Origin of the sequence: Streptomyces sp. NPDC048290, from assembly GCF_040652095.1 — a bacterium.
Lineage (GTDB): Bacteria > Actinomycetota > Actinomycetes > Streptomycetales > Streptomycetaceae > Streptomyces.
On the sequence record NZ_JBEZLM010000011.1, the window covers coordinates 188,724 to 245,051 of the forward strand.

50 protein-coding genes (1 of these 50 cut by a window edge) are annotated in these 56,328 nt (G+C 73.2%); 29 read left to right on the top strand and 21 right to left on the bottom strand.

What is annotated here, in order from left to right:
- The first annotated feature begins 107 nt into the window (after positions 1–107).
- Both AB0D49_RS20855 and AB0D49_RS20860 read left to right on the top strand, forming a co-directional pair.
- Positions 108–332, top strand: coding sequence for a hypothetical protein (locus AB0D49_RS20855; protein ID WP_362759223.1), 225 nt, complete (start codon positions 108–110; stop codon positions 330–332).
- A gap of 669 nt (positions 333–1,001) precedes the next feature.
- Positions 1,002–2,060: a LuxR C-terminal-related transcriptional regulator gene (locus AB0D49_RS20860; RefSeq protein ID WP_362759225.1), complete on the top strand. Its 1,059-nt coding sequence runs from the start codon at positions 1,002–1,004 to the stop codon at positions 2,058–2,060.
- Positions 2,061–2,091: 31 nt separating this feature from the next.
- On the opposite strand, the gene AB0D49_RS20865 is transcribed toward AB0D49_RS20860, so the two are convergent.
- Positions 2,092–4,371 (bottom strand): BTAD domain-containing putative transcriptional regulator, encoded by a 2,280-nt coding sequence (locus AB0D49_RS20865; protein ID WP_362759227.1) that lies wholly within the window; start codon positions 4,369–4,371, stop codon positions 2,092–2,094.
- A 407-nt stretch (positions 4,372–4,778) separates the two neighbouring features.
- Between AB0D49_RS20865 and AB0D49_RS20870 the strand changes: the two genes are divergently transcribed.
- Genes AB0D49_RS20870 through AB0D49_RS20895 form a run of 6 tightly spaced genes read left to right on the top strand, consistent with a single transcriptional unit; the run spans position 4,779 to position 11,454 of the window.
- Positions 4,779–5,915 carry a radical SAM protein gene (locus AB0D49_RS20870; RefSeq protein ID WP_362759229.1) on the top strand — a complete coding sequence of 379 codons (1,137 nt, stop codon included), beginning with the start codon at positions 4,779–4,781 and terminating at the stop codon, positions 5,913–5,915.
- The gene (locus tag AB0D49_RS20875) at positions 5,906–6,613 is read left to right on the top strand and encodes an iron-containing redox enzyme family protein (RefSeq protein WP_362759231.1); all 708 of its coding nucleotides are present in this window, start codon (positions 5,906–5,908) and stop codon (positions 6,611–6,613) included. The genes AB0D49_RS20870 and AB0D49_RS20875 overlap by 10 nt, the downstream gene beginning before the upstream one ends.
- Positions 6,610–6,819, top strand: a complete 210-nt coding sequence (locus tag AB0D49_RS20880; RefSeq protein WP_362759233.1) for an aroma-sacti cluster domain-containing protein — start codon at positions 6,610–6,612, stop codon at positions 6,817–6,819. Before AB0D49_RS20875 ends, AB0D49_RS20880 begins: the two co-directional genes overlap by 4 nt.
- Positions 6,819–9,992, top strand: a complete 3,174-nt coding sequence (locus AB0D49_RS20885) for an adenylate/guanylate cyclase domain-containing protein (RefSeq protein WP_362759235.1) — start codon at positions 6,819–6,821, stop codon at positions 9,990–9,992. The genes AB0D49_RS20880 and AB0D49_RS20885 overlap by 1 nt, the downstream gene beginning before the upstream one ends.
- A complete protein-coding gene (locus tag AB0D49_RS20890; protein ID WP_362759237.1) occupies positions 9,989–10,846 on the top strand; it encodes a S8 family serine peptidase in 858 nt (285 codons plus the stop codon). Before AB0D49_RS20885 ends, AB0D49_RS20890 begins: the two co-directional genes overlap by 4 nt.
- A complete protein-coding gene (locus AB0D49_RS20895; RefSeq protein ID WP_362759239.1) occupies positions 10,843–11,454 on the top strand; it encodes a GAF domain-containing protein in 612 nt (203 codons plus the stop codon). Before AB0D49_RS20890 ends, AB0D49_RS20895 begins: the two co-directional genes overlap by 4 nt.
- Before the next feature lie 84 nt (positions 11,455–11,538).
- Here the strand turns inward: AB0D49_RS20895 and AB0D49_RS20900 are convergent, their stop codons facing one another.
- From AB0D49_RS20900 to AB0D49_RS20920, 5 genes are all read right to left on the bottom strand, one after another.
- Positions 11,539–12,663 carry a glycosyltransferase gene (locus AB0D49_RS20900; protein ID WP_362759241.1) on the bottom strand — a complete coding sequence of 375 codons (1,125 nt, stop codon included), beginning with the start codon at positions 12,661–12,663 and terminating at the stop codon, positions 11,539–11,541.
- Positions 12,660–14,771: a prolyl oligopeptidase family serine peptidase gene (locus AB0D49_RS20905; protein ID WP_362759242.1), complete on the bottom strand. Its 2,112-nt coding sequence runs from the start codon at positions 14,769–14,771 to the stop codon at positions 12,660–12,662. The genes AB0D49_RS20900 and AB0D49_RS20905 overlap by 4 nt, the downstream gene beginning before the upstream one ends.
- 88 nt (positions 14,772–14,859) lie before the next feature.
- On the bottom strand, positions 14,860–16,170 hold the full coding sequence (locus AB0D49_RS20910; protein WP_362759244.1) for an MFS transporter: 1,311 nt from the start codon (positions 16,168–16,170) through the stop codon (positions 14,860–14,862).
- A complete protein-coding gene (locus AB0D49_RS20915) occupies positions 16,170–17,363 on the bottom strand; it encodes a radical SAM protein (RefSeq protein WP_362759246.1) in 1,194 nt (397 codons plus the stop codon). The genes AB0D49_RS20910 and AB0D49_RS20915 overlap by 1 nt, the downstream gene beginning before the upstream one ends.
- Positions 17,364–17,508: 145 nt before the next feature.
- Entirely contained in the window at positions 17,509–17,709 is a 201-nt protein-coding gene (locus tag AB0D49_RS20920) for a hypothetical protein (protein WP_362759248.1), read from the bottom strand.
- A 256-nt stretch (positions 17,710–17,965) separates the two neighbouring features.
- On the opposite strand from AB0D49_RS20920, the gene AB0D49_RS20925 reads away from it, so the two are divergent.
- Positions 17,966–19,207: a cytochrome P450 gene (locus tag AB0D49_RS20925; protein ID WP_362759250.1), complete on the top strand. Its 1,242-nt coding sequence runs from the start codon at positions 17,966–17,968 to the stop codon at positions 19,205–19,207.
- A gap of 166 nt (positions 19,208–19,373) precedes the next feature.
- On the opposite strand, the gene AB0D49_RS20930 is transcribed toward AB0D49_RS20925, so the two are convergent.
- Entirely contained in the window at positions 19,374–20,471 is a 1,098-nt protein-coding gene (locus AB0D49_RS20930) for a MerR family transcriptional regulator (RefSeq protein WP_362759523.1), read from the bottom strand.
- Between the two features lie 213 nt (positions 20,472–20,684).
- On the opposite strand from AB0D49_RS20930, the gene AB0D49_RS20935 reads away from it, so the two are divergent.
- A complete protein-coding gene (locus tag AB0D49_RS20935) occupies positions 20,685–21,257 on the top strand; it encodes a hypothetical protein (RefSeq protein ID WP_362759253.1) in 573 nt (190 codons plus the stop codon).
- Positions 21,258–21,353: 96 nt separating this feature from the next.
- Positions 21,354–21,629: a hypothetical protein gene (locus AB0D49_RS20940; RefSeq protein ID WP_362759254.1), complete on the top strand. Its 276-nt coding sequence runs from the start codon at positions 21,354–21,356 to the stop codon at positions 21,627–21,629.
- 89 nt (positions 21,630–21,718) lie between these two features.
- Here AB0D49_RS20940 and AB0D49_RS20945 read toward each other — a convergent pair whose 3' ends face one another.
- Entirely contained in the window at positions 21,719–22,219 is a 501-nt protein-coding gene (locus AB0D49_RS20945; protein ID WP_362759256.1) for a MarR family transcriptional regulator, read from the bottom strand.
- A 176-nt stretch (positions 22,220–22,395) separates the two neighbouring features.
- Here AB0D49_RS20945 and AB0D49_RS20950 point away from each other — a divergent pair, with 176 nt between their 5' ends.
- The 4 genes from AB0D49_RS20950 to AB0D49_RS20965 all read left to right on the top strand — a co-directional run bounded on the left by AB0D49_RS20950 (position 22,396) and on the right by AB0D49_RS20965 (position 28,770).
- Entirely contained in the window at positions 22,396–24,066 is a 1,671-nt protein-coding gene (locus AB0D49_RS20950; RefSeq protein ID WP_362759258.1) for a DUF885 domain-containing protein, read from the top strand.
- A 101-nt stretch (positions 24,067–24,167) separates the two neighbouring features.
- On the top strand, positions 24,168–25,670 hold the full coding sequence (locus AB0D49_RS20955) for an MFS transporter (protein ID WP_362759260.1): 1,503 nt from the start codon (positions 24,168–24,170) through the stop codon (positions 25,668–25,670).
- A complete protein-coding gene (locus tag AB0D49_RS20960) occupies positions 25,667–26,986 on the top strand; it encodes an alpha/beta hydrolase-fold protein (protein WP_362759263.1) in 1,320 nt (439 codons plus the stop codon). Before AB0D49_RS20955 ends, AB0D49_RS20960 begins: the two co-directional genes overlap by 4 nt.
- Positions 26,987–27,108: 122 nt before the next feature.
- Positions 27,109–28,770: an APC family permease gene (locus AB0D49_RS20965; protein ID WP_362759265.1), complete on the top strand. Its 1,662-nt coding sequence runs from the start codon at positions 27,109–27,111 to the stop codon at positions 28,768–28,770.
- A 263-nt stretch (positions 28,771–29,033) separates the two neighbouring features.
- On the opposite strand, the gene AB0D49_RS20970 is transcribed toward AB0D49_RS20965, so the two are convergent.
- Together AB0D49_RS20970 and AB0D49_RS20975 are read right to left on the bottom strand one after the other, a co-directional pair.
- A complete protein-coding gene (locus AB0D49_RS20970; protein ID WP_362759267.1) occupies positions 29,034–29,939 on the bottom strand; it encodes an ROK family protein in 906 nt (301 codons plus the stop codon).
- A 174-nt stretch (positions 29,940–30,113) separates the two neighbouring features.
- Complete coding sequence (locus AB0D49_RS20975; protein WP_362759269.1) at positions 30,114–30,857, bottom strand: GntR family transcriptional regulator; 744 nt, start codon at positions 30,855–30,857, stop codon at positions 30,114–30,116.
- Positions 30,858–31,107: 250 nt separating this feature from the next.
- Here AB0D49_RS20975 and AB0D49_RS20980 point away from each other — a divergent pair, with 250 nt between their 5' ends.
- The 11 genes from AB0D49_RS20980 to AB0D49_RS21030 all read left to right on the top strand — a co-directional run bounded on the left by AB0D49_RS20980 (position 31,108) and on the right by AB0D49_RS21030 (position 42,758).
- A complete protein-coding gene (locus AB0D49_RS20980; protein WP_362759271.1) occupies positions 31,108–32,265 on the top strand; it encodes a Gfo/Idh/MocA family oxidoreductase in 1,158 nt (385 codons plus the stop codon).
- Positions 32,262–33,209, top strand: coding sequence for a sugar phosphate isomerase/epimerase (locus AB0D49_RS20985; protein ID WP_362759273.1), 948 nt, complete (start codon positions 32,262–32,264; stop codon positions 33,207–33,209). Before AB0D49_RS20980 ends, AB0D49_RS20985 begins: the two co-directional genes overlap by 4 nt.
- Before the next feature lie 80 nt (positions 33,210–33,289).
- The gene (locus AB0D49_RS20990; protein WP_362759275.1) at positions 33,290–34,687 is read left to right on the top strand and encodes an extracellular solute-binding protein; all 1,398 of its coding nucleotides are present in this window, start codon (positions 33,290–33,292) and stop codon (positions 34,685–34,687) included.
- Positions 34,684–35,652: a sugar ABC transporter permease gene (locus AB0D49_RS20995; protein WP_362759277.1), complete on the top strand. Its 969-nt coding sequence runs from the start codon at positions 34,684–34,686 to the stop codon at positions 35,650–35,652. Before AB0D49_RS20990 ends, AB0D49_RS20995 begins: the two co-directional genes overlap by 4 nt.
- A 3-nt stretch (positions 35,653–35,655) precedes the next feature.
- A complete protein-coding gene (locus AB0D49_RS21000) occupies positions 35,656–36,492 on the top strand; it encodes a carbohydrate ABC transporter permease (RefSeq protein ID WP_362759279.1) in 837 nt (278 codons plus the stop codon).
- Positions 36,493–36,496: 4 nt separating this feature from the next.
- The gene (locus AB0D49_RS21005; protein WP_362759281.1) at positions 36,497–37,303 is read left to right on the top strand and encodes a 6-phosphogluconolactonase; all 807 of its coding nucleotides are present in this window, start codon (positions 36,497–36,499) and stop codon (positions 37,301–37,303) included.
- On the top strand, positions 37,300–38,256 hold the full coding sequence (gene iolC, locus AB0D49_RS21010; protein WP_362759283.1) for a 5-dehydro-2-deoxygluconokinase: 957 nt from the start codon (positions 37,300–37,302) through the stop codon (positions 38,254–38,256). The genes AB0D49_RS21005 and iolC overlap by 4 nt, the downstream gene beginning before the upstream one ends.
- Positions 38,253–39,164, top strand: a complete 912-nt coding sequence (locus tag AB0D49_RS21015; RefSeq protein WP_362759285.1) for a deoxyribose-phosphate aldolase — start codon at positions 38,253–38,255, stop codon at positions 39,162–39,164. Before iolC ends, AB0D49_RS21015 begins: the two co-directional genes overlap by 4 nt.
- Complete coding sequence (gene iolB, locus AB0D49_RS21020; protein WP_362759287.1) at positions 39,161–40,036, top strand: 5-deoxy-glucuronate isomerase; 876 nt, start codon at positions 39,161–39,163, stop codon at positions 40,034–40,036. The genes AB0D49_RS21015 and iolB overlap by 4 nt, the downstream gene beginning before the upstream one ends.
- Positions 40,033–41,922 (top strand): 3D-(3,5/4)-trihydroxycyclohexane-1,2-dione acylhydrolase (decyclizing), encoded by a 1,890-nt coding sequence (iolD, locus tag AB0D49_RS21025; protein WP_362759289.1) that lies wholly within the window; start codon positions 40,033–40,035, stop codon positions 41,920–41,922. Before iolB ends, iolD begins: the two co-directional genes overlap by 4 nt.
- Before the next feature lie 110 nt (positions 41,923–42,032).
- Positions 42,033–42,758: a hypothetical protein gene (locus tag AB0D49_RS21030; protein ID WP_362759291.1), complete on the top strand. Its 726-nt coding sequence runs from the start codon at positions 42,033–42,035 to the stop codon at positions 42,756–42,758.
- A 36-nt stretch (positions 42,759–42,794) separates the two neighbouring features.
- Here the strand turns inward: AB0D49_RS21030 and AB0D49_RS21035 are convergent, their stop codons facing one another.
- From AB0D49_RS21035 to AB0D49_RS21060, 6 genes are all read right to left on the bottom strand, one after another.
- Entirely contained in the window at positions 42,795–43,865 is a 1,071-nt protein-coding gene (locus tag AB0D49_RS21035) for a kelch repeat-containing protein (protein ID WP_362759293.1), read from the bottom strand.
- A 121-nt stretch (positions 43,866–43,986) separates the two neighbouring features.
- Positions 43,987–44,772, bottom strand: a complete 786-nt coding sequence (locus tag AB0D49_RS21040; RefSeq protein ID WP_362759295.1) for a MerR family transcriptional regulator — start codon at positions 44,770–44,772, stop codon at positions 43,987–43,989.
- A 15-nt stretch (positions 44,773–44,787) separates the two neighbouring features.
- Complete coding sequence (locus AB0D49_RS21045; RefSeq protein ID WP_362759297.1) at positions 44,788–45,549, bottom strand: ABC transporter permease; 762 nt, start codon at positions 45,547–45,549, stop codon at positions 44,788–44,790.
- Positions 45,546–46,340: an ATP-binding cassette domain-containing protein gene (locus AB0D49_RS21050; protein WP_362759299.1), complete on the bottom strand. Its 795-nt coding sequence runs from the start codon at positions 46,338–46,340 to the stop codon at positions 45,546–45,548. The genes AB0D49_RS21045 and AB0D49_RS21050 overlap by 4 nt, the downstream gene beginning before the upstream one ends.
- A gap of 748 nt (positions 46,341–47,088) precedes the next feature.
- Positions 47,089–47,445: a nuclear transport factor 2 family protein gene (locus AB0D49_RS21055; protein WP_362759301.1), complete on the bottom strand. Its 357-nt coding sequence runs from the start codon at positions 47,443–47,445 to the stop codon at positions 47,089–47,091.
- Positions 47,446–47,477: 32 nt separating this feature from the next.
- Complete coding sequence (locus AB0D49_RS21060) at positions 47,478–48,224, bottom strand: SDR family oxidoreductase (protein ID WP_362759303.1); 747 nt, start codon at positions 48,222–48,224, stop codon at positions 47,478–47,480.
- Between the two features lie 142 nt (positions 48,225–48,366).
- On the opposite strand from AB0D49_RS21060, the gene AB0D49_RS21065 reads away from it, so the two are divergent.
- The 3 genes from AB0D49_RS21065 (at position 48,367) to AB0D49_RS21075 (ending at position 50,756) form a co-directional block, all read left to right on the top strand.
- The gene (locus AB0D49_RS21065; protein ID WP_362759305.1) at positions 48,367–49,323 is read left to right on the top strand and encodes a helix-turn-helix transcriptional regulator; all 957 of its coding nucleotides are present in this window, start codon (positions 48,367–48,369) and stop codon (positions 49,321–49,323) included.
- 107 nt (positions 49,324–49,430) lie between these two features.
- On the top strand, positions 49,431–49,862 hold the full coding sequence (locus AB0D49_RS21070) for an Rrf2 family transcriptional regulator (protein WP_362759307.1): 432 nt from the start codon (positions 49,431–49,433) through the stop codon (positions 49,860–49,862).
- 147 nt (positions 49,863–50,009) lie between these two features.
- On the top strand, positions 50,010–50,756 hold the full coding sequence (locus tag AB0D49_RS21075) for a glucose 1-dehydrogenase (protein WP_362759309.1): 747 nt from the start codon (positions 50,010–50,012) through the stop codon (positions 50,754–50,756).
- Positions 50,757–50,775: 19 nt separating this feature from the next.
- Here the strand turns inward: AB0D49_RS21075 and AB0D49_RS21080 are convergent, their stop codons facing one another.
- The 5 genes in view from AB0D49_RS21080 to AB0D49_RS21100 are tightly spaced (each overlapping or abutting the next) and all read right to left on the bottom strand, a layout consistent with a single transcriptional unit that may run on beyond the window.
- Positions 50,776–52,401, bottom strand: a complete 1,626-nt coding sequence (locus tag AB0D49_RS21080) for an ABC transporter ATP-binding protein (protein WP_362759311.1) — start codon at positions 52,399–52,401, stop codon at positions 50,776–50,778.
- Positions 52,398–54,005: an ATP-binding cassette domain-containing protein gene (locus AB0D49_RS21085; protein ID WP_362759313.1), complete on the bottom strand. Its 1,608-nt coding sequence runs from the start codon at positions 54,003–54,005 to the stop codon at positions 52,398–52,400. Before AB0D49_RS21085 ends, AB0D49_RS21080 begins: the two co-directional genes overlap by 4 nt.
- Positions 53,995–54,864 carry an ABC transporter ATP-binding protein gene (locus AB0D49_RS21090; RefSeq protein WP_362759315.1) on the bottom strand — a complete coding sequence of 290 codons (870 nt, stop codon included), beginning with the start codon at positions 54,862–54,864 and terminating at the stop codon, positions 53,995–53,997. Before AB0D49_RS21090 ends, AB0D49_RS21085 begins: the two co-directional genes overlap by 11 nt.
- Complete coding sequence (locus AB0D49_RS21095; RefSeq protein ID WP_362759317.1) at positions 54,861–55,940, bottom strand: iron chelate uptake ABC transporter family permease subunit; 1,080 nt, start codon at positions 55,938–55,940, stop codon at positions 54,861–54,863. The genes AB0D49_RS21090 and AB0D49_RS21095 overlap by 4 nt, the downstream gene beginning before the upstream one ends.
- Positions 55,937–56,328: the 3' portion of an iron chelate uptake ABC transporter family permease subunit gene (locus tag AB0D49_RS21100; RefSeq protein WP_362759319.1), read on the bottom strand. It continues 661 nt past the right edge of the window; the window shows 392 of its 1,053 coding nt (coding positions 662–1,053); its start codon lies beyond the right edge, outside the window; its stop codon occupies positions 55,937–55,939. The genes AB0D49_RS21095 and AB0D49_RS21100 overlap by 4 nt, the downstream gene beginning before the upstream one ends.

The following is a 56,328-nucleotide window of genomic DNA, read 5'->3' on the forward strand; positions in this document are numbered from 1 at the left end:
TCAATCGGTCCAGGGCGAACCCCACCAAGTGAACGCAATCGGCGCCGGGGGACGTCGACCACGGTAGACCGGCCGCCCGATCGGTCGGCACGGACGAGAGGACGATCATGACGGGCCACAGCGCGCTCACCCGGGACGAACTCGCCGCCGACGAGCTGCGCGCGGTGGCCGGCGGCATCGGCGACCCGGACTGGGACGAAGCGATGTCACCCGACGTGCCCACGACCCGCACCACGTACGACCCCGTCCTGCACGCCCTGTACGAGGAGCGCGTCGGCGCGGACGGGCGCGTGGTGAGCACCACGTATCTGGAGTACGCGGACTATTTCTAGGCTGGCGTTGTCACTACGGAGAACGTGTGTGTGATCCGTGGGCACGGGGAACGCTGGGGCACTTCCCAGGTGAGGAGGCGCATCGGTTCCCGCCGGGGTCTCCGCGTCACTACGGCCGTGGCGTGCGCCGCCCGGCTCACCCCGCGCCCTCCCGGTGTTCACCAGCGCGGTACCGGAGGCGACGGGTCGTCCGTGTCGAGGGGGGGTCTCATCGGGCCCGGGGGGCGGTTGAGGGCCTCGCGTGCCCGGCGTGCGTGGAGGTCGGTCCGGCGTGAGGCGACGAGTAGGTGTCTGCCGCGCTCGACCAGCCGGACGAGCGGGCCCGTGATGCGTCTCATGGTGATTCTCCAGAGGGGTGAGGTGATGATCCGGGGGCTGGCTGAGGGACGCTCGGGCGTCGTCGGTCGAAGTGCCGGAGTGGTGGTGGAGGACCCGGCGCCGTGCACCGGGCTCCCGTGCCGGCGGCATCGCTGAGGAGCCGTCCCCGGCGTCCGTGGGGCTCCATGTGGTCTGGTCCACCGTGCCGAAAATCGATCTTCTGTCCGAGACGGTATGGGATTCTCCGGTAAGCGACTGGACAATGCCCGCACGTACGAGTGCGGGCGGGGTCATCCAGGTGATAGGGGGAGCCGGGTGGGCGGCACGGGCGAGGGCGGCCAACTGCCGGAAATGCGCGAGACGACCGGGCGGTCCGTACCGGTGACCCGGTTGTCCGAGGAAGCCGTGCGGCTGTTCCGCTGGGTGAGCGACCGGGGTCCCTGCGACGCGCGGACGCTGGCCACCACACTGGGTCTGTCCGAGACGCGTACGGCGTCGGCGCTGGCGCGGCTGACCGAACTGCTGCTGGTCCGGCCGCTGCCCGAGGACCCTGACCTGGTCGTGGCGGTGGCGCCGGAGGCCGCCATAGCCGCCCTGGTCGCGCCGACCGAGGCGGGGCTGCGAAGACAGCTCGCCGAGATCGAGCAACTCCGCGGGGAACTGGCGCTGCTGACGCCCCTCTATACCGAGGCGCAGCGCCGTCGGCAGGGCCGTCCACCGCTCACCGAGGTGACGGATCTGGACACCGTCATCGGGATGATCACCGACGCGACCGTCCGCTGCCGGCACGATGTGCGCACCTGCCATCCCGGCGGCGGACGCTCCCCGAGCCTGCTCGAACAGGCATACGTCCGCGACCGGGACATGCTCCGCCGAGGCGTGCGGATGCGCACCCTGTACCAGCACACCGCCCGCTACCACCTGCCGACCCAGGAGTACGCCCGGCGGATGACCGACGAGGGGGCCGAGATCCGGACATTGAGCGAACTGTTCGGACGGATGATCGCTTTTGACGGGGAGACGGTGTTCATCCCCCATCAGGGCGACCCCGACGCGGCCATCGTCATCCACGAGCCGTCCACCGTGGCGTATCTGTGCGCGACCTTCGACCACGCCTGGTCGCTCGCCGAGCCCTACCAGCCCGCCTGGACGGAGAGTTCGGCGCGCGAGGAGGTGAAGCAGGCCATCGTGCGGCTGCTCGCGGAAGGTATGAAGGACGAGATGGTGGCCCGTCGGCTGGGCATGTCGCTGCGCACCTGCCGCAAGCACATCGCCGAGATCATGGAACAACTCGGCGCGGCCAGCCGGTTCCAGGCCGGGTACCTGGCCCGCGTGCAGTCCTCCGGTCCGGCCGCCACCGCGCCCGCGGGGGGCGGCCGGGAGCCGGAGTGGGGTGCGGGGGGCGACTAGCACGGCCGCTCCGCCGTCGCCGCCCGGCGGGCTAGCACGGCGGCTCCAGTGCCGGTGCCTCGGTGCCGCGGCCGGGCGGTGGCTGCGCGGCGGACGCCTGTTCGCGGGCGAACAGCAGCGTCAGCCAAGGGAGTTCGTAGCGGGAGGCGTCGTGGTCGTCCGCCGTGTGGGCGGTCACCTCGGGTGCGCTGGGCGGGGCCAGGACGCCGGTGTCGATGAGATGCTCCACCGCCCGCTGGGCCTCCCGGGGGGACAGGCCCAGCGCGTGGGCGGCGTCGGGCAGACGGAACGCGGGGCCGGGCAGCACCGCCAGGTCGCGCAGGGTGTCGCGGGCGGGGGAGGGCAGCCGGATCCAGGCGTCACGCAGGCGGGCGCGGACCCCATGGCCGCCGGACGCGAGTTCGTCCAGCGCCTCACCGGGGTGTTCGAGCCGGTCCGCGTACTGGCCCAGCGGCATGTGACGCAGGACCGACAGCCGGTTCCCGGCCGCGCGCAGGGCGAACGGCAGCAGCCCGGTCGCGGTCACGATCCGCAGCGCGGCCTCCCGGTCCGCGGCGGGACGGGTCCGGCCGATGATGCTGCCCAGCAGATGCAGCGCCTCCTCGGGCGTCAGGGGCGGCAGTTCGGTGCGGTGCGCCGGTTCCAGCCAGGACAGCCGGGTGCGGGAGGTCACCAGGACGGCCGCGGTACCCGACGGCGGCAGCAGCGGGCTCAGGGTTCCCGCGTCGGTCGCGTCGTCCAGGAGCAGCAGGACCCGGCGGCCCGGCAGCCAGGAGCGCCAGACGGCGGCGGCCTCCTCCCGGTCGGCGGGCAGCCGCTCGGCGCAGCCCAGTGAGCGGGCCAGCTCCGCCAGCACCGACGACCAGGGGCGGGGGGCACCGTCCTCGGCGCGCAGCCGGGTCAGGACCACGCCGTCGGGATAGCGCGCGGCGTACCGGTGCGCGAGGTGCACGGCCAGCGCCGTCTTGCCGACCCCGGCCGGTCCGCTCAGCAGCACCGGGGGGCCGTCCTCCCGGGCGAGCAGCGACGCCAGGGCGTCCCGTTCCTTCTCACGGCCGGTGAAGTCGGCCAGGTCGGGCGGGAGCAGACGGACCGCCACCGGGCCACGGGGCGGCCTCGCCGGGGACACCTCGTCCAGCAGCGAGCGGTACAGGCGCTGGAGCGCCGCGCCGGGTTCCATGCCCAGCTCGCGGGAGAGCTGCTGGCGGCAGTCGTCGTAGACGGCCAGGGCCTCCGAGCGGCGGCCCACCCGGTGCAGCGCGGTGAGCTGGGCGGCGCGCAGCCGTTCACGCAGCGGGTGGCGGCTGACCATCTCGCCCACCGTGTCGGCGACGGGCGCCGGCTCGCCGGACTCCAGCTGGGCCTCCGCCCAGGACTCGTACACCGCGAGCCGGCGGGTGTGGAGCCGGTCGACGGCGGAGCGCAGCAGCTCGGCGTGGGCGGCGAGGTCGCTGAGGGGGTCGTGCCGCCACAGGTCGAGGGCCTGCCGGTACAGCCCGGCGGCGCGGCTCGGGGCGCCGGTGCGGGCCTCGGCGTCCCCGGCGCGGGCGAGTTCCTCGAAGCGCAGGGTGTCGCATTCGGCGGGGGTCAGGCGCAGGACGTAGCCGCCGGGGCCGTGGTCCAGCCTGCCCAGGTCGCCGGGGTCGAGGACGCGGCGCAGGGTCGACGCGTAGACCTGGAGGTTCTTGCGGGCGGTGCGGGGCGGGTCGTCCGGCCAGACGGCGTCGGTCAGTTCGGCGAAGGAGACCGGCGCGTTGGGGCGGGTGAGCAGGGCGGCGAGGACGAGGCGCTGCTTGAGCGGGCCGAGGGCCAGCGGGAGAGTGCCGCGGTGGGCCAGCAGGGGGCCGAGGAGGGAGAGGCGGAGCGGGGCGGCGGGGCGCCTTCCGGTGTCCCGGATGCCGTTCTCATGGATGCCGTTCTCGTCGATGCTGTTCTCGCCGATGGTGCTCTCAGCGATGCCGGTCCTACGTCTGTGGCTCTCACCGATGCCGCTCCGGTGTATGTCGCTTTCATCGACGCCCGGTTTGCGTACGTCGGTCTCACCGATGCCGCTCCGGCGTATGTCGCTTTCATCGACGCCCGGTTTGCGTACGTCGGTCTCAGCGACGCTGCTCCGGCGTATGTCGCTTTCATCGACGCCCGGCCTACGTACGCCGCTCTCATCGACGCCGCTCCGGCGTATGTCGCTCTCATCGAACTCGTTCTCACCGATACCGTTCTCACTGTCGCCGTTCCCGCCGTCGTGGTCGTTCGCGCCCTTCAGATCCGGGGGAAATCCCAGCGGGGATCTGTCGGTCAGAGTGTCGGACATTTCTCTTCAGCCCTTTCCCCAGCCCGTGTCGTCGGAGTTGGGGGAAAGGGCGGGAATTCTGTGCACGAGAGCCTCCGTGAGGGGGGTGGGGAGAATCTGCGAGCCTTCTCGATAACCAGAGGGGATTCCGCGCGGAATTCCTTTGAGTTCGCTCAGCATGCCCAGCCGTGCGGGGCGGGGCCATGGCCTCATGGATGGATCAAGATGCATGCAGCAACGCACCCGGCGGGAGAAAAGCCGCAAAAGCGGGTGAAAGTGAGCTAACGGTATGCCGGTGGCGAATGCCGCGGGGTTTCCGCCCGTCCCCTGCCGGTGCCCTACCGATCCTCAACCGGATGGCAACCACATGCGAACCGGCGCGCCGCAGCCTGGCACCGCATGTCCCGGGGAGCGGCGGAGGTGACCAGATGAGGCTGGCGGAGATCATCGGGCTGCGGCCGGTACCGGCCGCCGGACTGTTCGTCACCCTCACCAGACGCTGCCCGCTCAGCTGCGCCCACTGCTCCACCTCGTCAGGACCCCGGGGAGAGGACGCCCCGGCCCAGGACCTGCGCCGTTTCATCGCGGGCTTCACCGGCCGGGACCGCCCCGACGTCCTCATGCTCACCGGCGGTGAACCGTTGCTGCGGCCGGCCCTGACCGGGGAGCTGGCCGGGCTCGCCCGCGCGGCGGGCACTCGGACCTCGGTGCTGAGCGGCATGTTCTTCGCCCGAGGCGGAGAGGTGCCCCCGCAGATCATGCGGGCGCTGCGGAACGTCGACCATTTCTCCGCGAGTATCGACGCCTTCCACGAGCGGGAAGTTCCGCGCGCCGCGACGTTTCGCGCGGTTCATCGCATCATGGACAGCGGAATCGACGTGAGTTTTCATGTCGTCGGTGATACGCCCGGCGATCCGTATATCGAGGACGTCACCGGCGCCATTCGGACCGAATTCCGGGACCAGGCGGCCATGTTGGTCAACCATGTCCGCCCGGTGGGCCGCGCGGCGGGGTGGGCGGGCGCGCGGACCGCTCTGCGAGGAAACGGCGGCGAAGGAAACGGCGGCGAAGGAAACGGCGGCGAAGGGAGCGGTGGCGAAGGGAGCGGCGGCCAAGGACGCCCGACCCCCTGTGCGATGGCCGCCTGGCCCGTCGTCGCCTTCGACGGGACCGTCGTCGCCTGCTGCAACCAGCGTGTGGTCGACGCCCGCCCCGTCCCGGACCATCTGCGCCTCGGACACATCGCCGCGGACGACTGGCCCTCGATCCGGCGCCGCTGCCACGAGTCGCCGGTGCTGCGCACCATCCGTACCGCCGGTGTCGGCTCCTGCGCCGACTGCCGTCACCTCGCCCGGCGCCCCGCGGCACTGGCGGCGGCCCGGCGCGACGGGGAACGGCCCGCGGCCGGTGCCGTCGACGCGCTCGCTGCCCGGCTCCAGCGGGAGGCGGGCGCCGAAGCCCTCGTCCAGCGCTACGGCAGCGCGCGCCACGCGCCCTTGGTGCTGCTCGGACGCCCCCGGGACGGGGACGGGGACGGGGACGGCGGGGAAGAGGTATGCGCGTGACCTCCTCGGCCGCCGCCGGACTGCGGCTCGAACTCTCCCTCGTCCAGCCCGTGCTGTGGGGCGCCGCGGCGGGCATGTGGCGCTCGGACAGCGGGCTCAGCGACCGCTACCGGCGCTATCTGCGCACCATGCACCAGGTGATCCGGGCCTCCGTGCCGCTGATGGAACGGGCCGCGCAGCGGTGCGAGGCCCTGCCCGGCGACCCCGTGGCCGTCCCCCTCGCCCGCTATCTGCGCGCCCACGCCGAGGAGGAGCGCGGGCACGACGACTGGCTGCTCGCCGACGCCGCCGTGACGGGGATGCCGCCCGGCGAACTGACCCGCCCCGGCCCTCCGGCGCATGTCGCCGCGCTGGTGGGGGCCCAGTACTACTGGATCGAGCACGGCCACCCGGTGGCCCTGCTGGGCTATATCGCCGTGCTGGAGGGCAACGCCCCCGCACCGGGGCTCGCCGACCGGCTGGCACACGAGACCGGACTGCCGCGCACCGCCTTCGACACCGTGCGCCTGCACGCCGGTCTCGACGGCGGCCACAGCGGGGACCTCGACCGGCTGCTGGACGAACTGCCGCTGGACGACGCCCAGCGCACGGCGGTCTCCGTCAGCGCGCTCTACACCGTCGCCGCGCTCGCCGAACTGTTCGACCGCATCGCCGAGGCACCCGCCGCACCGCACAGCCCGTCAGGAGAGCCCCGATGAATGACCACCCGCACGGCCACGACCCCCTGCGCGCCCTGGAGGACGCCGGGTTCCCGCTGCACAGCCTGTCCCCCGAGCAGCGGGAGGTGCTGCACGCCCTCAGCGGCGAGGAGCTGACCCTGCTGCTCGGCCTGAAGGAACGGCTGGACGCGGCCGAACCCGAGGTGCAGGCGCACAGCGAGATCGCGGGCGGAGCGCTGTTCTGATGTCCGCGCCCGCACCGGTGAGGTGCCCCCGGTGCCCCGATCCGCCCCCCGACGGCTCGGCCTTCTGCCCCCGCTGCGGCACCGCCTGCGTACCCGCCGCCGACACCGCCGCGACCGAGGAACGCCGGGTCGTCACCGTCCTGTTCTGCGACCTGGTCGGCTCCACCGCCCTGTCCGGCAGACTCGACCCCGAGACCCTGCGCACGGTCACCCTGCGCTACTTCGCGCTGATGCGGGCCCGGATCGAGGAACACGGCGGCACCGTCGAGAAGTTCATCGGCGACGCCGTGATGGCGGTGTTCGGCATCCCCGCCCGGCACGAGGACGACGCCCGCCGGGCCCTGGCCGCCGCCCACGGGATGCTGACCGCCCTCGACGGCCTCAACACCGACCTGGAACGGGAGCACGGCGTCCGGCTGGCCGTCCGCATCGGGGTGAACACCGGCGAGGTCGTCGCCGCCGTCGACCCGGCCGCCCGCCAGACCCTGGTCTCCGGCGAGGTCGTCAACATCGCCGCCCGCCTGGAGCAGCACGCGGGCGCCGGTGAGGTGCTCGCCGGACCGGCCACCGTGGACGCCGCCGGTCCGTCCGTCGTCACCGAGCCCGCCGGTGCCCTGTCCCTCAAGGGCGTCCAGGCGCCGCTGCCCGCCCGCCGCCTGGTCGCCCTGCACGAGGACGACCCCGAGCGGGTCCGCCGCTTCGACACCCCCTTCATCGGCCGCGGCCCCGAACTGGCCGAACTACGGCTGCTGACCCGCAAACTGGCCGCCGACCCCGCCTCACACCTGGTCACCGTCTACGGCGAGGCCGGACTCGGCAAGACCCGGCTGCTGCGCGAATGGCTGCGGGACTGCCCGGCGTACGGCGAGGGCCGCTGCCGTCCCTACGGCGAGAGCGGCACCCTCGCACCGCTCGCCGAGGCGGTACGCCATGTGCTGGCCGCCGTCGGGGCGGACGCCGGGCTCGACGCGCTGCCGGAGCCCGAACGGACCGAGGCACGGCAGGCGCTGCGTCTGCTGCGGGCGGGGCTCCTCAAGGACGGCACCCCCAGCCCCTCCACCGACGACACCGTCATGGCCCTGGCCGGTCTCCTGGACGGGCTGTCCCGCGAGCGGCCCCTCGTCCTCGTCCTGGACGACTGCCACTGGGCCGCCGAACCACTGCTCGACATGGTGGCGCGGCTGCTGGACGAACTCGACCGCTCACCCGTCGCCCTGGTGTGCGCCGCCCGCCCCGAACTCCTGGAGAGCCGCCCCGGCTGGGGCAGCGGACGGATGCGCTCCGCGTCCCTGATGCTGGCACCGCTGTCCCGCGCGGAGTCCGCCGCGCTGGCCGGTGAACTGGTCGAGGTGACCGCCCACCGAGAGGACGTGCTCGACGGGGTGCTGGACCGGGCCGAGGGCAATCCGCTGTTCCTGGAACATCTGACGGCGATGGCCGCCGAGGGCGACGACCTGCCGCCCACCGTGCACGCCCTGCTCGGCGCCCGCATCGACGCGCTCCCGCCCCGGGAACGCACCCTGCTGCAACTGGCCGCGGTCCTGGGACGCGAGTTCCACCGCGCCGACCTCGCCGGACTCGCCACCACCGGGGAGGCCGCCGACCCCGCGTCACACGCCCCGGCCGCGGACGGCGCCGGAGCCTCCGCCGGACTGCTGCGCGGGCTCGCCCGGCGACGGCTCATCGAGGCCGGGGGCCGCACCCTGGGCGCCAGCGCCGTCTTCCGGTTCGGCAGCGCGCTGGTGCAGGAGACCGCCTACCGGGGGATGGCCAAGAAGGTCCGTGCCCGGCGCCATCAGCGCGCCGCCGAGGTCCTCGCCCGGCACACCGCGAACGACGCCGCCGTCGGCACCCACCTCGCCCGCGCCCACGGGCTCCGTGCCGAACTGGGCCTGCGCGACGAGGACACCGACGCGCTGCGCGCCCGCGCCGCCCTCCTCCTCACCCGGGCCGGCACCGCCGCCCTGGCCCGCTCCGACCTGCCCTGGGCCGACGATCTGCTCACCCAGGCCCTCGCCCTGGCCGCGCCCGGCGAACCCGCCGCCGTGGAGGCCGCCCGCCGCCTCGGCGAGACCAAGGTCGCCCGCGGCGAACCCCAGCGCGGACGCGACCTCCTCGCCGACGCCCGCGACACGGCGGCACGGACCGGCGACCACCTCGGCGCCGCCCACGCCCAACTCGCCCTCACCGCCCTCGACCCCCGGCACGGCGACGTCGCCGCTGTCGCCGAGACCGCCCTCCCGCTGTTCACCGCGGCCCACGACGACCAGGGCATCGCCCGCGCCTGCGTCCGGATCGCCCAGGACCGCCAGCGGCGCGGCCGGCACGGCGAGGCCGGGACCCTGCTGCGCCGGGCCCTGCACCACGCCGACCGCGCCGAGGCCGAACCCGAACGGGCCCTCGCGCTCGGCGCCGCGGGCATCTCCCTGTGGCGCGGACCCACCCCCGTCGGCGAGGCACTCGCCCGCTGCGAGCAACTCCTCACCGACCACGGCGCCGGACGGCCCACCGTACGGGCCACACTGGGCTGCCCGCTGGCCGTCCTGCTCGCCCTGCACGGCCGCCACGACGAGGCACACGCACGCCTCACGGAGGCCGCACGGCTCGCCCGCAGCCTCGGCTACGCGGAGAGCGCCCTGTTCGTCCCGCTGTTCGCCGCCGAGGTCGCGTCCCTCACCGGGACACCGGACCGCGCCCTCGACCTGCTGGACGAGGCCGCCCGCGCGGGCCACGCGCTCGGCGCCACCGGAGCGCTCCCCGGCATCGCCCGCGAACGGGCCCGCCTCCTCCTGGACCGGGGCGAACCGGCCGAGGCGCTCGCCCTGCCCGACCCGCGCGACACCGCACTGGGCCCCGCCGAGTCCGCCGACGCGGACGGGCTGCGCGCCCGCGCCCACGCCCTGATCGGACGGCCCGACACGGCACGGGCCTGTGCCGACCGGGCGTCCGCCGCCGCCGACGGCACGGACTCGCCCCTCGTCCGTGGCACCGCGGCCCTCGATCTCGCCCTCACCCTGCGCGCCCTGGACCTGCCCGGCGAAGCGGCGCGCGCGGCCCGCGCGGCACAGCGCTGCTTCGCCGCCAAAGGACACCGGCCGGGCACCGACCGCGCGGCGGCGCTCGCCGACGACAGCGACGCCGCCGAGCGGACGCGGGAAGGCAGGACCGGATGAAAGGCGCCACGGCGGGACTCACCTGGAGCCTGCGCGAGGGCACCCCCGCGGATCTCACGCACGACGCCGACACCGTGCCCGACCTGCCCGCCGACCCCTGGGCATGGTCCGACGGCACCGGCGTCCGGGTCTGCGTGGTCGACACCGGCGTGGAACACGGCCACCCCGTGGTCGGCCCGGTCCAGGGCTCCTACGAGGTGCGGCCCGCCGACGACGGGACCCTGTACGTCGCCGACAGCGGCCCGCTCCCCGATGGCACCGGCGACGGCTGCGGCCACGGCACCGCCTGCGCCGGGATCGTCCGGCGCGTGGCACCGGGCTGCGACCTGTACAGCGTCCGGGTGCTCGGCGAGGGCTTCACCGGAAGCGGCGACGCCCTGCTCACCGGGTTGCGCTGGGCCGTCGACCAGGGCTTCGACGTCGTCAACCTCAGTCTCTCCACCACCCGCCCGCAGTTCCTCGACGCCCTGCGCGCCCTGGCCGACCAGGCGTTCTTCACCGGCACCACCCTGGTGGCCTCGGCGCACAACACACCCGTGGAGAGCTTCCCGTGGCGGTTCTCGTCGGTCGTCTCGGTCGGTACGCACCGCGAGGACGACCCCGCCCTGTTTCTCTACAACCCCCGGCCCCCCGTGGAGTTCTTCGCGCCCGGACAGAACGTCCAGGTCGCCTGGACGGGCGGCAGGACCATCCGGACCACCGGCAACAGCTTCGCCACACCGTTCGTCAGCGGCCTGTGCGCACGGCTGCTCGGCAGCCGCCCCAGGCTCACACCGTTCCAGATCAAGCACGCGCTGTATCTCTCCGCGGCGAACGTCCGCATCGGCGCCACAGGAACCCGAGGTGCATCATGACCCAGTCCCACGGCCTCGTCCCCGCCGCAGACACGGGCCCCGGCACCCGGGGCGGCAGCGCCGAGCACGACCTGCTCCAGTCCGTCGTGGAGACGGCACGCGCCATCTTCGGCGCGGCGGCGAGTTCCGTGCTGCTCCACGACCAGGACGCCGGGGAACTGGTCTTCCAAGCGGTGTCCGGGGAGGGGGAGGAGTCCCTCGTGGGGTCCCGGTTCCCGGCCGGCAAGGGACTCGCCGGGTGGGTGCTGGTCTCCGGGGAACCGATGGTCGCGGACGACCTCAGGGAGCAGGGCATGTTCGCCCGGGACGTCGCCGAGTCCACCGGGTACGTGCCGGACGCGCTCATGGCGGCCCCGCTCGCCCACCGCGACCGGGTCCTCGGCGTGCTGGAGGTCCTCGACCCCGTCGCCCAGTCCCGCTCCAGCCTCTCCGAGCTCGACCTGCTCGCCCTGTTCGCCCGGCAGGCGGCGGCGGCCCTCGCCGTCGTCACCGAACGCCGCCGCGAGGAGCCGTCGGCGGCGGTCCGGGCCCGCAGCCTGGAACTCGTCGCCGCGCTGCGGGACGTCCTGCTCGACGAGGAGACCCACCGGGCGCCGTCCCAGGGGTGAGACGCGGGAGCCAGGCGAGAGGAAGGCCCCCGGGACGCCGCTCCCGGGGGCCTTGGTCAGTGGGTCGAGGTCAGTCGGCCCGATTCACCGCGCCGCCGACTCCACCGCGTCCGCCGCACGCGACTCGCTCTTGCTCCCCGCCAGCAGCCCTCCCACCGCCACCGCACGGGCCCGCAGCCCCGGATCCCGGGCGGCGTCGGCGACCGCCTCCCGCAGCACGGCGGCGCGCGAGCCGTCCGCCGGGAAGGTCCGGGCGACCCCGGCCCGCAGACACGCCGTGGCGAGCACCTGCTGCTCAGAGCCGTTGGGGGCGACCAGCAGCGGCTTGCCGTGCAGCAGCGCGCCCAGCACCGGAGCGGACGTGGCGTTGGTGAGCACCAGGTCGGCCCGCTCCACCAGCGGCGCCATCCACGGGCGGCGCCCGGTCACCAGGGCGGCGTGGGGCTCGGCCTCGGACGGACCCGACCGGCCCAGCTCCACCACCGCCCGGTGCGTGCCCCAGGTGAAGGCGGCGTTGAGCCGTGGCCACAGACTGGTGCCGCCGAACGTACGGCCGAGATGCACGTACACCGACGGCGCTCCCTCCGCCGGGGGCGGCACGGCGTCCGGCTCGGGCTCCGGCTCCCACCAGCAGGGGCCGACATGTCGTACCGGCGCGGGCAGTTCGGCGTCCGGCACCTCCAGCACCGGATGCCCGCGCAGCAGGAACGCGGTGCCGAGCAGCGGTGTGTCGGGGTACCGGTCGCGCCGCTGCGGCAGCCCGGCCGTCTCCCGCAGCGCGCGGTAGTGCTCCAGCGTCGCGGCCAGCCGCCACGAACGGTCGTGCGCGTCCTCCGGCTGGGCCCCGGCGCGGTACGGCCACAGATGGGCCGTCAGCCCCAGCACCACCACCGGCAGATCCGCCGTCTCGGCGGCCAGCAGCGCCCCGTGGCAGAGCACGGAGGTCACCAGGACATCGGGCCGCAGCCGCCGGATCGCCTGCCGCACCCGCGTGTACTGCTCAGGACCGCGCACCGTCCAGTGGCCCACCGACAGCGCCGTGCCGTCCTCGACGGCGGACAGCGCGAGGCCCGCCTCCCGGACCACCGGCGCGGCCCTCGCCGCCGCGAGGACGTCGACCTGGTGGGCGCGGCGGCGCAGCTCCCGCCCGACCGCCAGCGCCGGATACAGGTACCCCGGGTCGCTCAGCGGGCACAGCAGCACGTTCATCGCAGGCCGCTCCTCAGATCGAGCCCCAGATGGTGGCCGAAGAACGCCATGACGTCCGCGTACAGCCCGGCGCTGCGGGACACCCCCCGGGTGCCGTGGCCGACGCCGTACTCGGTGCGCAGCACGGTCGGTCCGCCCGCTGGGTCGGCCCACTGGAGGGCCGCGCACATCTTCCGGGCGTGGGCCGGGTCGACCCGGGTGTCGCCGTCGAAGACGGCCAGCAGCACGGCGGGGTAGCGCCGCCCCGCGCGGACCTGGTGGTACGGGGAGTAGGACAGCAGCCGCGCGAACGCGTCGGGGTCCTCGGCGCTGCCGTACTCGTCGCGCCAGCTCGGTCCCATCCCGGAGCGTTCGTAGCGGACCATGTCCAGCAGCGGTGCCGCGCACACGACGGCCGCGTAGGTCTCCGGCCGCCGGGTCAGCGCGGCACCGGCGAGCAGGCCGCCGTTGGAGCTGCCGAGGACGCCGAGCGCGCCCGGTGCGGTCCAGCGCCGGGCGAGCAGGTGGTCGGCGGCGGCGTCGAAGTCGTCGAAGGTGTTGTGCTTGTGCTCCCGGCGCCCGGCCAGGTGCCAGGCGGCGCCCTCCTCGCCGCCGCCGCGCACACAGGCCACCGCGTAGACACCGCCCGCCCGGACCCAGGGCACCGCCTGCGGGGTGAAGCCGGGCGTCATCGACGCGCCGAAGCCGCCGTAGCCGGTGAGTACGGTGGGCCGGGGCCGGTCGGGGCGGCCGGTGGGGGAGAGCACGAACATCCGCACCTCGGTGCCGTCCCGGGACCGCAGCACCTCCTGGGTGACGTGCACGCCCTCGGTGTACGCCACGGCGGGCGGTCCGCCGGGCCAGGTGGCCAGGCGGCCGGTGACGGCGTCGTAGTGCAGGACGACGGTCCGGGTGAGGTGGTCGGTGTAGGCGAGCCACGCCTCGTGACCCGGCTCCGGACGGACCGTCAGACCGGTCACGGTGCCCTGGCCGGGCAGCGGCACGGTTCCCGCCGGGGCACCGGTCCGGGCGTCGTGCAGGGTGAGTTCGGCGACGGCGTGGCGGGTCCGGGCGACCAGCAGCAGCGGACGGTCCAGCGCCGGGCCGTCGAGGACCGCGAAGTCCTCCAGCACCGTGTCCGGCTGCTCCCCGACCAGGGGCCGCCACCGGTCGGGCGGGGTCGCGGCGCCGTCGCGGGGGGCGGCGGCGATCCGGCCGCGCGCGGCCCCGGCCGTCGTCCTGAGCAGCAGCGGACCGCCGCCCGGCCGTGGCCGGAGCACGGTACGGGCGTCGGCGCCCTGCTGGAACGGCCGCAGCCGGGGCCGCGCGGGCGGCTCCACCGTCAGGTCGGCGGTCCACAGGTCGGTGCGGGGCGCGGTGCCCTCACTGGCGCCGACGACCAGCAGCCCGCCGTCGCACGCGGTCGCCACCGTGTAGTACTGGGTCTCCGCCCGCCCGGCGCCGAAGATCTCCGCGTCGGCGTCGGCCGGGGCGCCCACCTCGTGCAGCCACACCCGACGGTGCCGGCTCCCCGGCAGGTGCCGTACGTAGTAGAAGTGCCGGCCGCCGGGCAGCCAGGCCACCGGCGAGCGGCGCACCCGGTCCACGGGACCGTCCACGACCGCGCCGGTCGCGGTGTCGAGGACCCGCAGTACGGACTGCTCGGTGCCGCCCGAGGACATCTGGACGGCGACCAGATCGCCCTCCCAGGACGGTTCGAACGCGTCGATCACCGTCCCGCCGGACGGGTCGCTCGCGCGAGGGTCGCACAGCACCCTGACCCGCCCGTCCTCCCGCACCGTGAGCACCGCGAGATCCTGCCCCGGGTCCCGGCGCAGCTGGAACTCCCGCCGTCCGCGCGGCACCGGCACCGCGGCGGCGCCGCCCGCCAGCAGTGCCGTCATCCGCGCCACCAGCGCCTCCCGGTGCGGCCAGCGCTCCCGCTCCCGCCCGTACAGCACGTCCTGCGCCGCGCTCCACCGGACGGTGCCGGGGTCGCGCGCGTCCTCCAGCCAGCGGTACGGGTCCGCCACCTGCTGTCCGTGGAGGTGCTCCACCGGCCCGCTGCGGGGGGCCGGTGGAGGCGCGTCCGGGCGGGGCCGGGTGTCGCGGGGCGGGGACATCGTCATGCGGCGCTCCAGGAGACGGACACGTCCGGGGGACGGGGAGTGGGACGGCGGCGTGCGGACGGTGGCGTGCGGACGACGGCGTGCGCGGTCAGGTGCCGCCGGTCTTCTTGCCGGGCGCGGGGACCAGGCCCGCCGGGGCGTCGCCGTCGTCCGTGTCGGCCTTCGTCTCCGTGTCCGCCTTGGTGTCTGTGCCCGTGTCCGTGTCGAGGGACGTCTCCCGCAGCAGCGGCACCGCCGACAGCACCGTCACCACCGCCGCCGTCCCGGCCAGCGCCAGCCAGGTGGTGCTGGAGCCCAGGGAGTCGACGAACAGACCGGCCAGGACCGGCCCGAGCGAGGCGAGACCCGCCATCATCAGCCCGGTCGCGGTACTGACCCGGCCCAGCAGGTCACGGGGCGCCAGCACCAGCACCGCGCGGGACACCACGATGCCCGCCGGAGGGCTGAAGAACACCACGACGACCAGGACCGGACCGATCGTCCACGGGTCGGACGTGGTGGAGAACACGGCGAGCCCCAGCGCCCACACCGTCCCGATCAGCAGGAACAGCCGGGACGCCGGGATCGCCTTGATCAGCCGCGCGGCGACGGCGGCGCCGAGCAGCGCGCCGATGCCCGCGCACGCCATCACCGCGCCGATGGCCGTGCCGCCCGCGCCGCTCTGACGCAGCGAGACCACCATCGTCGTCTGGGCGGCGGCGGACACCACGTTGATGCCCGCGGCGAAGAACATGGCCGCCAGCAGGGCGCGCTGCCGGGTGAGCCAGCGCAGTCCCGCGGTCAGCCGGTTGTCGCGTTCGGCGCCCGCGGTCTCCGGGGCGGGCCGGGTCGCGATCCGCAGCAGGAGCAGCGCGGACACCGCGTAGGAGCCCGCGTCGACCGCGAACGGCAGGATCGGGTCCACCGTGAACAGCCAGCCGCCCAGGAAGGGACCGATCAGTGAGGTCGACGCCACGGCGGCCTGGCTGCGGCTCAGCGCCTCGGTGAGATCCCGCTCCGGCACCACGTCCCGCACCGCGATGGTGGCCGCCGGCGCGAACAGCGCGCTGGCCGCGCCCTCCACCACGGCCACCAGCAGCAACTGCGCCTGACCGAGCTGGCCGAGCCCCGCCACGAGCGGGATGCTGGCCAGCGCCACCAGCCGGACCAGATCGCAGCCGACCATGATCAGCCGCCGGTCCAGGCGGTCCGCGAGATGCCCTGCGGGCAGTCGCAGCACCGTACGGGTCACCAGCGAGCAGGTGGCGACCACACCCGCCTGCGCCGCGCTGCCCCCGATGGACAGCACCAGCAGCGGGAACGCCAGCAGCGACAGCTGACTGCCGAGCGTGGACAGGCTGGTGCTGAGCCAGTAGCGGCGGAAGTCGGCGTTGGCGCGCAGGACGCCGGTGCCCTTCATCACAGCCGTCCGGCGGTGGCCAGGCAGTCCAGCACCCCGGCGTCCACCCGGTCCTGGAACGAGGCGCGGACGGCGGCCTCCTCGTCGTACTGGTAGTGGTCGTGGCAGCTGACCCAGCGGCCCTCGGTCCGCTCCGCCGGGAGATAGCCCTCGGTGAGGCTTCCGACCTCCATGCCCGGCTTCCCGGCGGTCTCCCAGCAACTGGCCAGGACGCCGTCGGCGTTGACGACCGCCCCGTAGCGGCCGTCGGCGAAGGAGCACGCCTGGCAGGGCATGTGGGCGCGCGGGCGCGACACCGAGAAGCCCAGCTCCAGGGCGCGGGCGTGCCAGCGCACGAAGTCCGTGACCAGGCCGTCCTCGTGCAGCAGGTTGTTGGCGTAGCCGACGCCGACGTCACCGACCCGGGCGAAGTGGATGCCGCAGCGGGCCGGGTCGAGCCGCTTGCCGAGCCGCTCCACCAGCTCGTCCATGCCGTGCTGGTTGTGGTGCGAGACATTGACCCGCAGCATCCAGCGCAGGGACGTCGTCTCGATGGCCCGCGCGATGTTGGACACGATGACATCGAAGGTGCCGCCGCCGGAGCGCCGGATGCGGATGGTGTCGTGCTCGGCCCGGTCTCCGTCGAAGGTCACCTGCACCGAGCCGAGGCCCGCGGCGTTGAGTTCCTTGGCGATCAGCGGGGTGAGCAGGGTGCCGTTGGAGGTCATCGACGCGGTGAGCGCGCCCAGTTCCCCGGCCCGGGTCAGCAGGTCACGGCAGCCGCGCGGATTCAGCAGCGGCTCGCCGCCGAACAGCAGCAGCGACAGCCGGTCCACCTCCGCCGCCCGCATCCGCTCCCGGGTGAAGTCCACCACCTGCCCCACGGCCTCCGGGGTGAGCCGGGCATGCTGGATGCGCGGCGGCCGGTTCCCGCCACGCGGGTCCTGCGCGGTGTTTTGGAAGCAGTACCCGCACCCCAGATTGCAGTCGGTGCTGGTGAGCACGGTCAGCGAGTACGAGGTGTAGGGCCGTACGTCGTACAGGCCCGCGTTGCGCAGATAGCGTTCCGCGGACGGCCGCAGTGTGCCGTCCGGCTCCACCTGGCCCGGCCGCATCAGCGCGTATCCGCCGCCGCCCAGGAACCACCACCCCCGCTCGGCGCGGATCAGTCGGGCCCCGGCGGCGGGGATGGTGACGGACTGCGTACCGGACACGGCAACCTCCGGGTCGGGGCGACGGCGCGAGGGGGTGGGAGCGAGGGCGGAACGGGAGCGCGGGTGCCCCGGTCGCGGCGGATCGATCCGTACGCCGCGACCGGGGAGAACGGCCCGCTGAGGGGACCAGGCGTGGTGGTACCGATCAGAGGCTGTGCTCCTGGTGCACGCCGCACCACGGGGTGTCCTCGCCCTCCTCGGAGTGGGCGACCACCTCCGGCTCGTCGACCGACTCCTGGTGCACGCCGCACCAGCCGACGTGGTCCACGGCGTGCGCGACGACCTCGGGGGTCTCCTCCGCGGGGGTCTCGGTGGTCTCCTCGGTGGGCTCGATGTTCTCGGCCATGCTGGTCCTCCCTGAGACGGGCGATCGGGACAACGGGTGACGGCACTGCGCCGACCGGCAGGACGCTAGGAGCACGGGGTTCGGCACCGGTTCGCCCCGGGTTGACCACCGGTGAACCCCCCAGGTGGGCGGAGCGCGCACGGACCCGGCCGCCGACGGCGGCATACCGAAAACCCACCGCGGGCGAACTCCCCGGCAACCGGCCCCTCCTACGCTGACCGGCGCACACTCCGCCGCCGCGAGAGGACGCCCGCGCATGGACACCGAACCCACCGCCCCGGCCGGGACCGCACCCGCCCCGACGCGGCTGCCGCAGCCGCTGGGCGCCGCGTTCGTCGCCCGGCCGGGCCCGACACTGGCCCGGCTCCGCGAGACCTGCCCGGTGGCCCGGGTCCAGACCCCCGCGGGCCGCCCCGCCTGGCTGGTCACCCGCGCGGAGGACGTCCGCGCCGGCTTCATGGACCCGCGCCTCTCCCTGAGCGGCGGCCGGACACCCGACCCCACACGAAAGCGGCGCGCCCTCGATGTGACCCTGGTCAACTACGACCCGCCCGACCACACTCGCATCCGGCGCCTGGCCACCCCCGCCCTGACCCCGGCCCGGGTGGCGGAACACCGGGAACGCATCGAACGGGCCGCCGCCGACCTCCTCGACGCCGCCGAGGCGGCCCGGGACGGCGGCCCCGTCGAGCTGATGGACGCCTTCGCCCGGCCCCTCGCGTTCCTGTCCCTGTGCGAACTGTTCGCTGTGCGCGAGGAGGAACGCGCCGCGCTGTACGCGCCGGTGGCCCGCCTCGCCGACAAGGCGGGCTGCACACCGCGCGACATCGAGGAGAGCGTCGCCCGCATCGACGCCTTCGTCCGCGCGGAGATGGCCCGCCGTGCCGCCGAACCCGGCGACGACCTCGTCTCCCGCACCCTGGCCGAGTGGCACGCACGGGGCGGCGCCGGCGAGGACGAGGTGGCGTCCCTGCTGGCCATGCTGCTGCTCGCGGGCTACGACAGCACGGTGCAGGCGATCGGCATGAGCGTGGTCGCGCTGCTCGAACACCCTGAGGTCCAGCAGGAGTTGCGGGACCGGCCGGACCGGATACCGCGTGCCGTCGACGAGTTCCTGCGCTGGGACACCCCGGGCCCCTTCGCCACCAAGCGGCTGGCGCTGGACGACATCCGCTTCGGCGACACCGTCGTCCCCGCTGGCAGCGGCGTCCTGCTCTCGGTCGCCTCGGCCAACCACGACCCCCGCTGCCACGCCGACCCGGAGACCCTGGACCCCGCCCGCCGCTCCGCGAGCCGCCACCTCACCTTCGGCCTAGGCCCGCACTACTGCCCCGGTTCAGCGCTGGCCCGACTGGAACTGACGGTGGCCCTGACCGGCATCCTCACCCGCTGGCCCCGGCTGACCCCCGCGGTGCCGCTGACGGGGCTGACCTGGAGCGGGGGCTATCTGCACCGGCGCCTCACGGCGCTGCCGGTCCAGCCGGGTGGGAGGCCGTAGGGAAGCGGCGGGGAGGTCTGCGGGGGTTCCCGACGGCGGGTCAGCGGGGGTTCCCCACGGCAGGTCCGCCGGGATTCCCCACGGCCCGCCCGGGACCACCCGGGACCGCCCGGGACCGCCCGGGACCGCCCGGGACCGCCCGGAACTCACCCGGAACCCACCCCGTTCACGCCACCAGCAGCCGCAGCCCGAGATCCGCGGCGTCGAGACCGGTGAGCCCGCCGTTGCGCGCGGCCCACCGTCCGGAGGCGAGGTCGTCGCCCAGTCCGCGCACCGCCCGCTCCTCCGCCTCCCGCCCCACCCTCGTCCAGACCGACATCGCCCGCCGCACCCGCTCCTCCAGATAGGCGTCCGGGCGGCGCCAGTACGCCTCGAACAGGCCGTCGGCGCAGTCCCACGGCACGGGCACCGGTTCGGCGCGGGCATCGAGCGCCTCCGCCATCCCGGCGAGTGGCGGGAAGCCCGCGAGGACATCGGCGAACTCCGGCAGATAGTCCCGGGTCAGCCAGAACCGGTCCTGCCAGCCGGGCTCGTCGGTGTCGAAGGTCAGCACCACCACCCGGCGGGCCACCCGGCGCAGCTCGCGCAGCCCCGCCAGCGGATCGGCCCAGTGGTGCACGGTGGACACGGCCATCGCGGCGTCGAAGGACCGGTCCGGGAACGGCAGGCGCTCCGCGGCGGCGGCCACGCACGGAGCCGCCCCGTCCGGCCGCTGCCCCCGCATCACCGCCGACGGCTCCACCGCGGTCACCTCCCGGTCGGCGGGCTCGTAGGAGCCGGTGCCCGCGCCGACGTTCAGCACGGTCCGCGCGTCCCCGAGCGCGTCCCAGATCCGCGCGGCGATCCGTGGATCGGTACGCCGGGTCGCCGGGTAGGCGCCGCCGATCGCGTCGTACAGCCGTGGTCCGAACATTCCCACCTGCTCCTGCGGTGTCATCTTCCGCCCTTCTGCCCGTGCCGTCAGTTCTCGGTCGATGGCCGTCACCATGGCGTCGGCGCGGTCCCGCCGCTCCACCAGCAGTCCGCGCAGCCGGCGCAGGTGCGCGACGGCGTCGGTGGCGGGGTCGTCGACCAGTTCGGCGATCTCGCGCAGTCCGAAGCCGAGCCGGCGGTAGGCCAGCACCTCCCGCAGCCGTTCCATGTCGCCCGCCGAGTAGACCCGGTACCCGGCCCCGGTCCGCGCCGACGGGCGCACCAGCCCGATCGCGTCGTAGTGATGCAGCGTCCGCACACTGACCCCGGCCAGCTCGGCGACGCGCCCCACGCTCCAGTGATCCTCCACGCCTCCGACTATGACGTCTGACGCCACGTGAGGGTCAACGGCCGGGGTAGGGAGGGTCGCCTGTCGGAGCCGACGGTTCCGTAGAAACCCGCCCACCCCCGGGCGAACCCGCGGAACCGAAGCCGCACAATGATCGTCGGAGACCACGTACAGGACCGGCGACGGACAGAGCGGAAACAGAGGGGGCACGGGGGAGTGAAGGAACGCGGGAGACACGCCGAGCAGATCAGGGAACTCGCCAAGGTCGAAGGGACTTTGGCGGCACGTCCGCTCATCCAGCCATGGACGCACGTCATCATCGCCATAGCCTCCGCGGTCATGGCGTGGATCATCCCGATCGAGGACGTACGCGCCACGGCCTTCGGCCCGGTCGCCTACCTGCCGCTCTTCGCGGCCGTGATCGCCGTACCGCTCGGACGTACCATCTGGCTCTTCAACCTGCCCGAGGACGAGGAGCCCGACGCCGCCGACGGCGGGGCGCGCCGCGGTGAACCGGGACCCGCGGTCTACATGTGGGGCGTGGGCATCTCCATCGCCCTGGCCGGAGGCATCGGCGCCGTGGGGGCCTTCCTCATCCCGGCGTCCTGGATTCGCTGGGTGCTCCCCGTCCTCGCCCTGTGGGCGGTGCTGGAGGCGACCCGCCGCGACCGGGGTCACTACAAGCGGGCCCATGAGCAGTACGTCGCGGCGCAGGCCACCCCGGTGTGGGAGGACTACCAGGCGGTGATGCGGGAGCGCCGGGAGCGGTCGCGGGGCCGCCGGGGCTGACGCCGGACCGGCCGGTCAGGGACTCGTTGAACCCTGTCCCGTCCCGCCGCCGTCACCCATGGCGGAATGTCTCATCCGTCTCAGTCAGGAGTACCCATGCTCAAGTCGGTACGAGCCACCGCCCTGGTCGGCGTGTTCGCGGCCGGGCTGCTCGCGGTCTCGGCCCCGGCCGTGTCCGCGAACGCCGACGAGGGCGCCGCCGCTGCCACGGAGGCCGTGTCCGCCTCCGCGTCGGACGAATACGGCCCGTACTACTACGACGACGAGGAGACCTGCCACTACGTGGGCCGGTGGTACGTCCGTGACGGTTACTCCGCCTACGGGTGCTACCCCGCGTGGGGCGGTGGTTGGGACCTGTACCTCTGGACCTGACCGGGGCTTGAGGATTCGGACGCAAGGGCCTGCCCCCCGACTGAGGGGTGCAGGCCCTTGCGTGTCTCCGTCCCCGGCCGCTCCGATCCTCACCGTCTGGGATAGACCGCCTCCGGTCCGTTCGCCGTGCGCCACTGCTCGTAGCGGGAGACGAGGGCGGGGATCTCGGCCCAGAGGAAGGCGTAGAGGTTGTGCATCTCCCGCATCCGGGCCCGGGGGGCGTCCGCGAGGGCGGGGTCGTCGAGGGTCCGGCCGAGGAGGTCGAGGGCCTCGGAGATATAGCGTTCGCCGTCGCGGTAGACACCGACCCAGGCGTTGGGGGCGACGGAGAAGAGGTCGCGGCGGGTCTCGGGGGAGACGGTCCGATCGACCAGGCCCAGGTCGATGAGCAGTCGGCCCATGGTGGAGACGGTGGCCGCGCTGGCGCCGAGCCGGGTGACCAGGTCCTTGCTGGAGAGCCGGTCCTCGTCGGTGACCAGCAGCAGCCCCAGCATCCGTCCGGCCATCCGCGGCATCTGCCCGGTGAACACATCGGCCATCCGGTCCGCGAACTCCAGCTGTGCCCGCGACTTCTCGTCCTGCTGCGCCATGCCCGCGACCCTACCAACCGAGATCCCTGAAGGGCGTTTCATGATCGATGCGTGCCGTTCAGTCAGTACTGAATGACATTCTCTCTTGACTCAATGACATTCACCTCTCAATAATCGGCGCACTGTACCGACGGTGGTACCACCTCGCGGTACCCCCTGCGACGACGGGAACGAGCGTGGCTGAGCAGCGACAGGCGGAACTCGAACGGCTCGCGGAGGCGTACTTCGCCGCGGAGATGGACCACGACCCGCTCGCCGCGACCCTGCTCGGGGTCCCCGGGCACGAGCACCGCGTACCCGACCCGTCCGCCCAGGCCATCGAAGTTCACCGGCGGACCCTGACCGCGCTCGGGGCGCGGCTGGAGCGGGTCCCACTCGACGGGTCACCCGGCGAGGAGCGGGTCACCCGCCGCGTGCTGGAGGTCCTGATCCGCAGCTCCACCGACGAACTGCGCCACGGGCTCGCCGACTTCGCCATCTCCGCCGGAGTCACCGCACCGCAGACCCAGGTGTTCCAGTCCCTCGCGATGACCCCGGTCGGACGGACGGGCGCCGGGGCCTACCTGGAGCGGCTCGCCGCCCTGCCGGGGTACTTCGACGGCTGGCTCGACCGCTACCGCACCGCCGCCGCGACCGGCCGCCCGCCCCTGCGCAGCGGTGTGCTCGCCGCGATCGGCCAGGTCGACACCGTCCTCGCGGGCGACCTCGCCACCGATCCGCTGATCCGCCCGCTCACCGACCACCCGGAGTCCGAGCAGGCCCGCGCCCTGGTACGGGACCGGATACGCCCCGCGCTCGTCCGCTTCCGGGACGGCCTCGCGGGGCTCGCCGAAGGTGCCCGTCCCGACTCCGAGGCCGGGGTCTGCCATGTACCGGGCGGCGCCGAGGGCTACGCCGACGCCCTCGCCCGGCACACCCGGCCGGGCCTCGCCGCCGAGGACATCCACCGCGTGGGCCTGGAGGCGGTGGCCGCGCTGCGGGAGGAGTTCGCCCGGCTCGGGGAGCGGGTCCTCGGGATCGGCGACTGCGACGGCGTCCTCACCGCCCTGCGCACCGACCCCGCGCTGCGCTTCTCCCGCGCGGACGAGATCGTCACCCTCGTCGAGGACGCCCTCGGCCGGGCGCGGGCCGCCGTGCCCGACTGGTTCCGCCCGTACGGCATCGCCGACTGTGTCACCCGGGAGATCGGCCCCCTGGAGGCGGACACGGCACCGCTCGCCTACTACCAGCCGCCCGGCCCCGGCGGGCTGCCCGGCACCCACTGGATCAACACGGTCCGCCCCGCCACCCGCTTCCGCTACGAGTACGAGGCGCTCGCCTTCCACGAGAGCGTGCCCGGACACCACCTCCAGCTCGGACTGGCCGCCACCCTCACCGAGCTGCCCCTGTTCCGGCGCAAGGCGGTGGGACAGCTCACCGCGCACATGGAGGGCTGGGGGCTGTACGCCGAGCGTCTCGCCGACGAGATGGGGCTCTACAGCGGTGACCTCGACCGGCTCGGGATGCTGTCCCTGGACGCCGTCCGCGCCTGCCGCCTGGTCGTGGACACCGGGATGCATCACCTGGGCTGGTCCCGGGAGCGGGCCGTCGCCTATATGCGGGACAACACGGCGACCACCGAGGCCAATGTCCGCAACGAGATCGACCGCTATCTCGCCTGGCCCGGCCAGGCCACCGCGTATCTGATCGGCCGCCGTGAGATCGAGCGGCAGCGGGCGCGGGCCCGCGCGGAACTGGGCGGCCGGTTCTCGATCCGGGACTTCCACCATGAGGTGATCGGCCACGGGAGCCTGCCGCTGGGCGTGCTGGACGAGCTGATCTCCGACTGGATCGAGACGGCCGCCTAGATCCCCGGCGGGGGACCTGGCCGCCGTCGCGTCCCGGCTGCGCCATCCCGTCCACCTCATCCATCCCATCCGCCCCGTCATCGAACGCGGAGGAATCACCCATGTCCGAAAGACCCTCGCCCTCGCTCCCCGGGCCCGTACCGGCGTACCGACCTGCCGACCGCGCCGTCATCGCCCTCGTCGGTCTGCTGACCGTGGTCGTCGGCGCGCTGGAGAGCATGACGATCCCCGTCCTGCCCCTGGTCCAGGGCGACCTGGGGCTCGATCCGGCCCGCGCCGCCCTGATCCCGAGCACACTCACCGTCGCCGGGGCCCTGGCCACCCCCTTCGTGGGCAGCCTCGCCGACCGGTACGGCGGGCGCCGGGTGCTGCTGGCGGTGGCGGTGCTGGTGGCGGGCGGGGCGGCGCTGTCCGCGCTGGCCGGTACGTTCCCGCTGCTGGTGGGCGGGCAGGCGCTCCAGGGCGTCGGCGTGGGAGTCGTACCGCTGGGGCTGGTGCTGCTGCGGGAACGGTTCCCGGCGCGCGGGCGGTCGGTGGCCGTCGGGTTCGTCGCGGGGATGTTCACCCTCGGCGGGGGACTGGGCGTCGTCCTCGCCGGACCGATCGCCGAAGGGCTGTCCTGGCGGTGGATGTTCGGGCTCCCGGCCGCCGTGATCGCCGTCCTCGGGGCGGTCGCGTACGGGGTGCTGCCGCGCCAGGAGCGGACGGTGGACGACCGGCGCGGGGCGCTGGACTGGGCCGGTGGGGCACTGCTGGCCGGGGCGTTGTTCTCGCTGATGCTCGCCCTGACCGAACTGCCCGGACGCGGCTGGACCTCCCCCTTCGTGCTGGGGTTCCTCGGGGCCGCGCTGGTCGTGGGCGTGCTGTGGGCCCTTGTCGAACTGCGGGTCGCCGAGCCGCTGGTGGATGTGCGGATGCTGGCCCGGCCGGTGGTGCTCGGCGGCACACTGCTCGCGGTCGTCCTGGGCACCGGGTACGCCGTCGCGTATCTGGCGATCCCGCAACTGGTGGTGGCTCCCGCCGAGACGGGGTACGGGCTCGGCGGCACGGCAACCGACGTGGGCCGGTATCTGCTGCCCGGCGCGGCGGCAGCGGCGGTCGCGGGACCGCTGGCGGGTCTTGCGGGACGGCGGTTCGGGGCCCGCCCTGTGGTGGTCGCGGGGCTGCTGGTGGCCGTGGCGGGCGCGCTCACGGGGGCGTGGCTGCATTCCGCCGCCTGGCAGCTCGTACTGGTCTTCGTGCTGCTCGGCGCGGGGGTCGGCGCCGGTCTGACGGCGCTGTACAACGGCATCCTGGACACTGTGCGCCCCGCCGAGACCGGCGCCGCGACCGGTATCAACACCGTCGCCCGCTCGGTCGGTATCGCCCTCGGACTCCAGCTCTCGGCGGCCGTCGTCGCGCGGTCGGCCGACGGCTCGGCGACCGGGCTGCCGACCGAGTCCGGATACACCGTCAGTTTCCTGGTGGCCGCCGCGGTCACCCTGCTGGCCGTGCCGCTGGCCTGGGTGATCCCCCGGGTCGGCGCGGGCGGCACGGACGAGGGCGGGGACGCGGCACCCGCCCCGCCCGCCGTCACCGCACCCACCCGGAGGAGTCACCCATGACCGACCACACCCCCACCTCCCCCGCCCCCTGTCTCCACGCCGTGGCCCGGCGCGAACCCGGCGCCCTGGACCGACTCACCGCCGCACTCCACGCGGCCGGTGGCCCCCTGCTCACCCCGCTGGACGGCGGCGGACACGCCGTCACGTTCGTCCACCTCGGCCCGGCCACGCATGTCGAGGTCTCCTCGCAGCTCACCATGGACGCCGACGGCCGCCCCGCGGCCATGGAGCGGATTCCCGGCACGGACGTGTGGCACCTGACCGTGCCCGTCGCCGACGACCGTCTCTCCGTGGTCTACAGCTACAGCGTCGACGACCCCTACGCGGCGAAGTCACTGGCCGAGGTCATGGAACTGGTCCAGGCGGGCGCCTACGGCGAGATCGTGGCGGCCCATCTGCGCGCGGCCCGCCACGACCCGTTCAACCCCGAGCGGATCATGTCCGCCCACACCTCCATGACACCGGGCGCCGAACGGCTCCACGAGTCCGTGCTGACCCTGCCCGGCGCGGACCCCGAGGTCTGGTTCGGCCGCGGCGGGCACACCGGCGGACCGCGCGGCACGCTCACCGAACACCGGGTGCCGTCCACGGTGTTCGGCGGCGACCGCGAGGTGGCCGTCTATCTGCCCGAGGGCTACCGCGAGGGCGCGGCGGGCCATCCGCTACTGCTCCTGCTGGACGGCGAGTACCACCTCGACCACTACCCCGAGATCCTGGACAACCTGATCGCGGCGGGCGCCGTACCTCCCACCGTCGTGGCCTTCGTGCGGAACCGGGACACCATGTCGCGGATGACGGAGATGTGCTGCCACCCGGACCTGGTACGGCAGTACGCGGAGGAGCTGCTGCCGTGGCTGCGCGCCGAGTTCGGGGCGGGCCGGGACCCGGCGACCACCGTCGTCGCGGGGGCCAGCTACGGCGGACTCGCCTCCCTCTGGCTGGCGTACCGGCGGCCGGACCTGTTCGGCGGGGTGCTGTCCCTGTCGGGGTCGCACTGGTGGGGGCTGAAGGAGCAGTTCGGCGGCGCGGAGGGACCGTACGCGATGGGGCGGGACGGGGAGCCGGAGTGGCTGACCCGGCAGATCGCGGCGGAGCCCGGTGCCCCGGCCCGCACCCGGTTCTGGATCGCCGCGGGCACCCTGGAGACCCAGCCCCTGCCCGGCGGCACCAGCCTGCTCACCGCCAACCGCCATCTGCGGGACGTCCTCACCGCCCGCGGCCACGAGGTGGCGTACGACGAGTTCCCCGGCGCGCACGAACAGGCTGGATGGCGGCGGACGTTCGCCCGGGGCCTGAGGTATCTGCTGGGCGGGTGAACTCGCCGGGGCGTGGTGTGCGCGTCGCGGCGGGGGACCGGTCACCGGGATAGGCAGGGGAGGAGTGGACCGGTGGACGTGTGAGGCAGGCTCCGCGTCCCGTCCTCAGGGAACGAGGATGTATGACCATGCCGAAGGCGCCCGTGTCCGGCGGGCCCGAGAACCCCGGTCTGCGGCGGGACATCGGTCTGATCGGTCTGACCTGGACGTCCACGGGCTCCATCATCGGGTCGGGATGGCTGTTCGGCGCGCTGTTCGCGGCGCAGGCGGCCGGGACCGCCGCGCTGTTCTCCTGGGGGATCGGCGCCCTCGCGGTGACCGTGCTGGCGTTCGTCCATGCCGAGCTGGGTGCCATGTATCCGATCGCGGGCGGTACCGCCCGCTTCCCGCACTACGCCTTCGGCAGTGTGGCCGGGGCGTCCTTCGGCTGGTTCTCCTGGCTCCAGGCGGTGGCCACGGCGCCGATCGAGGTCATGGCGTCGCTGAACTACCTGAGTGTGCACGCGAGCTGGGTCCAGACCGAGAAGAACCACCTCACCGCCGCCGGATACGGGCTCGCCGTCGCCTTCATGGCCTTCTTCGTCGTGGTGAACTTCCTCGGCATCCGCTGGCTGGCCCACACCAACAGCCTCGCGACCTGGTGGAAGGTCGCCATCCCCGTCCTCACCATCGTCGTCCTCGCGGCGACCGCCTTCCACGGCTCCAACTTCGGCTATCAGGGGCTCGCTCCCTTCGGCGCCCAGGGCGTGCTGTCCGCCGTCAGCACCAGCGGCATCATCTTCGCCCTGCTCGGCTTCGAACAGGCCGACCAACTGGCGGGGGAGAGCCGCAACCCGGCACGGGACATCCCCCGGGCCGTCATCGGCTCGGTCCTGCTCGGCGCGCTCATCTATCTGGCCCTCCAGGTGGTGTTCATCGGGGCGCTGCCGCCGAGCGCGTTCACCCATGGCTGGGCCGATCTGACGTTCACCGACAAGGCGGGCCCCTTCGCCGGTCTGGCGCTGACCGCCGGGGTGGGCTGGCTCGCCACACTGATCTACATCGACGCGGTCATCTCGCCGACCGGCACCGGACTCATCTACACCACCGCCGCGTCCCGGGTGTCCTACGGCCTGTCCCGCAACGGTTACGTCCCCCAGGTCTTCGAGCGGACCACCGGGCGGGGCGTGCCCTGGTTCAGTCTGCTCTTCGCCTTCGTCGTCGGCCTGATCATCTTCCTGCCGTTCCCGACCTGGCAGAAGCTGGTCGGCTTCGTCACCTCGGCGAGTGTGCTGATGTACGCGGGCGCTCCGCTCGCGTTCGGGTGCCTGCGCCGGCAGGACCCCGACCGGTACCGGCCCTACCGGCTGCCCGGCGGGATGTTCTGGGCGCCGGTCGCCTTCGTCGTCGCCAACCTGATCATCTACTGGGCGGGCTGGGACACCCTGTGGCGGCTCGGTCTGGCGATCGTCCTCGGCTATCTGCTGCTCGGCGCCTCGGCCCTGCTCGGGCTCAACCCGAGGACCCCGGCGCCGGACTGGCGCTCCGCGCAGTGGCTGCCGGTCTATCTCATCGGGATGGGCCTGATCTCCTGGCAGGGCGGCTATTGCAGTACGGGCCCGGCCTCGACGGTGAGCTGCGGCGCGACCGGGGCGCTGCCGCTGTGGTGGGACATGGTGGTGATCGCCGCGTTCAGTCTGGCGATCTATGGTTGGGCCTTCTCGGTCCGGTTGCCGGACGCGGAGACACAGCGGTATCTGGAATCGACGGACGTCCATCCTGGGCACGGGGGGACCACTGGGTGACGCCGGGGGCGCGGGGAGCGCGGGGAGCGCCGGGAGCGCGGGGAGCGCGGGGAGCGCGGGGAGCGCGGGGAGCGCGGGGAGCGCGGGGAGCGCGCGGGTGACTCCGGGGGAGTCGCGGGGGCTCCCTGGGGTGACCCCGGGGAGTCGTGGGCGGCCCCCCGCTTAGATCGGGCGCCGCCGCCTGACACTCCCCGCTCAGATCGGGCGCCGCCTGACACTCCCCGCTTAGATCGGGCGCCGCCCGACACCCCCCGCGCTGCCCGTCACGGCGTCGCCAGCCGTGCCGCTCCGATCAGTCCCGCCGCCGGACCGAGCGCCGCGGTCAGCAGCGGAGGGGCGTCGGGGCGGGCCCCGGTCCGCTCGGCGTAGGCGGCCTCCAGAGCCGACCGCACCGGACCGGGAGCCGAGCCGAGGCCCCCGCCGAGAATGATCGCCGCGGGGTCCAGGAGCCGTACCGCCATGGCGAGGACGGTGCCCAGCGCGGCGCCCGCCGTGGCCAGCACGTGGTCCGCGACGGGGTCGCCCTGTGCCGCCCGCGCGATCACCTCACGGGCGCCCGGTGTGGTCGCGCCGCCCAGCGCGGTGCGCCGGTCACCGATGCCGCGGCCGGAGCAGTACTGCTCCAGATTGCCCCGCCAGCCCGGGTCGACCGACGCCGGGACCTCGAACTCGCCGAGCGCGATGGCCTCGCCGCGCCGCCCCGGAAGCGGGGTTCCGTGCCGGACGTACGCGGACGAGAGCCCGGTGCCGAGCGAGACGTAGAGGAAGTCCTCCCGTCCGGCTCCGGCGCCGTGGTGGGCCTCGCCCAGCGCCCCGCAGCGTACGTCGGAGCCCACCGTGACCGGGACTCCGGGCAGTTCGGCGCCCAGCAGTTTGCCGGGCTGGACGTCCCAGGCGAGTACCTCGCGGCTGGTCAGCCGGCCGTCCGCGGCGACGTACTCGGGGAAGCCGGCGCCGAGGGCGACGACGGTGAGCCCGCGTCGCCCGGCCTCGGCGAGGAGGGAGCGCGCGGCGGTCACGGTGCCGTGCAGCCCGGGGTCGCGCAGACGGCCCTCGACGGCGGTGGGCCGCTCGGTGTGGTGCAGGACGGTGCCGTCGGCGGTCACCAGGCCCGTGGCGATCTTGGTGCCGCCGATGTCGAGGGCGGCGGTGACTTCAGTGGTGCTCACAGGTGTCTTCCCTTGTCGTGCCTGGTTCCCTTGGGCGGCTCGCATGTGCGCGGACGCCCCGGCCGGTCCGCCGCCCGGCCTCAGCCCCTCCGCCTGACTCCCCTCCCGCCTCCGCCCCCGTTGGAGTCCGCTCAGCCCCCGTCGGAGTCCCCTCAGCCCCCCGCCCGAGTCCCCTCAGTCCACTGACCGATGCAGCGTCGCCTCGAACCGGTACGCGTCCCCCCGGTACACCGCCCGCCCCAGCAGCACCGGAGTGTCCTGCTGGTCGCAGGTGATCTCCTCGCCGACCAGCACGGGCGCGCCGACGGGCAGCCGCAGCAGCTCGGCGACGGCCGGGTCGGCGCCGATGGCCTGGGCCGTGTAGGTGCTGCGCATCACCCGGACCCCGGCGACCTCCTCCAGCGCCGCGAAGAGGGAGCGGTCGGTGAGGTCGGCGGTCTCCAGGCCGGGCGCGCGTGACCGGATCAGCACCGTGGTGTCGACACAGACGGGGACCTCGTCGAGCCCGCGGACCCGGGAGATCTCCAGGACCTCGGAGGCGGGCGCCACCCGCAGCCGGGCGGACTCGTCGAAGGTCGCCGGGCGCACGGTGCGGTGCAGCAGCCGGGCCGTGGGCCGCAGTCCGCGCTCACGGGCGATGTCGGTGAAGCTGCGCAGCAGGCTCGGGGGCTCGCTGACCACGTCCGTCGAGACGAACCAGCCGCGCTGGGCCGAGGCGTGGATGCGGCCCTCGGACTCCAGGGCGGCCAGCGCCTGTCGCAGGCTGTTGCGGCTCACGCCGACCCGGGCGGCCAGGGCGCGCTCGCCCGGCAGTCGGCTGCCGGGTACCCAGACCCGGCGGTCGAGGAGCTGTTCCAGCTCGTGGTGGGCGAGTTGAACGGCAGGCCCCGCGGTCGGCGGGGTGTCGTGTTCGGTCACGACAGGAAAGTACCAGAGCGACCAGTTGCCGGACCAGATATCAATCTGGTGCAAACACTGGACTATCTGGTCTGATCTGCTGCATGATCCGAGCAACACCGAGGAGCCGGATTCTCCCGTTCCCTCCGGCTGCCGTCGTTTCGTCCGGCCGCCGTCGTGCGCCCCGCGCCCAGGGACCGGACCCCGCGTCCTCCGTGTCGCCTCAGAACCGCCCTACCCACCCCCTTCCGCAGAGCCAAGGAAGTCTCAGATGTCGGTGTGCTCGCCAGTCCGCCTCGCCGTGATCGGCGCGGGAACCATCTCCCAGTCGGTGCACCTGCCCGCCGTCCGGCGCCTGGGCGCCCTCTTCGAGCTGGCCGTGGTGTGCGACCTGTCGCCGTCCCGGGCCGCCCAGGTGGCCGCCGCGGCGGGCGCGGGCGTGCGCTCCACCCACGACTACGACGCGGTCCTCGCCGACCCCGCCGTCGACGCCGTCCTGCTGGCCACCCCCGGCACCCACGCCCAGGCCGCCCGTGCCGCGCTGGAGGCGGGCAAGCACGTGCTCGCCGAGAAGCCGCTGAGCCTGACCGTCGCCGAGGCCGAGGAACTGGGCGCGCTCGCCGACGCCAGGGGCCTCGTCCTCCAGGTCGGCTACATGAAGATGTACGACCCGCTGACCGAGGTCGCCGCCGCCGAACTGGCCGCGCTCGACACCCCCCGCACCGTCCGGGTCACCGTGCTGCACCCCGCCGACGAGCCCCAGGTGGAGCATCTGCGTATGCCGCGGCCCGCCGACGACGCCGATCTCTCCGTCATCGAGAAGGCCCTCGCCTACGAGGCGGAGCGCACCGCCGACGCCCTCGGCGAGGTCCCCGCCGCGCTCGCCGCCTACTACCGCGACGTCCTCAACGGCTCCGTCATCCACGAACTGTCCGTGCTGCGCGCCCTCGGCTTCACCCTGCCCACCGCCTTCGACACCGCCGAGCTGTGGCCCTGGCCCGTCCAGGGCGAGCCGCCGTGTCTGCTGGCCACCGCCGACCTCGGCGACGGCGCCCGACTGGTCCTCAACTGGAACTGGCTGCCCGACCACCCCGAGTACGGCGAGGAGATCGCGGTCCTGGCCCGCGACGGACGGCTCCGCCTCGACATGGCGGCGCCCTACCTGGTCGACGTCCGCAGCTCGCTGCGGGTCGAGCGGGCCGAGCACGGCGTCCGCCGCGACAGCACCGTCCAGCACGGCTACGACACCGGATTCGTCCGCCAGCTGGAAGAGTTCGCCGCCTCCGTCCGCGACGGCGCCCCGGTCCGCTCCGGCGCGGCCGGTGCCGCCGAGGACATCCGCTGCCTCCAGGCCCTGCTCGCCGCGCTCGCGGCGCGCGAGGGCGCCCAGGTCGGCGGGGAAGCGGCCGGAGAGGAGAACGGCAAGTGACGACGACCGCACCGCACACCACGGCACGGCCCCGGCTCGGCAACGCCCCGGTCAGCTACGGCGTCTACGGGGAGGGCGCGGGCGGCGCGGGCGCCTCCGGCGACGCCCTGCTCGCGTCGATGGCCGAGGCGGGCTACGAGGGCAGCGAACTCGGCCCGCCCGGGTTCTTCGGCGACCCCGAGGAGACCGCCGCCCTCTTCGCCCGCCACGGTCTGACCGCCGTCGGCGCCTACATCCCGGTCCACTACGCGCTCGGCGACGACGTCGTCGCCCATGACCTGCGGCGCATGGAGCAGACCTGCCGTGAGCTGGCCGCCTGCGCCGAACGCTCCGGTGAGCAGCCCCTAGCGATCCTCGCCGACGAGGGCAGCCAGGCGCTGCTGGAGAACCCGGCCCGCGCCTGGGACGACCGCTCGCTCGCCCTGGACGAGTCCGGCTGGGAGCGGCTGGCCCAGCTGTCCGCGCGGGCGGTCGACCTGGCCCGCTCCTACGGGCTGCGGACCTCCTTCCACCCGCACATCTCCACCTATGTCGAGTCGCCCTGGGAGGTCGACCGGCTGCTGGAGCTGACCGAGGTCGGACTCACCCTGGACATCGCGCACATCCAGCTGGCCGGGGGCGACCCGGTGGAGTGCCTTGAGCGGTGGCGCGAGCGCATCAACCACGTCCATGTGAAGGACGTCGAGATGGACGTCCTGCGGCGGGCCAAGGCCGAGCGGCGCACCGACTTCGACATCTGGTGGGCGGACGTCTGCGTGCCCTTCGGCAAGGGCGACGTCGACATCGACGCCTTCCTCGCCGCTCTGCTGGGCGGTGGCTACCGCGACTGGCTGCTGGTCGAACAGGACCGCGCCCCGACCCCCGCGGAGCTGTATCCCAAGGTCGCCGCAGAACAGGCGGCGAACCGCGCCTGGCTGGCCGCCAAGGTCGCCGCACACTCCTGAATCCGCACGCCACCCCGGACCGTACGTCACCCCCTGTCTCCCGGCCCGCGACGATGCCGGCCACAAAAGTCGGAGCACCCATGAAGAAGCCGCGTTGGAGCATGGCCGCGGGCATCGCCCTGACCGCCCTGCTGGCAAGCGCCTGTAGCGTCCCGGGAGCGGGCGGCCCGGCCGCCTCCTCCGGAATCCAGGGCCCTCGCATCACCGAGCGCGTCACGCCCGAGGACGTCGCGGAGCTGGGTGACACCACCCTGCGCGTCCTCGCCGACGCCGGGGAGGAGGGCACCCTCAAGCAGCTCGTCCCGCTCTACGAGAAGAAGTACCCGAACGTCACCGTCGACGTCACCACCAAGGGCTTCGACGACCTGATGAAGACCGTGGTGAACTCGATGTCCGGGTCCGACGCCCCGGACCTCGCCCAGGGCAACCAGGGCTACGGCACCGACGGCCCGCTGGTCGAGGCCGGACTGCTGCGCCCGCTGGACGACGTCATGCGCACCTACGGCTGGGAGAACACCTTCACCGACGGCGCGCTCAAGCAGTACCGCTGGTCGCAGGACGGCTCCCTGTTCGGCTCCGGCAGCCTCTACGGCATCAGCCCCGCCACCGAGTTCGTCGGCGTCTTCTACAACACCGAGACCCTCGACAAGCTGGGCATCGAACCCCCGCAGACCTACGAGGAGTTCGTCCGGGCCCTGGACACCGCCAAGCGGGCGGGCACCCAGCCCCTGATGCTCGGCAACGCCGAGAAGTACCCGGCCAGCCAGGTCATCGGCCTGGTCCAGGCGCAGAACGTGCAGAGCCGCGACGTCCGCTCCTGGATCAGCGGTGTGCCCGGCGCCACCATCGCCGACCAGGGCACCGAGGACGCCGCCCGCACCGTCCAGGACTGGGCGAAGAACGGCTACTTCGGCAAGGGCTACGACGGCATCAGCTCCGACGACGCCGTCGCCAAGTTCAGCCAGGGCCAGGGCGCCTTCCTGGTCGCCGGGTCCTGGAACGCGCCCACCCTCCAGGAGTCCATGAAGGGCCAGGTCGGCTTCACCCTGCCCGCCCGCGCCGACGGCACCCGCGCCTCGGTCGGCTCGCTGGGCCTCGGCTGGCACATCTCCGCCAAGACCGAGAAGACCAAGGCCGCGGTCGCCTTCCTCGACCTGCTGATGAGCAAGGAGTTCGCCCAGACCATCGCCGACGTGGGCCGCACCCCCGTCACCGGCGGCAGCGGCATCAAGGCGGCCAGCCCGGTCGTCGAGCAGGTCAATGACATCGGCCTGCGACTCCTCGCCGACGACGGCCAGAACTTCTACCTGGACTGGGCGTCCACCACCATGTACGACACGGTCGGCGCCACCACCCAGGACCTGCTGTCCGGACGCATCACCCCGGCCGGGTTCACCCGGGGCCTGCAGAAGGACTGGCAGGAGTTCGCGGACAAGCAGCGCGCCGCCGCCGACGCGGCCGCCGAGGACGCGTCATGACCACCCGCACCGCGCCCGGCCCGGCGGCCCGGACCGCGAAGACGACCGAAGCCGGTCGGCCCGCCGCCACGACGCCCCGGGACAGAGTGCGCGCCTGGGCCGCCCGCCAGTACTGGCCCGCCTTCCTCTACCTGGCGCCCGCCGCCGTGTTCTACGTCCTGTTCGTGCTGCGCCCGCTCGGCCAGACCGCCTGGGTGTCCCTGTTCCACTGGGACGGCATCACCCTCGGCCGGTGGGCCGGACTGGACAACTACACCGCCCTGTTCACCGACGGCCGCATCCTCGCGGCGATGGGCCACTCCCTGGTCTTCGTCGTCTTCTACGCGTTCTTCCCGGTCGCGATCGGCCTGGCCCTGGCCGGACTGATGTCCCGGATCAAGGTCCGCGGCCTCAGCTTCTTCCGCGCCGTCCTCTTCCTCCCGCAGATCCTCGCCACCGTCGTGGTCGCCGTCTCCTGGCGCTGGGTCTACGACATCGACGGACCCCTCAACGCGATCCTGCGCGCCGTCGGCCTCGGCTCGTTCGCCCGCGCCTGGCTCGGCGACTACTCCACCGCGCTGCCCTCGGTCGGCCTCGTCGGCACCTGGGTGATGTTCGGCCTGTGCATGGTCCTGTTCCTGGCCGGAGTGCAGAAGATCCCGGTGGAACTGTACGAGTCGGCGCGGCTGGACGGATGCGGCCCCATACGCGAGTTCTTCACCGTCACCCTGCCCGCGCTCCGCGGTGAGTGCGCGGTCGCCCTGGTCCTCACGGTCACCTACGCGCTGCGCAACTTCGACCTGGTGTGGAACACCACCGCTGGCGGCCCCGGCTCCTCCACCACCGTCCCCAGCGTCTTCATCTACCAGGGCGCGTTCCTCACCCGCGAGGTCGGCGCCGCCTCCGCGATCTCCATCTGCCTGACCGCGGTCGTCCTCGTCGTCACCGCCGTGATCATGCGCCTGGTGCGCGGAAAGGAGAGCTGACGGATGATCACCCGCAGCAGTCGCCGGCAGAGCGTCATCGGCCACGCCATCCTGACCGTCGCCGCGCTCCTCGCCCTGTATCCGTTCCTGTCCGTCGTCCTGCTCGCCCTCAGCGAGCCCGGCACCCGGCACAGCGGCTTCTCCCTGCCCACCTCCATCAGCTTCGACAACTTCGCCGAGGCATGGGACCGGGGACTGTCCGCCCAGCCGCTGATATCGAGCCTGCTGGTCGCCGCCGTCGTCGTGGTCGTCACCATCCTGCTCGCCGTCCTCGCGGGCTACGCCTTCTCCGTCTTCCCCTTCCCCCTCAAGGGCCTCCTGCTGGTCCTGCTGCTGGCCGGTCTGGTCATGCCCTACGAGGCGACCGTCATCCCGCTCTACCACCAGCTCAAGTCCTGGGACCTGCTCAACACCTACTGGGCGCTGATCCTCCCGCAGATCGGACTGTCGCTGCCGTTCGCGATCTTCTGGATGCGGACCTTCTTCGACTCCACCCCGCCCGCGCTGCGTGAGGCCGCCTCCGTGGACGGCGCCTCGAAGTTCCGCACCCTGCGCTCCATCCTGCTGCCCATGGCGGTCCCCGCCATCGGCACCCTCGCCACCCTGCTCTTCCTCTTCGCGTGGAACGAGTTCCTGCTGGCCCTGGTCCTCGTACCGGACAACGAGAGCGTGCAGACCGCACCGCTCGCCCTGTCGTTCTTCGCCGGCAACCGCCGCAACAGCGACCCCGGCGTCACCGCCGCCGCGGCCGTCCTGGTCGCACTTCCCGTGCTCATCAGCTATATCGCCCTGCAGCGCCGCATGATCAGCGGCATGCTCGCCGGGGCCGTGAAGGAGTAACACCGTGTCAGCCCCCCTGTCCCCGCGCGTCTTCGACAGCCCCGGCGCACTCGGCGAGACCCTCGCCCGTGAGATCGCCGACGGCATCGCCGAGGCCGGCCGCGCCGGACACCGCTACGTCCTGGGCTGTCCGGGCGGACGCAGCCCCCGGCCGGTCTACCGGGCGCTCGCCGCCCTGACCGCCGAACGCGCCCTCGACCTGCGGCATGTCGTGATCGCCATGATGGACGAATACGTCGTGCCCGCCCCGGACGGCGGTTACCAGGACGTCCCCCACAGCGCCCACAACAGCTGCCACCGCTTCGCCGCCGACGAGATCGTCGCCCCTCTCAACGCCGCCGCCCGCCCCGGCCAGGGCATCCCGGCCGCCTCCGTCTGGTTCCCGGACCCGGCCGACCCCGCCGCCTACGAGGAGCGGCTCGCCGACGCGGGCGGCGTCGACCTGTTCCTCCTCGCCTCCGGCGCCTCCGACGGGCATATCGCGTTCAACCCGCCCGGCTCGCCCGAGGACAGTGTCAGCCGGGTCACCGTCCTCGCCGACACCACCCGCGCTGACAACCTCGGCACCTTCCCCGGCTTCGCCTCCCTCGACGAGGTCCCGCGCCACGGCGTCACCGTCGGCGTCCGCACCATCGTCACCCACACCCGCCGTGCCGTGATGGTCGTGCACGGCACCCACAAGCGGGAGGCCGTCCGCCGCCTCACCACCGCCACCGCCTACGACCCGTCCTGGCCCGCGACCCTCCTCACCCAGTGCAAGGACCCGTCCCTGTACGTGGACCGGTCCGCCGCCGGGCAGGCCCTCGCATGACGTACGACCTGATGACGCTCGGCCGGGTCGGCGTCGACCTCTACCCCGAACAGACCGGCACCGGCCTCGCCGACGTACGGACCTTCGCCAAGTACCTCGGCGGCAGCGCCACCAACGTCGCCGTCGCCGGAGCCCGGCACGGACTGCGCACCTCGGTCACCACCGGCGTCGGCGACGACCCCCTCGGCGGCTTCGTCCGCACCGCGCTGCGCGGCTTCGGCGTGGACGACCGGCATGTCGTCACCGTCCCCGGCGCCCAGACCCCCGTCGTGCTCTGCGAGATCTTCCCGCCGGACACCTTCCCCCTGTACTTCTACCGCCCCGACGCCCCCGACCTGCGGCTGACCGAGGACCACCTCGACAGCGCCGCCCTGCGCACCGCCCGGGTCGTCTGGATCACCGGCAGTGCCCTGTCCGCGGACCCCTCCCGCGCCACGACCCTGCGGGCCGTCACCGACCGCGCCCCGGGCACCGACACCGTCTTCGACCTGGACTGGCGCCCCACGTTCTGGACCGACCCCGCCGAAGCCCCCGCCCACTACGCCCGCGCCCTGGACCACTGCACGGTCGCCGTCGGCAACCGGGACGAGGTCGAGATCGCCGTCGGCACCCGCGACCCGGACCGGGCCGCCGATCTGCTGCTGGAGCGCGGGGTGCGCCTGGCCGTCGTCAAACAGGGACCCGCCGGGGTCCTCGCCCGCACCGCCACCGAGAACGTGGTGCTGCCGCCACTGCCGGTGGACGTGGTCAACGGACTCGGCGCGGGCGACGCCTTCGGCGGCGCGCTGGTCGCCGGACTGGTCGCGGGGCTGCCCCTGACCCGGCTGCTGGAGAACGCCAACGCCGCCGGGGCGATCGTCGCCTCCCGCCACTCCTGCGCGGACGCCATGCCCACCCCCGAAGAGATCGACCGGTTCCTCATCGGTGCCCCTAGCTCTGGAGCACAGCAGTGATCACCACCCTGCGTCCCGTGGCCGCCGACGCCGCCGCGGTGGCGCGCGTCCGGCTGACCGACCCGGACGCCATCCGCCGGGCCGCCGCAGCCCGGCCCCGGTTCGACCCGGCGCGCCTCGCCCGGCCGCTGTTCATCCTGGCCGCCGACCACCCCGCGCGCGGCGCCATCGCGGCGGGCGGCGACCCGACCGCCATGGGCGACCGCCACGAACTGCTGGCCCGCTGTGTCGAGGCCCTCTCCCGCCCCGGCGTCGACGGCTTCCTCGGCACCGCCGACCTCGTCGAGGACCTGACCCTGCTCGGCGCGCTCGACGGAAAACTCGTCCTCGGCTCCATGAACCGCGGCGGCCTGCCCGGCGCCACCTTCGAACTCGACGACCGCTTCGGCGGCTACGACGCCCGCGGCATCGCCGAAGGCGGCCTGGACGGCGGCAAGATGCTGCTGCGCATCGACCCCGCCGACCCCGGCACCGCCCGCACCCTGACCGGCACGGCCCACGCCGTCAACGAACTCGCCGAGCGGCGCCTGATCGCCCTCATCGAACCCTTCAGGTCGGTGCGCGAGGACGGCCGGGTCCGCAACATCCTGGAGCCGGACGCGCAGATCTGGGCCAACAACATCGCCCAGGGCCTCGGCCGCACCTCCGCCCGCACCTGGCTGAAGGTGCCGGTGGTGCCCGACATGGAACGCATGATGGCCTCCACCACCCTGCCCACCCTGCTGCTGGGCGGCGAGGGCGGCGGCGACCCCGACGCCATGTACGCCTCCTGGCAGAACGCCCTGCGTATCGAGCACGTCCGCGGCCTGATCATCGGCCGCACCATGCTTTTCCCCGCCGACGGAAACGTGTCCGCCGCGATCGACACGGCGGTCTCCCTGCTGGGCCGCGACGGGGACCCCCGATGACCGGCACCTGGCACCTGCCCGCCGGGACCACGGGCACCGACGCCTTCGCCCTGACGATCACCCCCGAGGACGCGGGCTGGACCTACGCCTCCCTCCGCGTCCTGGACCTGCCCCCCGGCGGGACGGCGTCCTTCCCCACCGGCGACAGCGAGTGCCTCGTCCTGCCCCTGACCGGCGCCTGCCGGGTCACCGTCGACGGCCACACCTTCGACCTGACCGGCCGCACCGATGTGTTCACCCGGGTCACCGACTTCGCGTACGCCCCGCGCGACGCCGAGGTCACCGTCCACGCCCCCCTGGGCGGCCGGTTCGCCCTGCCCGCCGCCCGCTGCGAACGCCGCCTGACACCCGCCTACGGACCCGCCGGGAGCGTCCCCGTGGAGATCCGCGGCGCCGGGAACGCCACCCGCCAGGTCAACAACCTCGCCTCCCCCGAAGGCTTCCCCTGCGACCGGCTGGTCGCGGTGGAGGTCCTCACCCCCGACGGCAACTGGTCCTCGTACCCCCCGCACAAGCATGACGAGCCGGGCGACGGTGAGGCCGTGCTCGAAGAGATCTACTACTTCGAACTGGGCTCGACCGGCGGCCCCGGCACCGCGCCTCTCGGCTATCAGCGGGTGTACGCGGACGGGGTCGACGTCCTCGCCGAGGTCCGCCACGGTGACGCCGTGCTCGTGCCCCGCGGCTACCACGGCCCCTCGATGGCCGCCCCCGGCTACCCCATGTACTACCTCAACGTCCTGGCGGGCCCGCACCCCGACCGCACCATGGCCTGCTGCGACGATCCCGCCCACCACTGGGTCCGGGCCTCCTGGGACGGCATGGCGACCGACCCGCGGGTGCCCCTGTGCGACGCGGAGGGCCCCCGATGAGCACGGCCCGCGCGACCCGGCGGCTCACCACCGCCCAGGCACTGGTGACGTTCCTGTCCCGGCAGTACACCGAACGCGACGGCGTCGAACACCGCCTGATCGAGGGCTGCTTCGGCATCTTCGGCCACGGCAATGTCGCCGGGATCGGCCAGGCGCTGCTCCAGCAGCCCGACGACCTCACCTACTACCAGTCCCGCAACGAGCAGGCCATGGTGCACGCCGCTGTCGCCTTCGCCCGCACCCGCCGCAGGCTCTCCACCCTCGCCTGCACCACCTCGGTCGGCCCCGGCGCCACCAACATGGTGACCGGCGCGGCCCTCGCCACCATCAACCGGCTGCCCGTCCTGCTGCTGCCCGGCGACACCTTCGCCACCCGCGCCGCGAGCCCCCTCCTCCAGGAACTGGAGCTGCCGCACGCGGCCGACATCACCGTCAACGACGTCTTCCGCCCCGTGTCCCGGTTCTTCGACCGCGTCTGGCGCCCCGAGCAGCTGCTCTCCGCCGCGACCCAGGCGATGCGCGTCCTGACCGACCCGGCCGAGACCGGCGCGGTCACCCTCTGCCTGCCGCAGGACGTCCAGGCCGAGGCATGGGACTTCCCCGAGGAGTTCTTCGCCCACCGCGTCTGGCATGTGCCCCGCCCGGCCCCCGACGCCCGCGCCCTGGCAGCCGCCGTACGTCTGCTGCGGGACGCGCGCCGGCCCCTGATCGTGGCGGGCGGCGGTGTGATCCACTCCGACGCGAGCACCGAACTGGCCCGCCTCAGCGCCGCCACCGGCATCCCGGTCGCGGTCACCCAGGCGGGCAAGGCAGCCCTTCCGCACGACCACCCGGCCGCGGTCGGCGGCATCGGCCACACCGGCAGCCCCGCCGCCAACGCCCTGGCCCGCGAGGCGGACGTCGTCCTCGGCATCGGCACCCGCTGGCAGGACTTCACCACCGCCTCCCGGACCCTGTTCACCGACCCGGACGTCCGCTTCGTCAACCTCAACATCACCTCCTTCGACGCCGCCAAACAGTCCGGCCTGATGCTCCAGGCCGACGCCCGCGCGGGCATCGAGGCCCTGGAAGACGCCCTGACCGGCCACACCGTGCCGTCCGCCCACCGCACCCGGGCACGCGACCTGACGAACCGCTGGAACGCCCACACGGAAGCCGCCCTCACCACCGCCCACACCCCGCTCCCCGCCCAGAGCGAGATCCTCGGCGCGATCCGCGACGCCATGGCCGACCGGGACGTGGTGATCAGCGCCGCCGGTTCCCTCCCCGGCGACCTCCACAAACTCTGGCGCCCCACCGACCCGCTGGCCTACCACGTGGAGTACGGCTACTCCTGCATGGGCTACGAGATCGCGGGCGGCCTCGGCGTGAAGATGGCGGCCCCCGACCGCCAGGCGGTCGTCCTCGTCGGCGACGGCTCCTACCTGATGATGGCCCAGGAGATCGCGACGGCGGTGGCCGAGAACATCAAACTGGTCGTCGTCCTGGTGGAGAACCGGGGGTACGCCTCCATCGGCGCGCTCTCCGAGTCGCTGGGCTCCCAGCGCTTCGGCACCCGCTACCGCTACCGGGACGAGACCAGCGGTCGGCACGAGGGCGAGACCCTGCCGGTCGACCTGGCCGCGAACGCGGCGAGCCTGGGCGCGGACGTCCTGCGGGCCTCCGGTGTCGACGGCTTCCGCCGCGCCTTCGCCCAGGCCCTGTCCGCCGACCGCACCACGGTCGTCCACATCGAGACCGACCCGCTCGCCGCGTCCCCCTCCTCACAGGCGTGGTGGGACGTACCGGTGGCTCAGGTGGCGACGTTGGACTCCACGGTGGCGGCACGGGAGGAGTACGAGCGGGAGAAGGGGGCGCAGCGGGCGCTGCTGCGGCCGGTGGACTGAGTCCGGGCGGAGGGACGGGGGGAGTGCGCGGGGCGCGGCGACCGCTACGATGCGGCACTCATGATCGTGGCGGATCCACCCCCGCAGGACGGCACTCTCAAGGGACTCACATGACCAGGGAAGTACTGACCGTCTGCCTCACGCCCGTGGAACGCGGGAGCCTCCGCCACGCCATCGCCGCCGCCATGGCGCCGTTCGACCGGAACAGCGAGGACGAGGACCGGGCATCCGGCGAATGGGACCACTGGTGGCTGGGCTCCCCTCGCGCCCAGTTCTGGATCCGACCCGGCTGCGAGGACGATCCCCGGCTGATCCATGACATCGAACCGAGCCGTGCGGGACAGTCCTCCACCGCCGCACCGGGCCGCTGCTGCGGCGGCCCCCTGGAACTGCTGGACATCGCCCGCCAGCGGTCCTTGGCGGACGGCGAGTCGGATCAGCTCTGGAAGACCTGGGAGAGCATCTCGGCTGTGTTTCCCCCCGCGCGAAGCCTCACCGCCTTCCTCGCCGAGGACCCGGACGCCACGATCCAGCACGCGGGCAGAGCCTGGCAACGGTACGCGGCGCAGCCCCTGATCAGGGCGCTCCTCGACGACCACGAGCTGTATGCCGCCTTCGGGGACTGGACGGAGGCGGATGGCGCCCCCATCGACCGGGACCGCTTCCGCCGGCGGACGTCGGACGAGAGCCTCGCCTGTGACGCCCTGCTGACCCTGGACGGCCGATGGCTCGCTCCGCCGTCACCAAGTGAGAGGGACTACGCCCGGCACTACTGCGTCGCCATCGAAGACCTGCCAGCGGACACGGTGCTGGTGAATGTCACCTACCACTGCTGACAAGTCTCCGAACGAGTTTCTCGCCGCCCTCCGGCCCTAGCTCAGACGCAGCTCCAGGATGTCCTTCGACGCGCCGCCGCCGCAGGTGGGCGCCCCCGCAGCGAAGTAGGCGCGGCCGCGCACCGCACCGGCGCCGAAGCCGTGCCTGCTCTGCGGCAGGGGGCTGCCGGCGGACCAGCGGTCGGAAGCCGGGTCGTAGACGGTCACGTCACCGAAGGTGTCGCCACCGGAACCGCACTCACCTCCCGCGTAGACGATCCGTCCGTCGAGGACGACGGCAGCCCCGGCCGACCGGGGGACCGGAAGCGGCGCCGCCGTGCTCCACCGTCCCGTGCGGGTGTGGTAGACGTCGTGGCGGGGCAGGTTGTCGGTCACGTCGGCCACCCTGCCCCCGAACACATGGATGTCGCAGCCGAGGACCGCGACACCCACGTGGTCCCGGGCCTCGCCGGGCAGCCGCCGCGCGGTCGACCACCGGCGCAGTCGCGGGTCGTAGACGAAGTGGCTGTTGACCGTGCCGTACCCCAGGGAGATCGGGGGGTCCGCAATGGTGACGACCGACCTTGAGTCACGCCCACCGATCACGTGGAGCCTGCCGTCGACGGCGGCGACGGCGACCGAGCCGAGCTTCTCGGGCAGGTCGGGCAGCCGACTCCACTGGTCCGCCGCCGGATCGTAGACGTAGGCCACGGGCTGCGGGTTCAGGTGCACCGCGTCCGTGAACCCGGCGATGGCGTAGAGCCTTCCGCCGAGGGCGGCCATCGCGACATGGGTGAGCGGACGGGGCAGTGGTGCGTGGGTGGACCACCGGTCGGTGCGCGGATCGTAGCCGGTCACCACGTCCGACGCCCATACGGGTGCGGAGTCGTCCTGCTGAAGGGTGCCGCCGACGACATACAGGCGGCCGTCGAGGACGGCGGCCCCGACTTCACCGCGGGCCTGCGGCATCGGTGTTCTGGCCCGCCACTGGCCCTGAGCGCCGGTGACGGTCGTCTTGGTGGCTGAGGACCGGGCGGCCTGCGCGCTGCCACCGGGCGCGGCCATGGCGACGGCGGTGATCGACAGTCCAGCCAGTGCGCCCAGGGCACTTCGTCGTGAGAGAGACATGACTCAACTGTGGGCGTGGCCTGTCTCCGCTGTCCAAGACCGATCGGGGAGTCCCGATACCGGACGGGTATGGCGGCTGGTCAGCGGCGCTCGACGGCAGCCACCCGCCGAAGACATGACCTCAGCCCGCCTCCCCGCCAACCCTTTCCCCAGGCACCCGCTCGATACGCGTCCAGCCCTTCCACCCCCGCTCCTCCAGAATCGCGATGAGCCGTTCGGCGCCCGGCGCGGACTCGACCATGGCCGCGTCGAGCAGCGCGACGAACTGATCGTCCATACCGTCCGCACCCGTCGTACCCGTCCGCACCGCCCGCATCATCAGCCGCTCCACGACATCGGCGAGCTGAACGATCCGTGCCGCGTCGGCGGGCCAGCGCAGCGGCTCACGGAGGAAGCCGTAGAGCTGGATGATGTCCGGATCGTCGAGCTGCTCATGCTTCTCGGCGATCACGTCGTCGAGCAGGTCCGGCACCTGTGCGGCGATCATGATCCACGCGTCCCGCTCCAACTCCACGTACTCCTCCCGGACTCCGAGGGCGCGCAGCCGGTCCAGGTAGTCCACGACCCGTGGGGGAAGCGCCAGATGCTCACCGGCCGCGAGCCGCGCGAGCCGCTTGCGGGTGTCCCGCAAGCGCCGGATCTCCGCGCGCAGGTCCCGGTCGATCCCCGCGACGCCCTCGGAGAACCGCTCCGGGCCGGCGTCGAGCAGCTCCTGCACCCGGGCCAGGGGTACGCCCGCGTCCGCCAGTGTGCGGATGCGGATGAGCCGTACGACCGCCGCCGCGTCGTAGACCCGGTACCCCGACTCGTCCCGGGCGGGCTCGGGCAGGAGGCCGATGGTGTGATAGTGGCGTACCGCCCGTACCGTCACCCCGGCGTGCCGGGCCAGTTGGCTGATGGTGAGCATGGTCCTCAGACTGCCTCAGGCGATCTTCTTGCGATAGGTGACCATCGCGAAGCCGTACGCCAGGACGAGGATGCCGACGCACCAGGCGAGCGCGGTCCAGATGTCGCCGCCGACCGGCTGCTCGGCGAACAGGTTGCGCAGGGTGTCGACGATGGACGTCACCGGCTGGTTCTCGGCGAACCAGCGCACCGGCCCCGGCATGGTCCCGGTGGGCACGAACGCCGAGCTGAGGAACGGCAGGAAGATGAGCGGATAGGCGAACGCCCCCGCCCCCTCGACCGATGTCGCGGACAGCCCGGGGATCACCGCAATCCAGGTCAGGGCCAGTGTGAACAGCAGCAGGATGCCGGTGACCGCGAGCCACGGCAGGACCCCCGCGCCCGAGCGGAAGCCCATCAGCAGCGCCACACCGACCACGATGACGAGCGAGATCAGATTGGCGACCAGCGAGGTGACGACATGGGCCCACAGCACCCCTGACCGCGCGATCGGCATGGACTGGAACCGCTCGAACAGCCCGCTCCGCATATCGGTGAAGAGCCGGAAGGCGGTGTAGGAGATGCCCGAGGCGACGGTGATGAGCAGGATGCCGGGCAGCATGTAGGTGACGTAGGAATCCGTTCCGGTGTCGATCGCCCCGCCGAAGACGTATACGAACATCAGCATCATGGCGACCGGGGTGATGACCGTGGTGATGACGGTGTCCACGCTGCGGGTGACATGGCGCAGGGTGCGTGCCGTGAGTACGGCGGTGTCGGTGAGGAAGTGTGTGCTCATGCCCCGCTCCCGGAGTCCGTGGTGTCGCTCGTGCCGCCGTGGTCGCTTCCGACGACCGCGAGATAGATGTCCTCCAGACTCGGCTGCTTCTCGACGTACTCGACGCTGGCGGGCGGCAGGAGCCGCTTCAGCTCGGCGAGTGTGCCGTCGACGATGATCCGCCCCTGGTGCAGGATGGCGATCCGGTCGGCCAGGTGCTCCGCCTCGTCCAGGTACTGCGTGGTGAGTACCACCGTCGTGCCGGACCCGGCGAGGTCCTTGACCGTCTGCCACACCTCGATCCGCGCCTCGGGATCGAGTCCGGTCGTCGGCTCGTCCAGGAAGATCACCGGCGAGTCCCCGATGAGGCTCATCGCGATGTCCAGACGGCGGCGCATACCACCCGAGTACGTCGACACCTTGCGCCCGCCAGCTTCGGTCAGCGAGAAACGCCTCAGCAGGTCGTCGGCGACGCCACCGGGGTCCTTGAGATGCCGCAGCCGGGCGACGAGGACCAGGTTCTCCCGGCCGCTGAGGATCTCGTCCACGGCGGCGAACTGCCCGGTGAGACTGATGGACCCCCGTACGTCCGCCGGTTGCGTGGCCACGTCGAAGCCGTTGACGCTGGCCGTCCCCGCGTCCGCCTTGAGCAGCGTGGCGAGGATCTTCACGGTCGTGGTCTTGCCCGACCCGTTGGCGCCGAGCAGGGCGAAGACACTGCCCCGCGCCGCCTCGAAGTCCACCCCGCGCAACACCTTCAGCTCGCCGTACGCCTTCTCCAGCCCGCGCACCTTCACCGCCGGGCCGGTCATGAGCGCGCCCGCCCGGCCTGCCCCCGCCGGCCGACGTGATCGCCCCGCAACCGCACCGGGACCTCCCCGAACCTCATACCCCACACGACCCTCGCCCTCCTCCAGAAATCCGCCCGGGTCGACTCCCGGGCGGCTGATGCCAGCAGCATGGAGGGTTGACCCGGCGTCAAGGTCAAGCCGGGTCCTGGGCGGCGGTGTCGTGCCGGATCTCCGATGGACACGCACCGCTGACCGCCGGGGGCCTGGTGCCGGAGCTGTCGGCGTGGGGGTTCAACACCCTGGGCTGGAGCGCGGAGTATGTGAGCGGCAGCGGCCTGTCGGCCACGCACGACATGGTCGGCCTCGGTCACTCCGACGGGCTGCCCGACGACGAGGCGGCCGGGACCGGACTGCCCTACGCTGTCCCTGCGGATGGCCGGGATCGAGCACTGGAACGGCCATCCGGCCTACCGCGACCCCCGCTCCGAGGCGTTCGCGCAGTGGTGCGACCACCTGGCGCGCACCCGGTGCCGACCGTGGGACCCGAACCTGGTCGGCTACTTCCTCGTCGACGCCCCGGCGTGGGCGGGGCACCCGACCGGTGCGGGCTACCCCCCCCGAGCGAGCTGGGGGAGATCGCGGATGCCTACTACCGGGTCGCCGCCCAGGCCATCCGCCGCCACGACCCGAACCACCCCTGGCGGGAGGCTGTCGCATCCACCTGAACGGGCCCCCGGGACTGGGACATCCCCGGTGGCCGTCGGATCGGTCAGACCTCGTTGTTCCACATGCGGAACATGGCGCATCGGCCGTCCCCGTCGAAGGTCACCGTCCAGAGATTGGCGAAGGTACCCAGCTCCTTGTACCGCCCGGTGCCCTCGATCGCCGCCGTGTCCCCGTTGATGGCGAGGAGGGACCACTCGAACTCCCAGCCGCCCTCCTGCCATGCCGCGCGAGCCAGCCAGCCGTCGATGATCGCCTCCCGGCCGACCCAGTCGGTCTGGTAGGGCCACTCGTGATACTCGGCGCGCGGAGTGAACAGCGCCGCGATGTCCTTCCTGCTGTTGCCGGCCCAGGCCCGTACATAGCCTTCGACCCAGTCACGTACCCGCTGCTCGGTCACCATCGACGCCACCGCTCCCTGACCTGTGTCCGCTCTCAGCCCTGGGCCGTGGGCCGGACGACGATCTCGTTGACGTCCACGTCGTCCGGCTGGTCGATGGCGTAGCGCACCGCCGCGCCGATCGCGGTCGCGGGAATCGCGATGTCCATCTGCTCCCGCACCGCGTCCCGGACCCCGCTGTCGCCGATGGACCCGGTCAGCTCGCTGCGGGTCAGGCCCGGACTGATGACGGTGACCCGCAGTTCCCGGCTCTCCTGGCGCAGCCCTTCCGACAGGGCACGCACGGCGTACTTGGTGGCGCTGTACACGGCGGAGGTCGGGTCGACCCTGAGGCCCGAGACGGAGGACAGGTTCACGATGTGCCCGTGGCCCTGTTCGCGCATGACCGGCAGGACGGCGGCGATGCCGTGCAGGACGCCGCGCAGATTGACGTCGATCATGAGGTTCCACTCGTCGACCCTGAGCGCGTCCAGCCGCGACAACGGCATGACACCGGCGTTGTTGACCAGCACATCGACGCGCCCGTACCGGTCATGGGCGGCTGCGACGAAGGACCGTACGTCGGCCGGGTCGGTCACATCCAGGCTCAGCGGAAGGGCGCTGCCGCCCTGGGCCTCGATGTCCTTGGCGAGGACGGCCAGCCGATCGGTGCGCCGCGCCCCGAGCACCACGTGATGGCCCGCGGCGGCGAGCGCGAGGGCGGTGGCCTCGCCGATACCGCTGCTGGCCCCGGTGATCAGGACCACCTTGGAAGCGGCTGCGGTGGGGGACGGGTGGGACATGGGGCGGGATTCCCTTCGGAGAGACGGCGGCCGGGCCGTGCGCGGACCGGCCGCCGCCAGGATGCGCCCGATCACGCCCACGCGGCAGGACGGGCCTTCCTGGGTGCGCCACACCCAGGACGCGGCGGCGTACGATCCAGGGATGAGCGGCAATGAACTGGGGGAATTCCTGCTGGCACGACGCTCCCGGCTCAGCCCGGCCGACGTGGGTCTTCCCCGCGCCCGGAACCGCCGGGTGAGCGGACTGCGGCGCGAGGAGGTGGCCGTCCTCGCCGGGGTGAGCGCCGACTACTACACCCGGCTGGAACAGGGCCGCGAACGGCATCCGTCCGGCCAGGTCGTCGACGCCCTCGCGCGGGCCCTGCGGCTGGAGTCCGACGCCTGCTGGCACGCCTACCGTCTGGCCGGACTCGTACCGCGAGACACGACCTCCGCGCCGGACGAGGAACGCGTGGCGCCGGAACTCCTTCAGCTGATGGACGCCTTCCCCACGGCGGTGGCGTATGTGGTCGACCGGCGCCTGGACGTGCTCGCCTCGAACGCGCTCGCCGACGCCCTGCTCTCCCCGCTCGCCGACCCCCGGAGCATGGCCCGCTCCCTGTTCCGCGACCCCGCGGCCCGCGCGCTGTTCGCCGACTGGGACACCGTGGCCCGTGACACGGTCGCCACGCTGCGACTGGCCCACGGCCATGACCGCAACGACCCGCGGATGCTCGACCTGATCACGGCGCTGCTCACGGAGAGCGCGGACTTCGCGGCCCTCTGGAGCCAACAGGACGTGAGCCGTCTGGGCAGCAAGACGAAGACGTTCCAGCACCCTGAGGCCGGGCGGCTGACCCTCGCCTACCAGACGTTCGAGGTACAGGACGCCCAGGGCCAGTACCTCCTGGTCGGCACCGCCGAGCCCGGCAGCCCGGACGCCCGCCGCCTGGCCTCACTCGACACGTCCGGCGGCGCCGCGGGCGAGCGCGCTGATGGACCCGGCGAGCGCGGTGATGGGCCCGACGGATGCGGCGAAGGGCCTGATGGGCGCGGCGATGGGTCCGGCGGGCGCGGTGACCGACTCGGCGGGCGCGGTGACATGCCCGTCGGGCGCTGAAGTGGCCGAGACATGCCCCCAGGGACCCGACTCTCCGGGTCCACTCGCCGCCTCTCGGTTATAACTGCTATGGTTACGACACGGCGCACGGGAGGTGAGGGGACGGCATGGGAGCCAACAGCAGACTGACCGTCGCCGCGCATGCCCTGACCTGGATCGGGCTGTATCAGCGCCGTGGCCATGAGGTCGCCACCTCCGACCAGATCGCCACCAGCGTCAACACCAACCCCGTGGTGATCCGTCGCCTGCTGGCGCAACTGCGCAAGGCGGGTCTGGTCGACTCACGGCGAGGCGCGGGCGCGGGCTGGACCCTGTCGAAGGATCTGCCGACGATCACCCTCCTCGATGTCTACGAAGCGGTGGAACCGGGCCCGATCTTCGCCCTGCACCCCGCCCCGCCCGACCCCGAGTGTGTCGTGGGCCATGGCATCGGACCGGTGCTGGACGGCGTCTATGACGGCGTCGAGACCAGCCTCCGCGCGGAACTGGCGAAAACCACGCTGGAAGATGTGCTGCACGACGTACTGAAAGCCGCGTAGCTCCCACCGTCGACCGTTCCGACCCAGGGCGACGGCCCGCTTTTTGCTCCTTCAAATGTAACAACAATAGTTACAGCTAACCCCTATCTCGCCCCCACTCAACCCCCACTCAACCCCCGCTCAACCCCTCAGTTCTCGGAGAACACCATGGGACAGCTCGACAACAAGACCGCCCTCGTCACCGGAGCCTCCACCGGCATCGGCCTGGCCATCGCCCGCCGGTACGCCGCCGAGGGAGCCACCGTCTACGTCACCGGCCGCCGCAAGGCCGAACTGGACGACGCCGTCGCGCGGATCGGCGACCGCGCCATCGGTATCCGCAGCGATGTATCGGACCTGACCGACCTCGACCGGCTCTTCGCCGAGATCACCGAACGGAGCGGTCGACTCGACATCGTCGTGGCCAACGCCGGTGTCGGCGAAGCGGGCCCGCTCGGCACGATCACCGAGGAGGAGTACGACCGCACCACCGCCATCAACCTCAAGGGCACCGTCTTCACCGTCCAGAAGGCGCTTCCCCTTCTCTCGGGCGGCGCCTCGGTGATCCTGCTCTCCTCCAGCGCGGCCCTGCGCGGTGTCCCCGGCCTGGGCATCTACGCCGCCACCAAGGCCGCGATCCGCAGCCTCGCCCGCACCTGGGCCGCCGAACTCGCCGACCGTGGCATCCGGGTCAACGCCATCTCCCCGGGCCCGGTCCTCACCCCCGGCGCCGACGAACTGCGCGCCGCCCTCCCGCAGGACGGCCAGGCGGCCGAGCCCACGGCACCGACGCCCCTGGGCCGGGCGGGTCACCCTGACGAGGTCGCCGCCACCGCCCTCTACCTGGCCGGGGACCAGAGTTCCTTCACCACAGGCGCGGAGCTGCCCGTCGACGGCGGTCTCACACAGCTCTAGGGCGGACGTCGAGCCGGGATCAGGGCGTGCGCCTGATCGCGTCGCCGGGGTCAGTGCTCGTCGCGTCACGCGCCGCGCCATTCCCCCGGAGGTGGATCACATCCGTCGGGTCCCACATCCCGGTGTCACCATGGGTGACCGCGATGATCGTGCCGGACCGCTGCCGCAGTGTCGTCACGATGTGCTGTTCCGTCACCGGGTCGAGCATCGCCGTCGGTTCGTCGAGGACGAGGATCGGTGCGTTCTTCAGGAGGGCGCGCGCGAGGGCGACGCGTTGGCGTTCTCCGCCCGACAGCGCGCTCCCGTGGTGTCCCACGGGGTGGTGGATGCCGTGCGGTGAGCTGGTGACGACGGTGTCCAGTTGTGCCGTGCGGGCGGCTTCCAGGACTTCTTCGTCGGTGGCCCCGGGGTCGCCGAGGCGGATGTTCTCGGCGAGGGTGCCGTCGAAGAGGATCGGCTCCTGGGGGACGTAGGCGAGGTGTGCGGCGAGGTCCTCGTACCGTAGGTCCGGCAGGGCTGCTCCGCCGAGGGTGATCCGGCCCTGCTCGGGGTCTTCGAAGCGCATGAGCAGGTTGAGCAGGGTGCTCTTGCCGCTTCCCGTCGGGCCGGTGATGAGGACCCGTGCTCCTTCGGGGATGACAGTGGAGAGGTCCTGGAGGGCGGGTGAGTGTGAGATGCCCGTGAGGTGGAGTGCGTGGCCGTCGCGCCGGGCGCTCCGCGCGGGTTCCGGGAGGGCGGGGATCGTGGCCACCCGGCGGTACTGGCGCAGCGCCGTGCGCAGGTCGTTCACCGTCACTCCCGCGAGGGCGAGCGCGTCCAGCGGTGCCGCGGCGCGTCCGGTCAGGACGACGAGGGCGAGCGCCGCCGCGGGGTCGTAGGCGTCCGTCGTCGCGAGGAGCACGGCGATTCCGGCGAGCGGAAGGGCGGCGGCGACGCCGGAGACGAAGGTCGCCGCCGCGGCGGCGTGGTTGGTGCGGGCGAGGGCGGCTTCCTGGGCCTGCCAGGTGGCCGTGAGGCGGGCGACGGCCCGTTCGGGGCCCGCGGCCGTCCGGAGCAGTTCGAGATGGTCGATGAACTCCAGCGAGGCCGAGGCGGCGGCCTGTTCGGCGTCGCCCCGGTCGGCGTCCGCGCGGGCCAGCGCCCGCTGGGCGAGGCTCTGGGTGAGGAAGGAGACCGTCAGGAGCGCGGCGACGAGCAGCATGGCCCACGGTCCGCTGACGATGCCGATACCGGCGAGGAGCAGCAGCGGGATCAGCGGGGACAGGATGAAGGTCCCCAACTGGTGGGCGGGCACGCTCATCAGCGTCGGGATGGCCCGTCCGGCGACGGTCCCGGCCAGGGCACGGTGGGGCTCCGTGAACCAGGAGAGCCTGGCGCGTGAGAACGCGGTGCCGAGCCTGTCGTAGAGGTCGCCCGCGAGCCGGGCGCCGGTGAGATAGCCGGCGCGGGAGACCAGCACGGTCGTCGCCACGGCCGCGCCCGCCGCCGCGAGCACCGGTCCCGGCGGCTGCCGGTCAGCCAGGGCCGAGGCGAGTGCCGTGTACGCGGTGGCTTCCGCGACGGCGACGAGCGCCCAACCGGCGGAGATCCGGGTCAGTCGACGCTTCGCCGTGGCGGGGATCGCCTGGGACGCGGGCGTGGTCATGGTCGTTCTCCGGTCGTGGTGAGGCTGAGGCGCCGCTCGGTGAGGGTGAGTCGTACGTCGGCGGTGGCGGCGAGCCGGAGGTCGTGGGTGACGACGATCAGGGTCTTCCCCGCGTCGGCGAGGAGCCGTAGTTCCGCCATGACACGGTCGGCCGTCGGGTCGTCGAGGGCGCTGGTGGGTTCGTCGAGGAGGATCACGGGCGCGGGGGTGAGGAAGGCCCGTGCCAGTGCGACGCGTTGCCGTTCGCCGCCGGAGAGATGTGTGGTGTGGGTGTCGGGTGGGATGGGGAGTTGGGCCCGCCGCAGTGCCTCCGCGAGGTCGCGGTCGTCCGTGTCCGGGGCGGAGAGATGGAGTGTGTCGCGGACCGTGCCGGGCAGTAGGTCACCGCCCTGGGGAACGAGGAGAACCGGGTCTGTGCGGGGGCGCGTTGCCGGGGCCGACGGGAGGACGACGCTTCCCGCACCGGCTGATTCGAGTCCGGCGAGGACCCGGAGGAGTGTCGTCTTGCCGCTTCCGCTGGGTCCCGTGACGGCGGTGATCGTCGACGGCTCGAAGGTGTGCGTGAGGTCGTGGACGAGGATGTGGTCCCCGGTCGCGATCGTCAGGCGGAGCAAGGTCGTTCGCGTTCCGGGCTCGCCCTCGCCGGTTCGACGGGACGCGGCGGGGGTGACCATGGGTTCGCGGAGTACGTCGGTGAGGCGCTGCGCGGCGGCGCAGCCCGCGCGGACATAGTCGAGACCGTGGCCCAGACGCAGCGCCGGGGTGACGGTCGCCAGGCCGAACAGCAGCATCACGGCGAGGGTTTGGGGGTCGCGGCCGTGGCCGAGAGCGTAGGCGATCGTGTAGGTGGCGGCTGCCTGGAGCAGCGCTCCCGCCACGGCGGCGAGGGTCGCGACCCGGCCCACCCAGCGGACCATGCCCGTGGTGAAGCGGCGCGTCGCCGCCGCGTAGTCGGCCGCGGCGCCGCCCTGGGCGCCGTAGACGCGGCAGATCCGGGCCCCTCGGGCGTGCTGGTCGACGGCGGTGACGATGTCGCTCATCACCTGCGCGCTCTCGGCTCCGTGGCGGGCGGCGGTCCAGGGGACCACGAGCAGGTGGTAACAGGCGGCGAGCAGTCCAGGGAGGAGGGTCAGCAGCGCGGCCGGACCCGCGGTGGTGAGGATGACGAGCGCGCTCGCCAGGGGTACGACGGCGAGTGTCGCGATCTCGGCGGGCAGATGGGCGACGGTGTGATGCAGGGCCGCGATGTCGTCGCCGACCAGGCGGCGCAGTGCGTCACCGCCCCGCCGGGCCAGTGCGCTCGTCGGCATCCGGGCCAGATGGTCGGCCACTTGGCGTCGCAGACGGTGGGTGAAACGCGCTTCGCCGTGGTGTGCCGTCCACGAGGACACAGCTGCCAGCAGGCCGCCCGTGAGCCAGGCGGCACAGGCCGCCGCCGCGTGCCCGGGTGCCGGGTCGGTGAGGAGGCGGGTCACCGACCAGAGCGCGCCGAGACCGCACAGCCCGGACAGCGCGGCGGTGAGCGAGGCGACACCGAGCGCCGGGAGGCCGGGGCGCAGGGCACGTGCCAGGGGCCATGGTCGGGAGTCGGCTTCAGACGTCATCACGGGTCTCCCGGTGGGTGGTGCGGTCGCGCCCGAGCGGGACGACCTGGGGGGTGCCCGCGACGGGATCGGGGACGACGAGGCAGCGCAGCCCGAAGACGTCCTCGACCAGTTCCGCGGTGACGACCTCGGACGGCGGGCCCTCGGCCACCACGGCGCCGTCCTTCATCGCGATCAGGTGGGTGGCGTACCGGGCCGCCTGATTGAGGTCGTGGAGCACGGCGACGAGGGTCCGGCCGGACAGATGCAGGTCGGTGAAGAGTTCGAGCAGCTCGATCTGATGGGTCAGGTCGAGGAAGGTCGTCGGCTCGTCCAGGAGAAGGATGTCCGTCCGCTGGGCCAGCGCCATCGCCACCCAGACCCGCTGGCGCTGTCCGCCCGACAACTCGTCCACCAGCCGCGCGGACAGGTCGGTGACGCCGGTCGCGGCCATCGCCTCCGCCACGGTCCGCTCGTCCGCGTCCGTCCACTGGCGGATGAGCCGCTGGTACGGGTAGCGCCCGCGGGCGACGAGGTCGGCGACCCGGATGCCGTCGGGGGCGATCGAGGACTGGGGGAGGAGCCCGAGTCGCCGCGCCACATGCTTGGCCTTGTGGGCGTGGATGTCCCGGCCGTCGAGGACGATCCGGCCGTGCGTGGGCCGCAGGAGCCGGGCGAGTCCGCGCAGCAGCGTGGACTTCCCGCAGGCGTTCGGACCGACGACGACCGTGAACGATCCGTCCGGGACCGCCACCGACAGCCCCGCGTTGACCGGGTGTCCGTCGTAGCCGATGGTCACGTTCTCGGCGTGCAGCCGGGGCCGGTCGGGAACGGGGACGTGGGCCCCGGCGGCGGAGGGGATCACATGCTCCGTGGTCATACGCTTCGTCTCGTTTCGCGGATCAGCAGCCGGATCAGGTAGAGCCCGCCCAGACAGACGGTGATCAGGCCGACGGGCACGGGCCGGTACGCCTGCGCGATCGCCAGCGACACGGCGTGGGCGAGGGCCACGAGGGCGGCTCCCATGAACGCGGCGGAGGCGACCGTCACCCCCGGGGTGCGGGTCAGACGGCGGGCGAGCTGCGGCGCGGCGAGCGCGACGAAGCCGATCGGTCCGGCCGCCGCGGTCACCAGCGCGGTCGTGGCCACCCCCGTGACCAGCAGCGCGGGACGGACCCGGGCGGCGCCGACGCCTTGCGCGAGGGCCGCGTCGTCACCGAGTTCCAGCTGCCGCAGGGCCGGAGCGAGAACGGCGACACAGCCGAGGACCAGCGCCCCGCCGATCAGGGACGGCATCAGAGCGGCCCACCCCACACGGCTGAGGGACCCCGCGCCCCAGAAGCCGACGCTCATGGCGTCATCGATGTCGGCCCGGGTGATGAGATACGAGTTGACCGATCCCAGCATCGCCGAGACGGCGATACCGACGATGATCAGCCGGAACCCCTGCACACCGCGCCGGTGCGCGAGCAGATAGACCGCGCCCGCGGTGAGCAGACCCCCCGTGATCGCCGCGGTGGACACGGCGGCGTAGTGCTGGGTGCCGAGGACCAGCATGGTGAGGACGACACCGGTGTAGGCGCCGGCGTCGAAGCCGATGACGTCCGGTGATCCGAGGGGATTGCGGGTGAGGGACTGGAAGACGGCCCCGCCGACGCCCAGCAGCGCGCCGAACAGGACGGCGCCGATCGCCATCGGGAGCCGCCATTCGAGGACGATCAGCCGGTGGAAGTCGTCGCCCTGTCCGGTGAGCGCCCCGACGACCTGGCCGGGGGTGAGCGGGAAGTCGCCGAAGCCCAGGGACAGCACGGCGACCCCGACGGCGACGGCCGCGAGCACCGTGTTGACGGCCAGCGTCCGCAGACTGAGGCGGACGGCGACGACTCCGCCGACCCGCAGCCGGACGGACCGGTAACCGAAGTCGACCGCCTTTGGCGGGGATGCGGAGTGGTTCACAGTCCGGCGGCCTTCTTCCGGCGTACGAGGGCGATGAGCACCGGGGCGCCGATCAGGGCGGTCAGCACACCTGCCTCGATCTCCCCGGGGCGGGCGACGAGACGGCCGATCACATCGGCGGTGAGGACGAGCGTCGGCGCGGCCAGGACCGTACAGGCGATGATCCACCGCTGGTCGGGACCGGTGAACCAGCGCACCACGTGCGGGACCATCAGCCCGATGAACGCGATGCCGCCGGTGAGCGCCGTCGCCCCGCCCGCGAGCAGCGTGACCGCGGCGATCCCGGCGACCCGCGTACGGACCACGCTCGCGCCCAGCGACGCCGCCTGATCGTCGCCCAGGGCCACGGCGTTCAGCGCACCGCCCAGGCAGCAGGCGAGCACCAGCC

Bases quoted from the DNA above. Each gene is read 5' to 3' on its own strand.
- AB0D49_RS21065 (WP_362759305.1), top strand. From the start codon at position 48,367: ATGAGCGGCAATGAACTGGGGGAATTCCTGCTGGCACGACGCTCCCGG.
- iolC (WP_362759283.1), top strand. From the start codon at position 37,300: ATGACGTACGACCTGATGACGCTCGGCCGGGTCGGCGTCGACCTCTAC.
- AB0D49_RS20920 (WP_362759248.1), bottom strand. From the start codon at position 17,709: ATGGCCGAGAACATCGAGCCCACCGAGGAGACCACCGAGACCCCCGCG.
- AB0D49_RS20940 (WP_362759254.1), top strand. From the start codon at position 21,354: ATGCTCAAGTCGGTACGAGCCACCGCCCTGGTCGGCGTGTTCGCGGCC.
- AB0D49_RS21035 (WP_362759293.1), bottom strand. From the start codon at position 43,865: ATGTCTCTCTCACGACGAAGTGCCCTGGGCGCACTGGCTGGACTGTCG.
- AB0D49_RS20890 (WP_362759237.1), top strand. From the start codon at position 9,989: ATGAAAGGCGCCACGGCGGGACTCACCTGGAGCCTGCGCGAGGGCACC.
- iolD (WP_362759289.1), top strand. From the start codon at position 40,033: ATGAGCACGGCCCGCGCGACCCGGCGGCTCACCACCGCCCAGGCACTG.
- AB0D49_RS21085 (WP_362759313.1), bottom strand. From the start codon at position 54,005: ATGACGTCTGAAGCCGACTCCCGACCATGGCCCCTGGCACGTGCCCTG.
- AB0D49_RS21040 (WP_362759295.1), bottom strand. From the start codon at position 44,772: ATGCTCACCATCAGCCAACTGGCCCGGCACGCCGGGGTGACGGTACGG.
- AB0D49_RS21055 (WP_362759301.1), bottom strand. From the start codon at position 47,445: ATGGTGACCGAGCAGCGGGTACGTGACTGGGTCGAAGGCTATGTACGG.
- AB0D49_RS20880 (WP_362759233.1), top strand. From the start codon at position 6,610: ATGAATGACCACCCGCACGGCCACGACCCCCTGCGCGCCCTGGAGGAC.
- AB0D49_RS20945 (WP_362759256.1), bottom strand. From the start codon at position 22,219: ATGGCGCAGCAGGACGAGAAGTCGCGGGCACAGCTGGAGTTCGCGGAC.
- AB0D49_RS20875 (WP_362759231.1), top strand. From the start codon at position 5,906: ATGCGCGTGACCTCCTCGGCCGCCGCCGGACTGCGGCTCGAACTCTCC.
- AB0D49_RS20905 (WP_362759242.1), bottom strand. From the start codon at position 14,771: ATGACGATGTCCCCGCCCCGCGACACCCGGCCCCGCCCGGACGCGCCT.
- AB0D49_RS20995 (WP_362759277.1), top strand. From the start codon at position 34,684: ATGACCACCCGCACCGCGCCCGGCCCGGCGGCCCGGACCGCGAAGACG.
- AB0D49_RS21060 (WP_362759303.1), bottom strand. From the start codon at position 48,224: ATGTCCCACCCGTCCCCCACCGCAGCCGCTTCCAAGGTGGTCCTGATC.
- AB0D49_RS20860 (WP_362759225.1), top strand. From the start codon at position 1,002: ATGCGCGAGACGACCGGGCGGTCCGTACCGGTGACCCGGTTGTCCGAG.
- AB0D49_RS20900 (WP_362759241.1), bottom strand. From the start codon at position 12,663: ATGAACGTGCTGCTGTGCCCGCTGAGCGACCCGGGGTACCTGTATCCG.
- AB0D49_RS21000 (WP_362759279.1), top strand. From the start codon at position 35,656: ATGATCACCCGCAGCAGTCGCCGGCAGAGCGTCATCGGCCACGCCATC.
- AB0D49_RS20990 (WP_362759275.1), top strand. From the start codon at position 33,290: ATGAAGAAGCCGCGTTGGAGCATGGCCGCGGGCATCGCCCTGACCGCC.
- AB0D49_RS21080 (WP_362759311.1), bottom strand. From the start codon at position 52,401: ATGACCACGCCCGCGTCCCAGGCGATCCCCGCCACGGCGAAGCGTCGA.
- AB0D49_RS20960 (WP_362759263.1), top strand. From the start codon at position 25,667: ATGACCGACCACACCCCCACCTCCCCCGCCCCCTGTCTCCACGCCGTG.
- AB0D49_RS21075 (WP_362759309.1), top strand. From the start codon at position 50,010: ATGGGACAGCTCGACAACAAGACCGCCCTCGTCACCGGAGCCTCCACC.
- AB0D49_RS20865 (WP_362759227.1), bottom strand. From the start codon at position 4,371: ATGTCCGACACTCTGACCGACAGATCCCCGCTGGGATTTCCCCCGGAT.
- AB0D49_RS20895 (WP_362759239.1), top strand. From the start codon at position 10,843: ATGACCCAGTCCCACGGCCTCGTCCCCGCCGCAGACACGGGCCCCGGC.
- AB0D49_RS20910 (WP_362759244.1), bottom strand. From the start codon at position 16,170: ATGAAGGGCACCGGCGTCCTGCGCGCCAACGCCGACTTCCGCCGCTAC.
- AB0D49_RS20870 (WP_362759229.1), top strand. From the start codon at position 4,779: ATGAGGCTGGCGGAGATCATCGGGCTGCGGCCGGTACCGGCCGCCGGA.
- AB0D49_RS21050 (WP_362759299.1), bottom strand. From the start codon at position 46,340: ATGACCGGCCCGGCGGTGAAGGTGCGCGGGCTGGAGAAGGCGTACGGC.
- AB0D49_RS20885 (WP_362759235.1), top strand. From the start codon at position 6,819: ATGTCCGCGCCCGCACCGGTGAGGTGCCCCCGGTGCCCCGATCCGCCC.
- iolB (WP_362759287.1), top strand. From the start codon at position 39,161: ATGACCGGCACCTGGCACCTGCCCGCCGGGACCACGGGCACCGACGCC.
- AB0D49_RS20925 (WP_362759250.1), top strand. From the start codon at position 17,966: ATGGACACCGAACCCACCGCCCCGGCCGGGACCGCACCCGCCCCGACG.
- AB0D49_RS21090 (WP_362759315.1), bottom strand. From the start codon at position 54,864: ATGACCACGGAGCATGTGATCCCCTCCGCCGCCGGGGCCCACGTCCCC.
- AB0D49_RS20855 (WP_362759223.1), top strand. From the start codon at position 108: ATGACGGGCCACAGCGCGCTCACCCGGGACGAACTCGCCGCCGACGAG.
- AB0D49_RS20965 (WP_362759265.1), top strand. From the start codon at position 27,109: ATGACCATGCCGAAGGCGCCCGTGTCCGGCGGGCCCGAGAACCCCGGT.
- AB0D49_RS21070 (WP_362759307.1), top strand. From the start codon at position 49,431: ATGGGAGCCAACAGCAGACTGACCGTCGCCGCGCATGCCCTGACCTGG.
- AB0D49_RS21045 (WP_362759297.1), bottom strand. From the start codon at position 45,549: ATGAGCACACACTTCCTCACCGACACCGCCGTACTCACGGCACGCACC.
- AB0D49_RS20955 (WP_362759260.1), top strand. From the start codon at position 24,168: ATGTCCGAAAGACCCTCGCCCTCGCTCCCCGGGCCCGTACCGGCGTAC.
- AB0D49_RS21030 (WP_362759291.1), top strand. From the start codon at position 42,033: ATGACCAGGGAAGTACTGACCGTCTGCCTCACGCCCGTGGAACGCGGG.
- AB0D49_RS20980 (WP_362759271.1), top strand. From the start codon at position 31,108: ATGTCGGTGTGCTCGCCAGTCCGCCTCGCCGTGATCGGCGCGGGAACC.